The sequence below is a fragment of the Pseudomonas abietaniphila genome, from assembly GCF_900100795.1.
Classification (GTDB): domain Bacteria; phylum Pseudomonadota; class Gammaproteobacteria; order Pseudomonadales; family Pseudomonadaceae; genus Aquipseudomonas; species Aquipseudomonas abietaniphila.
The window spans coordinates 1-53,899 of the sequence record NZ_FNCO01000007.1 but is presented as its reverse complement, the minus strand read 5'-3'; the positions used below and the strand labels follow the sequence as shown (position 1 = coordinate 53,899).

Below are 53,899 nucleotides of genomic sequence, written 5' to 3'. Positions count from 1 at the left end.
AGTGATGGGCATTCTGGCGGGCTTGTCTCGCCGTCCACCGCCGATTTGTATGCAGTAGCAGCGTTCTCAGCGCAGTTTTGGTGCGGGCGCCTAACAGGCGGCTTTCAGCCGGATGAACAAATGGTTAGTCCGGCACACAAGGCGCTTTCATCGGGGATTCATTTGTTGTTCATCCAGCGCACGCGCAGCCTTGATCCATCGAAATTCACCCTGCGCCACGGGGATCTTTTCAACTGCTGAGGGTTGTGTCATGAACGCCAAATCATTGCTGCTTGTTCCCCTGTTGGGTCTGGTTGCTGTCCTTTCTGGCTGCGCGGGCCCGATGCCTAAGGCTGACCCGAGTGAGGCGTGGATCGGCTTGCAGGAAGAGCCTTCCGGCGTGTTGATGGCGGAGGATCTGGACGGAAAACGCCTGAATGACGGCCGCTATTTCGACGCGAAACCTGGGGCGCACACGCTGGATGTCGAGTTGATCGTCGCGGGCAACGGTGATGACGGGCAGATGAATTGTGGGGCAGGTATCCGCTTTCATCAGTTCAAGGCCGGTGAGCATTACAAACTCGTGGAGTCGAGTCTGGGCGAGGAGTATCGGGTGAAGCTGGAGGATTCGAGCGGGCATCAGATCGGGCAGAGCAAGGATTTCACCTGCATGCCGGGGTGAACTGACATTTCTTTCATCAATGGTTTTTAGTGAGCCCCTGGCGGAAACGTCATGGGCTTTTTTGTGAATGGTCCCCAACGCGTCCTGTTTCGTTTTGTTGCGTCGGATAGGCGCGTCCAAAGCGATCACCAATAATCCCCACCGATTGACGCATGATGAACTCAACGAAAGGAAGCTGAGGGCAATGGGGCCAGATGATCAGAGAATTGCGGATGAGGCGCTGCTATTCGCTAAAGCAAATAGAAGGGAGATTGCGAAGAGGCTGACGGATACTTCGATTTATGTGCCGGAAGAGTATCCCGTCTCTATATTTATGGCAGGCTCGCCCGGAGCGGGCAAGACAGAGGCTTCGTTGGAGTTTCTGGCCAGGTTCGAAGCCAGATCAGTTCGAATCGACCCTGATTTGTTGAGGGCTGAAATACCTGCCTACACAGGAGGCAATTCTTGTCTGTTCCAGCGTGCCGTTTCGGTTTTGGTGGACAAACTTCACGACCAGGTTTTGAAGCAAAACCAGTCGTTCCTGTTGGATGGCACGTCGGCGAACTTCGAGACGGTAGCTCGTAATATTCGCAGGTCTTTAAGGAAGGGCCGATTCGTCCTGATTTTGTACGTTTATCAAGACCCTAAATTGGCATGGAGGTTTGTGACTGCAAGAGAGCAGGTGGAGGGCCGTAACATTCCTTTGAGTGAGTTTATCCGACAGTATTTCAGCGCCCGCAACGTTGTGAACCGACTCAAGATAGAGTTCGGTCATGCGGTCACGGTCGACCTTTTTATTAAAAATGAGAGCGGCTCAACGCGCTTCTACAAGGAGAATATCCAGCGAATTGACGATCACGTACCTGAAATCTATGATCAAACCTCGCTTGAAAGGACGCTGGACGACATGAGGGATATCAATGAACCCGTCTGAAAAGAACGCTCAGGAAATGAAGAGGTCGTTGTCGGACTTCGTGCGCAACGCAACCTCCGAAGAAAAGGAACGCGTTTATCAGGAGGTCATGAAGAAGGCGTGGGAGCGGCAGGACCGGATCATCGAGAAAGCCCGGAACATGTGACGTGAAATCCATACAACAAAGCCGCCGATGAGGCGGCTTTGTTGCATCACCCCAATGCCAATACCTGCCGACACTCAAGCACCAGGCTTGCACCCCCGGACGGGCTGTTTCCGATACGCAGCTTGAAGCCGTGCAGGTTGACGATCGCCGCGACGATAGACAGCCCAAGCCCAAACCCGCTCTGTTGATTACCGGTTTCGCTGCGATAGAACCGCTTGAACACGGCCTCACGTTCGGCGTCGGGAATGCCGGGCCCGGTGTCCTGGACTTCGATGAACGTGGTGTCGCCTTCGGCCCGGGCGATGAGCAAAACCTGGCCGCCCGGCGGGGTGAACTTGATCGAGTTGCTGAGCAGATTGGACAGGGCTTCGAACAGCAGGGCCCGGTCACCGATAACAGGCGGCAGCTGTTCGGCCATTTTCAGTTGAAGTGCGATGCGACCTTCTTCCGCCAGTGGCAGGTAGAAGTCGTACAGCTCGTGAAGCAACGGCACAGGGTCCATTTGACCAAACGCTGAACGGCGCTGATGATCTTCCAGTTCCGAAATCCGCAGCAGGCCCCGAAAACGTGCCATCAGGGTGTCGGCGTCGGCGATCACCTGCGCCATTTGTTCACCTTGAGGCGAGTCTTCGGCGGACTGCTGTTGAATGCGGTACAACTGCGCGCGCAGGCGGGTGAGCGGGGTGCGCAGGTCGTGGGCAATGTTGTCGCAGACCCCTTTGACCTCGTTCATCAGGCGTTCGATACGGTCGAGCATGGCGTTGACGATGTCCGCCAGCATGTCCAGTTCGTCGCGCCGGTTCGAGACCGGCAAGCGTTTGGTCAGGTCGCCCGTGACGATGGCCTCGGCGCTGGCCTGGATCGCCCCGATACGCCGCAGCGGTCGCTGACGTAACAGATGCCAGCCCAGTGCGCCGGGAATGATCGTCAACGAGACGCCCCACAACAACGCGCGCAGGATCAGCGTGGTCACGGCAAACAGCGAGCCGTTGTCGCGGACCAGCACCAGCCAGCGGTCGTCCATGGTGTGGATCGCGACGGCATCGCAGCTGGCACGTGGCAGGTCCGGGTCGTCGGAGTCGATGCAGGTGTCCAGCTCCTGAATCTCGCCGGTGAGTTTCAAGCCTTCGGGAATCTCGTGGACGGGGCCGCTGATCGGCTTCAAATCCTTATCAAACAGGCCGTAGGCGTCGACGGAGCGGATGTCGAATTTATCGCTGGTGTGCAGGGCATCGTCCAGCTGCGCGCCTTCGAAGCGCGAGAACAGCTGTTGACGTTGCATCAGGGAATGCCGGGCGAGGGTATTGAGGTAACTGGTGACTTCCCAGTACAGCACCCCCATGAGGATGCTGCTCCAGGCCACGAATAGAAAACTGTAGAGCGCCAGCAGACGGCTGCTGGAGGAGCGCCAGCCCTTAGACGGGTTCGGCAATGACATAACCTGAGCCTCGAACGGTACGTATCAGCGGCGTCAGGGTAGGGGGATCGATTTTCTTGCGCAAGCGACCGATGTGCACGTCGATCAGGTTGGTGCCAGGGTCGAAGTGATACCCCCAGACTTCTTCGAAGATCATCATGCGGGTGATGATCTGGCCGCTGTTGCGCATCAGGAATTCCAGCAGCTTGTATTCGGTCGGCAGCAGGTTCAGTGGCTGGCCGGCGCGGCTGGCCTCGCGGGTGATGAGGTTCAGTTCCAGGTCCGCGACCTTGAGCATGGTTTCGGCCTGGGTCACCGGGTTGCTGCGGCGCAGCAGAACCTCAACGCGGGCGGCCATTTCATCGGAAGCGAAGGGTTTGGACAGGTAATCATCACCGCCGGCACGCAGGCCGCGGACACGCTCGTCGACGTCGGACAGGGCGCTGATCATCAGGATTGGCGTGGCAATCCCCAGCGCGCGCATGGTCGTGACAATGGCCAGGCCGTCGACTTCGGGGAGCATGCGGTCCAGGGTGATCAGGTCGTAGTCGCCGCTGACCGCCCGCACCAGGCCTTCACGGCCATTGTCGACCCAATCCACTTGAAGGCCATGGCTGCTGAGTTCGGCAACGATTTCCTTGGCGGTGACGGCATCGTCTTCGATTGTCAGGATTCGGGTCATTGAGATGTCTGAACCACGTAGTGACTGAAGGCTGTATTTTGCCTTTAAACGTAGCCGGTATTTCTTAAAAATAATTTAAGAAGGTCCAGGTGACTTGTCTTTCCAGATAACACCGACTGGTAGGAGCGCGCTTGCCCGCGATTGCGGTGTGTCATGCGACAACAATGAGGCAGACCTACCGCATTCGCGGGCAAGCGCGCTCCTACAGGTTCTCAAGTGCCCTTACGCGCTGCATCACCCTTGCGTTCTGTGTCCTCGCGATCCGGGACAGCGCGTTGTTTTTTCTGCAGTGACTGCTTCTGCGACGTCTGCTTCTTCGGTGTACCACTCTCGCTGCGGATCTGCGCGTGGCTGATCAAGGCAAAGATAAAGCTGCCGCCAATGATGTTCCCGGCCAGCGTCGGGCCGGCGAATACCATCCAGAAGTCCTTCCACGGCAGTTCGCCGGCGAACACCAGATAAGACACTTCGGCCGAACCGACAACGATGTGGGTGAAGTCGCCCAGGGCCATCAGGTAGGTGATCATCACGATGATCGCCACTTTGGCTGCTTCCATGGATGCGATCATCCAGACCATCGTGGCGATCATCCAGCCTGAAATAATGCCTTTGGCAAACATGGTGCCGACATCGTTTTCCATGACCTTGCGGCCAATTTCCAGAAAGGCCAGGTCAGTCTTGCTGTCGAAAATCGGCAAGTGCAGCATGACGTAAGCCACCAGCAAGGTGCCGCACAGGTTGCCGACCAACACCACCGACCACAGCCGCAGCAGGCGACCGATGTTGCTGAGGGTGAATTTGGTCATCACCGGCAGAACCGCCGTGATGGTGTTTTCAGTGAACAGTTGCTGGCGCGCCAGGATGACCGCCAGAAAGCCTGCGCTGTAACCGAGGCTGGCGATGGCGTGAAAGCCCTCGCCATCCGGCAGCCTGGAGTTGAGCAACCCCATGGCCATCAGGGACAACCCCATGGTCAGGCCCGCTGCCAGCGCCGACCAGAACAGCGCCGCGACATTGCGCTCCAGTTCCTGATCGCCCTGCATGCGGATGGTCTCGTGCAGGACGGCGGCCCGAGGCGGCTGGTTTTCGTCGATGTCGCGTTCTTCTTCGGGCGTCAGGCCCGGGGTCTTGCCGTCTTGTTCGCTGTCCATGGTCGATCTCGGTGTTCTTCGGGGAGGGAACGGCCCGTGCTGCCCGCTGGGGTCTGTGCCGTGCTGAAGGTTCAGACCCATTGGCTTCAGAGTCGTTCGCCAAGACCCAGCCGACTGCACGCTCGCTTTGTAGGAGCGCGCTTGCCCGCGATGGGACTGTGTCAGGCGCCGACCCTGTCGCAGGCATACCGCGCTCGTCCGGAGGCAGTCCAGACCAAGCGCGCTTCTACAGAGGCAGGGTTTATGCCGTCAGCTCGGCACTGTCGATCCGAACCACACCCGCCGCAGCCAGATCTTTCCACGCCGTGTCCAGCGAACCGTTGAGATCGATGGCCTTGCACGCGTCGGCAATGATCCAGGTATTGAACCCCGCCGCTCGCGCATCCAGCGCCGACCAGGCAACGCAGAAGTCCAGTGCCAGTCCGACCACGAAGACGCTGTCGATGCCACGCTCCTTGAGGTATCCGGCCAGTCCGGTCTGGGTGGTGCGGTCTGCTTCGACGAATGCCGAGTAGCTGTCGATCCCGGCGTTACAGCCTTTTCTCAGTATCAGCTGGGCGTGCGCGACGTCGAGGTCGGCATGCAACTGGGCGCCATGGGTGCCCTGGACGCAGTGGTCCGGCCACAGGGTCTGGGGACCATAGGGCAGGGTGATGCTGTCGAACGGGGCGCGTCCGGCGTGGCTGGAGGCAAACGAGATGTGGTCGACCGGGTGCCAATCCTGAGTGATCACCACGTTGCAAAATTGCGCGCCGAGGCGGTTGATCAAGGGCACCAGCGTATCGCCCGACGCGACGGCCAGCGCGCCACCGGGCATGAAGTCGTATTGCATGTCGATGACCAGCAGCGCGCTGCGTGGGTCAGAGGGCAAGCGATTGAGGGAAGCGGTCATCAGCCATGTCCTTGATGAAGTGTTTGAATCAATTGCAGCCCTGTGGGAACCGACTCCCACAGGGGTTGCCCGGTGCCGTCAGGCGAACACACGAATCGGCGCGCCCGCATGCCAGGCCTGGATGTCCTCGATCATCTGACTGAAGAACATCCGGTAGTTGTTTTCCGTGACGTAACCCACGTGCGGCGTGGCCAGCAGGTTGGGCAAGGTGCGGAACGGGTGATCGCCCGGTAATGGCTCGACGCTGTACACGTCCAGTGCGGCGCCAGCGATTTTTTTCTGTTTGAGCACGTCGATCAGCGCGTCTTCGTCAACGATCGGCCCGCGCGCGGTGTTCACCAGATACGCGGTCGGTTTCATGCGGTTCAACGATTCGGCGTCCACCAGGCCTCGGCTGCGATCACTGAGGACCAGGTTCACCGAAATCACGTCCGATTGCTCGAACAGTGCCTGCTTGCTCACGTAGGTCACGCCGTGTTCGGCGGCACGCTCAGCGGTCAGGTTTTCGCTCCAGGCGATGACCTTCATGTCAAACGCCAGGGCGTAGCGGGCGATTTTCTGGCCGATGCTGCCCAGCCCGACGATACCCAGCGTCTTGCCGTACAAGTCGCTGCCGATCCCGGTCTGCCATTGGCCGGCACGCAGAGAGTTGGCTTCGTCGACGATATTGCGCGTGACGGCCATGATCAGTGCCCAGGTCAGTTCCGGGGCGGCGTATTTGTAGCTTTCGGTGCCCGCCACGGTGATGCCCAGACGTGCCGCAGCCTTGAGGTCCAGCGCCGCATTACGCATGCCGCCGGTGACCAGCAGTTTGAGATTGGGCAGTTGACTGAGCAGGACGTCGTCGAAGGTCGTGCGTTCGCGCATCACGCAGATCACGCTGAAGTCTTTCAAGCGGGCGACGAGGGTCGCGGTGTCGGCAGGATAATCGTGAAGGAAGCTGACCTCGCCGATGGGCTTGAGCACTGTCCAGTCCACGACATTTTCAGCCACGGATTGCCAGTCATCGAGCACGGCGATTCTCAGCGGGGAACCCTGAGTCATATCAGTTAGGCCTCGTTCAAGGAGCGCATTGGATGTGTGGCGCACACAGTACGCCTGAGCCCGTTGGAGTGGAACCCTGACAATGCTTGAGATCGAGCATCGCTCTCGGGCCGTGGCGCGATTGCGAACGTTGTGACGATCCTCTGTGGGAGCGAATTCATTCGCGAAAGATGTTCCAGACGACACGGATGCGTTGTCTGTGCCGGCGCATCGCGAATGAATTCGCTCCCACTGGGGATGGGTGTCAGGCCTTGAGTGTCGGGGGCCTGGTTATTGGGCCTAATTAAACAACCCCGCCGCGATATTGATCGAGAACCCCAGAATGGAGGTGTTGAACAAAAAACCGATCAGGCATTGCGCCAGGACCACCTTGCGTAAGCTCCGTGTCGCCACGCCCACGTCGGAAGTCTGTACCGCGACACAGAGCGTGAACGAGAAGTACAGGAAGTCCCAGTAATCGGGGTTCTGTTCGCCGTCGGAGAAACGCAAGGCTGCGTCTTCGCCGTCCCATGTGTAAAACATCCGCGCGTAATGGAGGCTGAAAATGACCCCGATCAACAGCCACGAGCCGAGGATGGTGAAGCCGGTGAACGTGTAGTGCAGCGCTTTATCGCTGGCACTCATGTCCTTGATCCCGGCGAGTTCCAGGACGATGGCGGCGAGGCTGGCAATGGCCGCCACGCAGACCACCATCAACACCAGCCCGGCATTTTCATCTTCGATCTCGGCGATCCGTCTGACGTCTTCGGCACTGGATTTGAACGTACGTTGCATGATCAGAATCATGTAGATCCATCCGGCAACGTTCCAGGCGATCAGGCATTTGCTGGTCAGGGTGATCTCGGGTGCGATGAACGCGGATGCGATACCGGCCGCAACCCCAAGTGCAGTGGCAATGGTCAGGCGAGGGTGAGTCTGGGTGAGATGGGACATGGACGACTTCACGGCAGTGACAGGCGGCAAACATAGCACGCGTGGGTCGATAACACGGAAGGTAAGAAAAACGGCGCGCAAGGGGTTACGCGCCGGTCGCCAGTTGGCAATTAACGTGGAACGGTTTCAAACAGCCTCGGCGGTTAACGCACCAGGCATGGCTGCTTGTTGTTGAACGACCAGTTGGGAACGAGGAACTGCATGGCCACGCTGTCATCGCGCGCACCCAGGCCCATGCCTTTGTACAGTTCATGCGCCTTGGCCACCTGGTCCATGTCGATCTCGATGCCCAGACCCGGTTTCTTCGGCACCTGCACATTGCCGCCGACGATCTGCAGTGGCGCCTTGGTCAGACGCTGGCCATCCTGCCAGATCCAGTGCGTGTCGATCGCGGTGATGTTGCCCGGCGCAGCCGCAGCAGCGTGAGTGAACATCGCCAGCGAGATGTCGAAATGGTTGTTGGAATGCGAACCCCAGGTCAGGCCCCACTCGTTGCACATCTGCGCGACGCGCACCGAACCCTGCATGGTCCAGAAGTGTGGGTCGGCCAGCGGGATGTCCACCGATTGCAGTTGAATGGCGTGGCCCATTTCACGCCAGTCGGTGGCGATCATGTTGGTCGCAGTGCGCAGGCCGGTTGCGCGGCGGAACTCGGCCATCACTTCGCGGCCCGAGTAACCGTTTTCAGCACCGCACGGGTCTTCGGCATAGGCCAGCACCTTATGCTGATCACGGCACAGACGAATGGCTTCTTTCAGCGACCAGGCGCCGTTCGGGTCCAGGGTGATGCGCGCTTTCGGAAAGCGTTCGGCCAGCGCCGTGACCGCCTCGATCTCGGCATCGCCGCTGAGCACGCCGCCTTTGAGTTTGAAATCTTCAAAACCGTATTGGGCGAACGCCGCTTCGGCCAGTCGCACCACACCTTCCGGCGTCAGTGCTTCTTCGTGACGTACACGGAACCACTCGTTGTCGGCGTCGTTCTCGGTGCGGTACGGCAGGTTGGTTTTCTTCTGGTCACCGACGTAGAACAGGTAACCCAGCATCTTCACTTCGTCGCGCTGCTGACCTTCACCGAGCAAGGCGGCGACCGGGACTTCCAGGTGTTGACCCAGCAAGTCGAGCACCGCCGCTTCAATGCCGGTGACAGCGTGAATGGTGATGCGCAGGTCGAACGTCTGCAGGCCACGGCCACCGGAGTCACGCTCGGCAAAGGTGCGGCGCACGTCGTTGAGGATCTTCTGGTAGTTGCCGACGGTGCTGCCGACCACCAGCGAGCGGGCGTCTTCCAGCGTTTGACGGATTTTCTCGCCGCCCGGAATTTCGCCGACGCCGGTGTGACCCGAGTTGTCCTTCAGGATCACGATATTGCGCGTGAAGTACGGGCCGTGGGCGCCGCTCAGGTTGAGCAGCATGTCGTCGTGGCCTGCTACCGGGATGACGTGCATCTCGGTGATGACTGGGGTGCTGCCGGAGTGCTGTGTGGTCATGGCTAAATCCTTGGGTTTACAGGGCGCCGCGAGGGCGCCGTCAAAACGAGGTTCAGAGTGTTCGGGTTTCGTCACGCCTGACGTTCAAAGTGTCAGGAGTGGCTGGGCGTGGCATCGACCTTGGCCACCGGCACGGCGCCGGGTTTGGGCGAGGTGCGTACGGTGAACACCAGGATCGCCGCAATGATCGAGGTGGCGGTGAGGCCATACAGGCCACCCTGGATCGAGCCGGTCTGTTGTTCGAGGATGCCGAAGGTGGTGGGCGCGACAAAGCCACCCAGGTTGCCCACCGAGTTGATCAGGGCGATGACGCCAGCCGCGATGCGTGCATCGAGGTAGCCCTGCGGGATCGGCCAGAACAGCGACGAGGCGGATTTGAAGCCCATGGCCGCAAAACAGATTGCCACGAACGCGAACACCGGACCGCCCGTGGTGGACATGAACATCCCGGCGGCGGCGATCAGCAACGCGGTGGCGACCCAGGCTTGCTGATGCTTCCATTTGGCGGACAGCGCGGCGAAGCCGTACATGCACACGATGGCGATGAACCAAGGGATCGAGTTATACAGGCCGACCTGAAAGTCAGTCAGGTCGCCCATCTTCTTGATGATGCTCGGCAGCCAGAACGTGGCCGCGTAGATCGTCAGCTGAATGAAGAAGTACATCAGGCAGAACAGGATGATCTGCGGGTCCTTGAGCAACTTGCCGATGGACAGTTTCACCGGGTTTGCGGCTTCACGGGCTTGTTGTTCAGCGTTGATCGCGTTGACCAGCGCGTCCTTTTCGGCGGCACTCAGCCATTTGGCGTCATGCGGTTTTGAGTCCAGCCAGAACCAGACGAAGAAGCACAACACTACCGAGAACATGCCTTCGATGAAGTACATCCACTGCCAGCCATGAAAACCCAGGCCTTCGATCTGCAGCAGCAGGCCGGAGAGCGGGCCGGAAATCAGCGACGCGAACGCAGAGCCGCTGAGGAAAATGGCGATGGCCTTACCGCGCTCCACGCCAGGCAACCAGCGGGTGAAGTAATAGATCACGCCCGGAAAGAAGCCGGCTTCGGCGACACCCAGCAGGAAGCGCAGGATATAGAAGTGGGTTTCGGTCTGGATAAAGGCCATGCCGCAGGCGACCAGGCCCCAGGTGAACATGATCCGGGTCAGCCAGATGCGTGCGCCGACTTTTTGCAGAAGAATGTTGGAGGGGACTTCAAACAGTGCGTACGCGATGAAGAACAGTCCGGCACCGAAACCGTAGGCGGCAGCGCCAATGCCCAGATCGTGTTCCATGTGACTACGGACGAAGCCGATGTTGACCCGGTCGATGTAGTTGACGATGAACATGATGACGAACAGCGGCAGGATGTGACGTTTGACCTTGGACACCGCTGACAGCAACGCGGAATCGGGGGCGTCATTCACCCGGGATGAGGATGTGTTCACGCTGGTTAACTCCCACTGATTATTTTTATGCGGGTTGTTATTTCAATTGTGTGTGACAAGGTGTGTGCGCCTTGTTGCCAGTCATCATACAAGTGCGATTGCGCGCTGCAAGCGATTTTACGGGGCTTGCAGGAAATATTTCGGCGGAATAGGCTTGCCTGTATGACAAGTTGAATGAGTGCGCTGTCATGGGCGTTGAGCCCGGAATTGCGAGCTCCGCAATGGGCTAAGCGGTTGAGCGAAACGCACGATGCGCGATCTTCTTCTGACCTGTCCCGCTGAAAAAATACAAGTGAGCCAGCGCCTTTTTTCGGCCCACACCCGTCACTGATCGGACTACCTCATCATGCAAACCCCTGAACGAGCGATTCCTAAACGTCGTCAGCACAACCTGGCGACCGATCTGGTCACCGACCTGAGCCAGCGCATTCTGATGGGGTCGATTGCGTCCGGTGACAAGCTGCCCTCCGAAAGCGAGATCGTGCGCGAATATGGCGTCAGCCGCACCGTGGTGCGTGAGGCGATTTCCAAGCTTCAGGCGTCGGGATTAGTGGAAACCCATCAGGGCAAAGGCACGTTCGTGCTGGCCCGCTCGCAGCAGAGCGGCTTGCATTTGAAGGTGGAGACGGCGTTCAGCGTGCGTCACATCATCGAGTTGAGGATGGGCCTTGAAACCCAGGCGGTCGCGCTGGCGGCGCAGCGCCGTACGCACGATCAACTGGCTAAGATGCGCGTGGCGCTGGACGATTATCAGGACTTGCTCGCCAAAGAAGACAGTTGCGTGGAAGCGGACCGGCGCTTTCATTTACTGATCGCCGAGGCGACCGGCAATCCGTACTTCGTCGAGATCCTGCAAAATCTGGGCAACGCGGTGATCCCGCGCAGTCGCATTGCATCCAGCGAACGGGCGGGGAGCAGTCTCACTCATCACGCCTATCTGGCGAACCTTGAACACGAAGCGATACTGGTCGCCATTCGCAGGCAAGACCCCGATGCTGCGCGGGCGGCGATGTGGACGCACTTGAGCAACAGCCGCGAACGGCTGGCGCCGGTGGAGTGAATGCATCGGCGGCGAGCGCCCGAATTCCTGTGTGCGGCTTCACTTTGCCGCGCCCAAAACTCCCATCATCACCCCCGTCTGCCACTCGAAATACGGGTTGAACGTCAGTCGCGCAAACACCTTGCCCGGCTCGCGATGGCCCCAGTCCGAATACCACACCGGTTCGCCGTTCAGGCATTTGTGCATGTCCTCGGCCTGCTGACCGTTCCAGCAGATTCGCTGTTTCCCGTCTTTGCCGTACAAGGGGTCATCCGGCGAGAACATCAAGCCCATGTGCGAGAACTGGGCGATGCGGTCCTGCGGCAGGTAGTCAGTGCGCACCAGCACCCGGGGCGTCTTCGCTGCGGTGGCGGGGCTGTCGCCGTACCAGATCAATCGACTCACCGGGTGGCTGAAGCGCGCGTTGAAGGTGTCGAGCACATACGCGGTGTCGAGCACCGAGTCATGCTGGGTAATGGCGATAAACACGGGGTTGGGGTAGGGCCGGTCCGCCAGATGGTCCTGCGCCAGCAGCGCACTGCGATAGAACTGCGCGAAGCCGTTGGTGGGCACATTCAGGTAGCGCACCGGCGTTTGCATGGGCCGGACACCGTCATTCGGGCTCGCCAGCCAGGGCCTAAACCAGCCAATGTATTGCGTGAGCCAGGCATAGCTGTTTTGTGGCCTGAACGCAGGGGAGAACAGTACCAGCCCGGCGATTTCCGGATGCTCGTAGGCGTAATCCAGCACCAGATTGGCGCCGGTGGAGAAGCCACCGAGGTACACCGCGGGCACCTCGCTCTCCATGATTCGCGCCTGCTCGCCTACAACCTGTTGCCATTGTTTCAAGGTCACATCGAGCATGTCCGCAGGCTTGCTGCCGTGCCCCGGCAACAACACCGTGCGCACCAGGAATCCTTGCCCGGCGAGTGTTTGCCCAACATCCTTGAACGAAAAAGGCGAATCCCCAAGGCCATGCACCAGAAGAATGCCTCGTTTCGCAACCCCACTGGGCCGCCATTCACGAGGGGCATTCCACGTCAGCTCCGCAGCGTGGTCGGCGGTCTGAAACGTACGATTGGCCTGGAGCCATTCGAGGGTCTGTTGACGATACGCGGCAAAACTCGCCTGACCCAGCGGCACATCGCTGGAGGCGCAGGCTTGCAGGGTCAGCAGTGAGAGGAACAGGGCGAGGCGGTGTAGGGGCAAGTGGAAGTCTCGCAGGCTGAAGGCGGCACGGTAGCAGTCGCTTTAAACGTCCAGTTGGTCAGGACGGATTCCGAAGGCCTTGGCAATCTTCTCCCGTGTGGCTTTACGGGGGCGGGCCACGGACTCCTGTTGCGCATACGCCGGTTGCGAGATACCGAGCCTTCTGGCGACTTCTTCCTGCGTCAAGTCCAGGTGTTCTCGCCAAGCCCGGATTGGAGTGGACCCGTCGACGATTCGGCTGACGACTTCATGAGGGATAAGATCATTCCCTCCGTGCTGATGGACGTACTCGTCATAAGGAATGACCACAAAAGCAGGTTTGCCATCGGGACCGTTGATGATCTGAACGTTATTAGTAGGTGCGCTCATCGCGTCTCTTTATCTCCTGAATACTGACGATTTTGATGCCGCCGTCCCAATCGAACAGGACCCGATAGTCGCCCACCCGCAGCCTGTATCCATAGGCGTGATTGACCAGGTTTTTCACGTTGACGACATCGGGCATTTGTTCCAGTCGGGTGATCGCATCCCTGATCTGAACCTGATGTTGCGTGTGCAATTTTAGAAGCTGTTTCACGGCCTTCCTTGTCCATGCGATCCTGTTCATGAGCGCCTATAAGACTTAAATAAGTCTTTTGTTGATATTACTTATAGTGAGCTGGCCATGCTAGCGGTCAATCGCACTCAGACCAAGAATCAGGCAGACTCCCCCAACCAACAAAAACATGTCGTGATGTGTATGAACCTTCAATCGCCCAGCTCGCCGGATGTGCCCCGTGTTTGCCCTTGATCATGCCCTGGCCCAGGACATCGTCGATCGGGCGATGGCGATCTTGCCGTGCAACGTCAACGTGATGGATTACCTGGGCATCATCATTGGCAGCGGTGAGGCGGAGCGGTTGTACACGCGGCATGAGGGCGCTCAACTGGTGTTGGCCAACAGTCGCGTGGTGGAGATCGATTCTCACACGGCCAAGCAGTTGAACGGCGTCCGGCCGGGCGTGAACCTGCCGCTGATGCTGGATCAACAGCTGGTCGGGGTATTGGGCATCACCGGTGAACCGGACCAAGTTCGGGTGTATGCCGAGTTGGTCAAGATGACCGCCGAGATGCTCATGGAGCACCGTCGTCAGCAGGCCGATCAACAGTGGCGGCATCAGCGCAGCGAGGACCTTTTGTCGCGTCTGCTGTTGGGTGACAGCGCACTGCACTTGATCGATGAGGCGGAACAACTCGGATTGCAGCCGCAACTGCCGCGTCAGGCCGTGCTGATCGAGCTGCCAGCAGATGCCGCGTATGCCGGCCAGCTTGCGGCTTGGCTCAACGGCCGTTATGCCAACAGTTGGTGCGTGTCCTGCGAGCCGAGCCTGGTTTACTGGTGCCGCGCGGCCGGTAAAGACCGGGATGACGCGCTGTTACTGGAACAGTTCGATGAGCAAGGCTGGCCGGTGTTGCGCATGGCGACGGTCGAACCTTCATCGGATCTCCAATCGTTGCGCAACGCCTGCGCCGCGGCCCGCGACCTGCTCGATTACGCCCGTCACGTTCAGCCGCAACAGAAACTGTTGCGCCTGGCGACTCATCGCCTGTCGGTGCTGTTCTGGCGCAACCGGCATGACTGGCTGGCTGAGGGCGTGGCAGAACCGGTCATGAAATTGCAAGGCAACGGGCAATTGCTCGACACCCTGCGTGCCTGGTTCGATTACAGCGGCGAAAGCCAGGCCTGCGCCGATGCGTTGGGGATTCATCGCAACAGTTTGCGTTACCGGCTGGAGAAAGTGGCCGAGGTCAGCGGGTGCGACCCGTATCGCACCGATGATCTGTTGCGGCTGTATCTGGGGATGCAGATGGTGGCGCGCTGAAGCGGTGCGCGTGATGTTTTGTTCGGATGAACAACAGGATGGCTGGGCCGTTGTGCGAAGGTCAGGCGGAAAAAATGGCGGGCAGTGAGAAGATCGCGACTATCGAACAAGGAGAACACCATGAAAATCGTCATTGCCCCGGATTCCTTCAAGGACAGCCTCAGCGCGCAAGGTGTGGCTCAAGCGATCGCCACGGGTCTGCGTGACGTCTGGCCAGATGCACAGCTGATCGAATGCCCGATGGCCGATGGCGGTGAAGGCACCATCGAGGCCGTGCTGGCGGCGTGCGACGGGCAATGGATGAAAAACCGGGTGACGGGCCCGCTGGGTCAGCCGGTGGAAGCGCAGTGGGGCTGGCTGGCGGAAACCCGCACCGCAATCATCGAAATGGCCATGGCCAGCGGTTTGCAGTTGCTGACCCTGGAACAGCGTGACGCCACGGTCACGACCACCTACGGCACCGGCGAGTTGATCGCCGCCGCGCTGGAAGCGGGCGCTCAGCGAGTCATCCTGGCCATTGGTGGCAGCGCGACCAACGATGCGGGCACCGGCATGCTGTCGGCCCTCGGCGCGCGTTTTCTGGACAGCAATGATGAACCTTTGCCGCCGGGCGGGCTGGCGCTGCGCAAGGTCGCCCGGATCGAGATCGAGCACATGGACCCGCGCCTCAAGGACGTGCAATTCGAAGTCGCCGCTGACGTCAACAACCCGCTCTGCGGTGCGCAAGGCGCCTCGCATGTCTTCGGTCCGCAAAAAGGCGCGTCGCCTGAACAGGTCCTGGCGCTGGATGCCGCACTGGGTCACTTCGCCAAACAATCAGCCAGCGTGCTGGGCAAGGACGACAGCGAGCATCCCGGCAGTGGCGCTGCGGGCGGCATGGGCTTTGCGGCGAAGGCCTATCTGAACGCGTCGTTCCGTCCTGGCGTGGACGTGGTCGCCGACCTGACCGGTCTGGCAGACGCCTTGGAAGGGGCCGACCTGGTGATCACTGGGGAAGGGCGTTTTGATGCCCAGACGTTGCGCGGAAAGACGCCGTTCGGTGTCGCCAAAATCGCTGCGCGCGCGAACGTCCCGGTGATCGTGCTGGCGGGCACGTTGGGCGACGGGTATGCCGATCTCTACGAACACGGCATCAGCGCCGCTTTCGCCCTGACCAGCGGCCCGATGACGCTGGATCAGGCCTGTCGCACTGCCGCGACACTGCTGCATGACCGCGCTCGGGATCTGGCGCGGGTGTGGGCGCTGGCCGCGCGGTAGGTCTCCGAGGCCACCACACCTGATTCGCCGCGATCCATTGCCTATCGGCAGGTCGAACGCAGGATCAGAATGTGCGTAGTCGTCATGAGTGCGAGAGGTCGCCGTTGTTATGGTTGAAAGCGACCTTTCTCGGACAGCGGCCGGATCCTGAGAATCAGTTGTCGCCCAGGCAGGTGTTGCCGCTGGTTTCGTAGCGCAGGGTGTGCGCCTTGCCCATGTGGTCGACATAACCCAGGTCCACTGGACGCACGCCGCAGAAGTTCAGGTTCGGTGTCTTGGTCACTTCAGCGATGTCGACCTTGGTGCCGTAGGTGTATTCCTGAACCTGCGGCATGTTCTTCACGTCCGCGTTGGCGGTCAGGGCGAAGCTGCTCAGCGCGGTCAGGGTCAGGGCGATCAGTGTGGTTTTCATGGTGGGCTTCCTCATATCGAGCGGGATGACTTTCTTGAGCCCGTATGACGAAGCGCGTCGACGGTTATTCCCTGCACGGAGGATAAAAAGGGACGCGCCTGGCGAATGGCTCAAGCGGCAAGACTGATCAGGCGACGTTCGGCTGTAATGTCGGGATGGGTTTGCGCATCAACGTGCCCACCAGCAGCGCGGCGAACAGACCGACGAATCCCGCCACCCACAACACCGATGCAAACCCCGTGACGAACGCCTGTTGCGCCAGCGGTTGAACCACTCCCCGGGCGCTGGCACCGACGGATTGCAAGGCGGCCGTCATGTCCCCGGCCACCACGCGGGAGGCAATGAACTCGGCTTGATCCAACCAGGCGGGCGCACTGTTGTGCAGGTTGATGTTGAGTGCATTTACCGTGTGGCTGGCGAGCAGCGCACCGTAGACGCCAACCGCTAGCATGATCGCGCTGAAACGCATGGTGGTGCTCATGCCCGACGCCATGCCGGTGCGTTCGCGCGGCACGCAGGCCATGATGTTTTTCTGGGTGTCGCCGTTGAGCAGACCCGCACCGGCTCCGGTCACCGCCATGGCCAGTGCGAACGCCGGGTAGCCCCCGGTGGACGTCGCCCAGGCGCACAACAGGTTGCCGGTGCTGACCAGCGTCAGCCCCAACGCCATCATCGCGGCCGCAGACAGATGACGTGACAGCCCTGGCCCCAGACGCGGGCACAGGAGCATGGTGATTGCAAACGGCAGCATGCCCAGTCCTGAATCAATCGCGCTGAAACCCAAGCCGTTCTGCAGGTAAAACGGCAGCAGCGTCATCATCACCTGCGCGCACCCGGCATAGGCGAACATCCCCAGCAGCGCGCCGACGAACCTCGCAGATTTGAACAGGTGCAAGTCCACCATCGGGCGGCGTTGCACGCGTTCGGCCAGAAAAAACAGTACCAGCAGCAGGCCGCCGCCCATCAATCGGGCAAAGGTCAGCGGGTTGTCCCAGCCGATCCGGTTGGCCTCGATCAGGCCCCAGATCAGACTCAGCAGACTGGCACTGAAAAACAGGCTGCCCCACGGGTCGAGGCGCGCCGATTGTTCGTTGCGTGATTCACCGATGTTGCGCATCACCATGCTCAGCAGGATCAGGCCGACCGGCAGGTTGAGGAAGAAAATCCAGCGCCAGCCGACCAGCTCGGCGATCAATCCGCCCACCGTTGGCGCGGCGGTCATCGCCACGCCCATGCACGCGCCCCAGAACGCCCAGGCCTTGGCCCGCTCGGCTTCGTCGTGGAAGACATGGCCGATGGTGGCCAGTGCCGAGGTCAGCAACAGGGCTGCACCGACGCCTTTGATGGCTCGTGCGATGTCGAGCATCAGGATAGTGGGCGCTGCGCCGCAGCCCACCGAAGCCAGAATGAACAGCACCAGACCAGTGAGCAGCATTTTCTTGCGACCGAAGCGATCGGCCAGGCTGCCCGCAGGCAGCAGCAACGCCGCGAAGGCCAGCATGTAGGCGCTGACCACCCACTCAATGTCGGCAAACCCGGCACCCAGATCGCGCGCAATACTGGGCAGGGTCACCGCAACAATGTTCGTGTCGAGGACGATCAGCGAGCACACGCCGGAGGCAGTGAGCAGGGTCATGCGAGGGCTGATGATTCGGGCGCTGGCTGACGGCATGGCGATGACTCCGGCAACAAATTAGGTTCTAGCTAATGTTTGCGAAACCGTTCTTTAGCGGTGCACTGGCCCTCAAGGGCCTGAAGCCAAATGACCAAGGTGCTTCAAACATCGGCACTCCTGGCGCGCCCGCTACAGAGCTGGATCGGTGAGGGGTTCACAATACCGCTGGATGGCCTATGCTGCGTTACCTGTCCCGAACGTTTTTATTACCTTTGAGGTAACGACTGATGGAAATTCGTCACTTTCGCTACTTCCTTGCCGTCGCCAGACACCGACACTTCACCCGGGCCGCCGAGCAGTTGGGCATCGCGCCCCCCACGCTGACCCGGCAGATTCAAGACCTTGAAAGCGCGCTGGGCACTCGGTTGTTCGTGCGCGAGCAACGGGAAGTCCGCCTGACCGATGCAGGTCGCGCCCTGCAGATCGAGGCGGAACTGGCCGTGCGGCAGTTCGAAACGGCGCAATACAACGTGCAGCGCGCCGGGCGGGGTGAGGCGGGAAGAATCGAGCTGGGGTATGTCGCGTCTGCGGTGTTCTCCGGTGTGCTGCAGCGTCTGGTCGGCGAGTTTCGCCAGCGCTATGCCGATGTCGATTTCACCCTCACCGAATCCCCCATGCCGGCCTTGCCCAAGATGATCGAAGAAGGACGGCTGGACGTGGGTTTCATTCGTTCGCCCATGAGCTTGCCGGAGTCCGTCAGCGCGGTGAAGCTGCTGACCGAAGGCTTTGCGCTGGCGCTCCCGGCCAGCTCGTGGCTGTGCAAGCTCAAGGTGATCAACGCGATCCACTTGCAGGCCGAAACGTTCATCCTTCCCGAACAGATCTCCGGAACACTGGAAGTCGCCGCGCAAGGCGGGTTCGCGCCGACGCTGGGCCCGCAGCCTGGCGGCCTGGTGTCGGTGATTGCCTTGGTGAGTCTCGGGCAGGGCGTGGCGGTGGTGCCTGAGTCGGTGGTCGATCACATCACCTTGCCGAACGTGGTATTCAGACGCATCGAAGGCTGTGAGCCGACCTCCTATCTGTCATTGATCCACCGGCGCTACGAGAAAGCGCCGGCGGTTACGCGTTTCATTGAGCACGTCAAAGCGTTTCGCGCGCCGTGATCAACCGTGTCGGGCCAAGAGTGCTTCCAGCACGCTCGCCAGGCTGACACGACCTTTGCGGGGCAGGCCTTCGAAGCGAATCCAGCCTTCGTTGAAACCGTCGAGCATCTGCATGCGCGGCACCGGGTTGCTCATGCCCTGTGAGGTGAACAGTGCGTGCCAGGTCTCCCGAGGAACGACCTCCATGGTGACCGGTTTGCCCAGCAGCTCGCTGAACGTGTCGGCGATCTGGTTGGGCGTCACATGCTGCTCGCCCTCCAGTTCGACGATGCGTTTGCCAAACCACTGTTCCTGCAACAACTCGGCCGCGACGCGACCGACGTCGGCGGTGGCAATCATCGGTACAGGTTTGTCCAGCGGTTGTAAAAAGCTTGGGATCACGCCGGTCTGAAGGGCGGGCTCGACGTCCCACAAGCAGTTTTCCATGAACCAGCCGGGCCGCAGAAACGTCACGGGCAGGTCGAGTGCACTCAGGCTTTTTTCCAGCCACTGCAGTTGATTGAGCAGATTGGGCTCGGTGGCCTGCGCGCCGATGGTGGACAGGCATACCACTTTGCCGGGACGTGCGGCGGCCAGTGCGTCATGCAAGTGGGCGATGACCTTACGGGTTTCGGGAAAGCCTTCGGACGGCGAAAAGTTGGGGGGCAACAGGACGAATACCGCCGTGCTGTTCTGGAAGGCCTGGGTCAATGCAGAAAGGTCGTCCACATCCGCTATCGCGACATCGCAACCTTGGCTGGCCCAAGACTCGCCTTTCTCGGCACTGCGCACCACCGCGCGCACCGGCTTGCCCGCTGCCAACAGGTGACGCGCGACTTCGCTGCCCACTTGCCCGGTCACGCCCATGATTGTGTACATGCTGAATGCCTCATTGAGGGCGACCTCGCGTCGCCGATTCGAGCAGTATTGCGCCGACGCTGTTGATTCTCCGATAGCATGAGCGTCATTGCAGGCATGCCCAGGAATCATTAATGAGTTTCGACGGACGTTTAGCGAGCGGTATGGGAGTTCTCTCGGCCGTGGTCGATACCGGCAGCTTTGTGAAAGCCGCCGATGTGCTCGACATGACCCAGTCAGGCGTGAGCCGCGCCATTGCCCGCCTGGAGGCCCGGCTGGGCATTCGGCTGTTCGATCGCACCACGCGCTCGGTCAAGCTGACCGATGAGGGGCGACGGTTGTATGAGGACATCGCGCCGCTGCTGGCCGGCCTGGAAGAAGCGGCGACGCTGGCATCGGGCAGTGCCACGGCGGTAAGAGGGCGTCTACGGGTCAACGTCGATCCGTATTTTTCCCGGCTGATTCTGGCGCCGGCGCTGGGCGACTTCATGGCCACTTATCCTGAACTGGAACTGGATCTGCTCACCCGCGAGCAACTGGGCGATCTGGTGGCCGATGGTGTTGATCTGGCGGTGCGGTTTGGTGAACAACCGTCGTCTTCGTTCATCGGGCGACAGTTGCTCAAGACACGCGTGTTGACCGTTGCATCGCCGGCTTACCTGAAAAAACACGGTCGCCCAAAGCATCCCACGGACCTCGAAAGCCCTGCGCATGTGTGCATCGATTTTCGGGATTCGCAGACCGGACGGCCGTTTCCGTGGGGATTTCATCGGGGTGCCGAGCGCCTGATCGTCAACACGCGCGGGCGGCTGATGGTCAACGATGTGGGCACGATGCACCGCATCTGCGAGGAAGGGCAGGCCGTGGCGCAGGTGCTGGAACTGGGCGTTGAGGCGGCGATCAGCGACGGGCGGCTGATTGAGCTGTTTACGGACTGGCCAGACGAGTACTTCCCGCTGTATGCGTTGTACCCGTCTCGGCATTTGCCGCCGGCCAAGGTGCGCGCCTTTCTGGAATTCGTGGTCGCGCTGAGCCGCTGATCTCTCCCGCTGAAAGGCCTAGCCTTTGGCGGCCTGTTCAGCTTCCTCGTCGATGCGGTCGGACTCGAACAGTTCCGCCAGCTCCGCTCGGGATTCCAGCGCGCTCTGCATGACCTTGGCTGCGTCATCGTAGATCAGGTGTTGACGGTTGAGCACCTGTTCGTCGTGACGCTTGAAGCGACTGATGCGCGCGGCCGCCTGCGCCTCGCTCAAGCCCAGCCCTATAAGCGTGCGGCGGGTCATCTCAAGGCTGGAATAAAACGTTTCTCTCACCGGGTCGGCGTCGAGGTCCATCAAGCGATGTACGTGCTGGCGGTTACGCGCACGGGCGATGATTTTCAGATGCGGGTAGAGCTTGCGCACCAGCTCGGCGGTCTTGATGTTGGTGTCCGGGTCGTCAGTGGCAATGACGAAATACTCCGCCTGATCGACCTTGGCGGCACGCAGGATTTCCGGGCGTAGCGGGTCACCATAAAACACGGCCACGTTGCCTCGGCTGCGGGTGAGCTCGATGGTTTCCACCGACGTGTCCAGGGCCACGAACGGGATCTTCTGCGCGCGCAGCACTCGCGCGACGATCTGGCCCATCCGGCCCATGCCCGCGATCACTACGCGGGGGTTGTCGGACTCGATTTCGCGATATTCATCCGGCACGGGTTTGTGCACCGGCTTGGGCTTGAGCCAACGCGACATGACCAGCAGCAGCAGCGGCGTCAGCGCCATCGACAGGGTGATGGTCAGCACCAGCGTGTCGTACAGTTGCGCATCGAACAGGCCTTTGTCACGACCGATCTGGAACACCACGAAGGCAAACTCACCCCCGGCGGCCAGCACCAGACCGAGGCGCAACGCGCTTTGTTTGCCCAGGCCACCGGCCAGACGCCCGACCACGAACAGCAAGGGCAATTTGAGGCCGATCAGCAGCAGCGTCAGACCCAATACGACGATCGGAGAGCTGAACAGCAAGCCGATGTTGGCACCCATGCCCACGCTGATAAAAAACAGGCCCAACAGCAAGCCTTTGAACGGCTCGATCTGTGATTCAAGCTCATGGCGGTATTCCGAGTCGGCCAACAGCAGACCGGCGAGAAACGCACCCAAGGCCATGGACACCCCGACCAGGTCCATCAGCCACGCAGTGCCGATCACCACCAGTAACGCAGTGGCGGTGGACACTTCTTGCAGCTTGGTCTTGGCCACGATGCGAAACACCGGACGCAGTAAATAGCGGCCACCGACCACCACGATGGCGATGCCGCCGAGCACTTGCAGGCCGTGACGCAATGAGTCGCTGGAGCTGGCGTTGTGATCGCCGCCCGCGAGCATGGGCACCAAGGCAATCAGGGGAATGGCGGCGATGTCCTGAAACAGCAGAATGGCAAAGGCCAGGCGGCCGTGCGGCGCGTTCAGTTCCTTGCGCTCGGCCAGGCTTTGCAGGCCAAATGCTGTCGATGACAACGCCAGGCCCAGGCCCAATACGACCGCGCTGTTCAGTGGCTGGCCGAAGCCGAAGAGGGCGACCGCGCCGATCATGACACCGGTGAGCAACACCTGCGCCAAGCCAACCCCGAACACCGATTTACGCATGACCCAGAGGCGTTTTGGCGACAGCTCAAGGCCGATGATGAACAGCAGCAAGACCACGCCCAGCTCGGAGATATGCGATACGCTTTCCAGGTCGCTGATCAGCCCCAGACCTGCGGGGCCGATGATCACGCCGGCGATCAGGTAACCGATGACAGCGCCCAGTTGCAGCCGTTTGGCCAGTGGAACGGTGACGACGGCGGCGAGCAGAAACACGACTGCAACCTGCAGCGGGCTGCCTTCATGGGGCATTGGGGACTCCTTAACAGAAACAGTGAAATTTCCTACACAATGGCGCGTATTAAACCACGTCATAGTGACAAGAACCGCCGACCGAGACGCTTCGCCGCAGGTTCAGCGGGCGCTCCGGGATGCCAGCAGCGCTTGGAGGGCGTAACATGTCGGGCGCATTCGCGCCGCGCCTATGATTTCGACCGTTTTCAGGAAACTCGCAATGACCAACAAACAGCGTCTTATTTATTCGATCATCATCGCCCTGAGCGTACTGGTCATCATGCTCGGCTTGTCGCACCTGCAGACCATCGGCGTGCTCGACGAGAAGACCTTCCAGTACATCGCGATCTTCGTGGCGGTGGTGGTGGTCGTGTTGAACGGTGTCTTGCGTCGCAAGGTCAAGCGCTGATCTGAGAGCGACTCAATCCGGTCACGCCCCTATGACCGGTTTTCGGTGGGAGCGGGCGAGCTCTCTGCTCCTGCCAGCCGACTGCATCACTCGGTTACACAACCTCGCCTGAACTATTTTTTCCCCCGGCAACTCCAAAAAATCGCACGTCATAAAGCCCGCGAAGGGAAATGGAGTTCAAACATGATTAAACAACTTACCGCTGCCGTTGTTGCCACTGCTGCACTGGCCACTGCTCAATTTGCCTTGGCCGACAAACCCGCCCCGGGCTGGATCACCATCGAGAAAGCGATTGAAAAGGCCAAGTCGGCGGGCTACACCGAAATCTACAAGATCGAAGCGGACGACCATGGTTACTGGGAAGGTGAGGGCCGCAAGGCGGACAGCGTGACGTATGAGTTCCGCATCGACGCCACCTCCGGCAACGTGCTGCGCGACCAGAAGGACTGATTCGACGGCGTTCAGCCGCTCTTGTAGGTCCCTGCGGGAACACCGTTCGGTTGTTCCCGCACTGTTGGCGCAAGGCTTTACTCCTTTCATTGAATCCGACACCCTTGCCTCCCAATTTCCCGTCAGCAGGAAGCGACGCATGAGTGTGCGGATCGAATTCAAAAGCAATCCCGACGAAGATGAACGCCTGCAGATCCTCGAACCGCTCAAAGCGTACAACGCTGAGAAGGCCGGCGATGGGCTGTCAGAAAAGTTCGCGTTTTTTGTGCGAGACGAGCAGACCGATGCGGTATTGGGTGGTTTGCACGGACGGATCCTTTACCGCTGGTTGTTCATCGAGTTGCTGGTGGTCCCTGAGCAGGCGCGGGGGCAGCGGATGGGCAGCCAGTTGATGGACAAGGCCGAAGCGTTCGCCCGTGAGCGGAACTGCGTCGGGATCTGGCTCGATACGTTTGATTTCCAGGCACCCGACTTCTACCGCAAACACGGTTATGAGGAATTCGGCCACCTGGATGATTACCCGCCGGGGCATCAACGCCTGTTCTTCCAGAAACGGTTGATACCGTTGGTGAGGTGATCGGCGTTTAAGCCGATCTTCCTCGAGCAGGGCGACGAATTACCGAAAGCGCGCCGGGCTGTAAGGCGCTGGATCGGTAAACGTCGGCTTGCCCGTCATCATGTCCGCCAGCAGGCGTCCCGTCACGGGTCCGAGCGTCAAGCCATGGTGAGCATGGCCGAAGTTGAACCACAGACCGGGATGACGGGGCGCCTCGCCGATGACCGGACGCATGTCGGGCAAACACGGGCGGCGCCCCAGCCATGGTTCGGCGTCCAGACGTTCACCCAGCGGGTAAAGCTTGCGTGCGATGGCCTCGCAACGGCGCAGCTGGATCTCGTTGGCGGGCGCATCGCTGGCGGCGAACTCAACCCCGGTGGTCAGCCGAATGCCCCGTGCCATGGGCGCCAACACATAACCCGCCTGGGCGTCGATCACGGAGTGCTCCAGCGCGGCGCCCGGTTGTGAGGCGTAGTGCATGTGATAGCCACGCTTGATCGCCAACGGAATGCGGTAACCGAACCGCGAAAACACGTCGGCCGATTGTGGACCTAACGCCACGACCACCTGCCGGGAACTGACCACCCCGTCCGCGCTGTCGACCTGCCAACCTTCATCCAGCTGGCGCAGGCTGCGTGCATCACCTTTGAGCAGCACGCCGCCACGCTGCACGAACAAGGCGGCGTAACCGCGCACCAGCGCACCGGGATCGGTCACGCTTTTCGGGTCGAGCCAATGGATGCCGCCCACGGCGCCGCTGAGGTTTGGCTCCCGATCACGCAATTGAACCGCGTCGAGGATGTCGCAGCGCAGTCCGTATGCGGCGTAGGTTTTAGCGTCGGCGACGGCCAGATCGAATTCGCGCTGATCGCGGTAGAACTCGATCCAGCCTTTGGCGCGCATCAAACCGGTCATGCCCGACGCCTCTGCCAGCAGGTCATGCTCGATGACGCAGCGCTCGATCAGTGGTTGCATGGCGCGACTGGCCTTCGCCAGGTTGTCCGGCGAGGACTGCCGCCAGTACTGCAGCAGCCAAGGCGCGAGGCGTGGCAGATAAGCAGGGCTGAAGCGCATGGACGACTGTTGGTTGAGACCGTAGCGCAGCAGGCGTGACCATTCGCGGGGGAACGCATAAGGAATGATGCTGGAACGCTCGATCAAGCCCGCGTTGCCATGACTGGTGCCTCGGCCGGGTTCGTCACGATCCAGCAAGATGACGCTCTGGCCTGCGGCTTGCAGGTGCAGTGCGCAACAGACGCCGACAATACCGGCGCCGAGAACGAGGGTCTGACAATCCATGGATCGATCCTTAATCGGCTGAAGGCGAACGTGAGGCCGTCACCGTCGCGCAGTTTACCCATTTGTCGGCGCACAGTACTCTCCAGACGCTTACGTTCTGTTCGGCTTCCACTTCCAATAATCACACCGGAGCTTCAGATGTCTTCACCCCGCGATCCCGTAGACACCCAGACGATTTCCTTCAGCGATCTGACCGAACTGCTGCGGCAGATATTCATGCGGCACGGCACGTCGGCCGAGGTGGCGGCGGTACTGGCCGAGAACTGCGCCAGCGCGGAGCGCGACGGATCGCACAGTCACGGGATCTTTCGAATCAAGGGTTATTTGTCGTCCCTGGCGGCAGGTTGGGTCGACGGCCAGGCCGTGCCGAAGGTCGAAGACGTCGGTGCCGGTTTCGTGCGGGTGGACGCTGGTGGCGGCTTTGCACAGCCTGCAATGCAGGCCGCCAAGGCGCTGTTGATCGAGAAAGCGCGCACTGCCGGGATTGCCATCCTGGCGATCCGCAACTCGCATCATTTCGCGGCGCTGTGGCCAGATGTCGAGCCCTTCGCGCAGGAAGGGCTGGTAGCGTTGAGCGTGGTCAACAGCATGACCTGCGTGGTGCCTCACGACGCGCAGAAACCGTTGTTCGGCACCAATCCGATTGCTTTCGCGGCGCCTCGGGCGGGTGGTCAGCCCATCGTCTTCGACATGGCGACCAGCGCGATTGCCCACGGCGATGTCCAGATTGCCGCAAGGGAAGGGCGCCTGTTGCCGCCGGGCATGGGCGTGGATCGGGCGGGACACCCAACCGAAGACCCGAAGGCGATCCTTGATGGCGGCGCGCTCTTGCCCTTTGGTGGTTACAAAGGGTCGGCGCTGTCGATGATGGTCGAATTGCTGTCTGCTGCATTGACCGGCGGCAACTTCTCATTCGGCTTTGACATGTCCACCAAACCGGGCGCGCAAACCCCGTGGACCGGCCAGATGATCATTGTCATCGATCCGGACAAGGGCAGCGGGCACGCGTTTGCCGAGCGCAGCGAAGAGCTGGTGAGGCAGATGCATGGTGTGGGTCAGCAACGCATGCCCGGCGATCGTCGGTACCGGCAGCGTGAACAATCCCTGGCAGAGGGGATCGTGCTGTCGACAGACGATTTGAATCGTCTCAAGGCACTTGCCAGCGCTTAAGCCTCCAGTTTCGGCAGCGTGCCCGGACGCTTCAGAGCAACCGGGCTTTGCTCGGCGATGTGCAGGGGCATCAGATGCTGACTGTCGAGGGCCTCGCTGGACGATTTGCCGGCTTTGCCGCACGGCATGGCCAAGGCGGTGGCACTGACAGCGGCCAGCATCAACGTCATCAGTAACGCGATCAGGGTTTTCATGGTTGAACCTCGCAAACAGGCGCAAGCGCTCTGGAGAGGTGGCGCTTGTCAACCTGTGCAGGCTACGTCGCAGAGCCCTAGGGGCGTTATTCGGATACTGCGCCGTTCTTGCCTGATACTGCGCTCCTGGTGCGTTTCAGTCCTCTTGGGTGCAGAGGCGATGGGTCCGATGGATCCGCCCACCCGAACGACCGCTCGTCGAATCATGACTTGCGTTTGGAGGTCGATGAAAATACTGTATGTTTAAACAGTATTCAGTGAAAGGGAATCGACCATGCTCATGAATCAAGCCGAAACCAGCATTGCATTCACCGTCCAGGCCGCAGAGCCTACCTTCAGCAGCGTCTGGGGCAATGAGATGCAGCGCGAGGATTTTCTTGCCCTTGCGGCAGGGGTACGTCAGTTCAGCGCCAGTCAGGTGGACCTGGCGTTTGTCTCGAACGTCGAGGTTTTTCCGGGCGGGCACGGCCCATCTGCGGCGGAATGATTTCCCCGCACATCGCTCGACAGGACTAAGGTGGTAGTGCAGTGCAGTGACGGGCTCAGTGCTTCTGAGCCGAGACAGTCGCCACGGCAACCTGAAGTGCCGGGACTTGGGTTTGATCGGCGTCCGGCTGACGCGCCTTGCCTGTTCTGATCAGGCTCAGTGCCAGCAGAGTGCCTATGACGGATAGAACGCACCAACCCAGCAAAAATGTAATCACGTCTGGTCTCCGAACTGCAAAAATCGGGTTGCCATGAAAAATGACAAGCTCTCCATCCGAATCTATCGGCCATCATGACCATTTCATGAGGGTCGAAAAGCGCGCAGCTTGAACAATTGTCGGGTGGATCGCAACTCCCCCAGACCAATGGGGTCTTGCTTTAAACATAGTCAAATCAGAGGCCCATGTTTATGAAAGATCTTGGTTCACGCCTGAAAGAAGAACGCAAAAGCCTCGGACTCTCGCAACAGGAATTCGGCGCGATTGGGGGCGTAGAAGCCAATGCCCAAGGCAAATACGAAAGCGGCGAACGCATTCCTCGTTCCGATTACCTCGCAGCGCTTGGAAAAAAAGGCGTCGATGTCCTGTATGTGCTCTCGGGCAAACGAACACCGATCGCTACCGATACGCTGAACGATGCCGAGCGGGCGATCATTACCCATTACCGGGCATTGAGCGAAGACGATCAGGAGGCGATTTCTCAACTTGCCACCTCGTTGTCTGAATGCGCGACGGACGCTGCTGCTGCTTCGTCTGCGTGATGCATTCGTCCAGACCCATGCCAAAAGGCGGTGTTGCGGATGAATATACGCAACGTATATGCTTCGTATATTCATCGCGAGGTCAAACATGGGACTGGTCAAGATTTCCGAACAGATGCACGACAACATACGCTCTGCCAGCGCGGCGCTGAGCCGTTCAATAAATGCGCAGGCCGAACACTGGATGAGGGTGGGCATGCTCGCCGAACTCAATCCCGGGTTGAACTACAGCGATATCTGCCAGTTATTGATCCGGGCTGAAGCGACGGGCGACGCGCTGCCGAGCCCGCAGGCTGAAGAGGCCATTGTTCACGAACCTCAGTTCAGGGCGGTGTCGCGATGAGCATCAGTATCAAAAGCGAAGCCGATCTGGTGGGGCTGAGAATCGCCGGACGGCTGGCTGCGGACGTCTTGGCAATGATCGCTCAGCACGTGAAACCCGGCATCAGCACCGAGGCGCTCGATGACATCTGCAACGATTACATCGTTAACGAGTTGAATGTCATTCCGGCCAACGTCGGGTACCACGGTTTCACCAAGACGACGTGCATTTCGCCGAACGCGGTGGTGTGCCACGGCATCCCTTCAGCGGACGATATCCTCAAGGAAGGCGACATCGTCAACATCGATGTCGCGGTCATCAAGGATGGTTGGTATGGCGACACCAGTCGCATGTATTACGTCGGAGAAGTCAGCCCGTTGGCGCGACGTCTGGTCGAAACCACCTATGAAGCCACGTTGGCGGGCATACATGCGGTGAGGCCTGGCGCGACGCTGGGCGACATTGGTAACGCTATCCAGACCGTGGCTTACCGGGAAGGCTTCAGCGTGGTCCGCGAATACTGTGGGCATGGCATCGGGCGTAAATACCACGAAGAGCCGCAGGTGCTGCATTACGGCGCCGCCGGGAAGGGCTTGAAACTCAAACCGGGAATGGTTTTCACCATCGAGCCGATGATTAACGCTGGCAAACCCGGAACCCATGTTCTGGATGACGGCTGGACCGTACTGACCCGGGATCAATCCCTGTCGGCACAGTGGGAACACATGGTGGCGGTCACTCAGACCGGGTTCGAGTTGTTGACGCCCTGGCCGGATGGGACGGGTGATTATCCGCCAGTGTGAGGGCAGTCACATCTGGACGAATAAAGTCACAATTGTACGAGTGACTAAGGGCCGACATACCTTGTAGGCTCCTTCCCGTTCCCCTGTGGTGCTGCTGCCTGACCGGCTCAAGGATGATCAGATCGGCAGCACTAGGGGAGAACACCACACTGAAAAAAACCGGCCGAAGCCGGTTTTTTTGTGAACGCCTGTTTAGCCCCCTAGCTGCTTCGCGGCGTCGACGCCCGCAGAACTCAGCTTCACCGGGTACTTGAGGGTGCGTTCGCCCTTCTCGGGAATCTCGACACATCCATCGTGGATAAGCCCTGCTTTCTGCAGTTCTTCCAGGGTATCCGCGACAGCGTGTTCCCCCCTGTAGTTATCCAGAACCTCTTTGCCCAGCCCCGCCGGATGTGCGTGTAACAACCGGGTCAGGACTTCTTTCTTGAGCGCGTTATCAATGGTCATATTTTCCTCGCTTTGCTGGTTTCATGAGCGCTGCTTGTAAATACCGACCACTCGATATGAGGATGGTTTGGACTTTTATCGTCTTACGTACGTTTCCATTGGACCTGCGTCACGCCGAGTCCTTCGGCGTTGAGCTTGGCGAGTCGAAAGGGGCCCGCTGCGACACCGCCATCAAGGGTTCCGACGCCCGCGTGCAACGTGGCGAAGTGCAGCGCATCGCTTTCGCAAAGATGCCTTGCTTGATGAGAGAAATGCCTGGGTTCGCCTCGAAACCGGTAATGAATTTCAAAATCCTTGGAATCATTCATCGTCTTTAGCCCGTTAGACGTTGTGCACGTCCCGCTGAATGTGAGTACTTCCCCGTGTACCTGAACAGCATGGTCGCCGAATGCATCGACGGTGCCGTCACTTCATTTCGAGACCGATACAGGCCTGCCCGTACTGCAGGAGGGCCATGATCGTGGTGCGTTTTCTCTGCCTGAGACGAGTAGGCCGGGCATGCCGCTCAGCGCTACCGACCACCGGAGAATTGCATTGTTTTCCGGCCTTTTGAACCGTGCGCCGATCAGCGGCAATGTGCCATATCTGTTTGGATGGAAGCGTCAATTCGTTGGTGTGCACCACTACACATTTGCACGGTTTTGGATGTATGGACCGCTTCGGTTTCAGGAGGATTGTCGGGGGCATCCTTCGTGCAAACAAATATTCAGAGAAAGGGCAATTTGATGGCCCGCGTATGCGTTGTTTTCTGGAAAAATCCTTCTTTTTCAGTCGATTCCGGGACGAGGGCGTATGCGTAGAGTGGGTTTGAGCGTAGCGGGGTTTGTGTTGATGATGACGGCACTGCCAACCCAGGCACGGGACCTCAGCAAGCACGATCTGGACGTCTGCAAGTGGGGCGCTGGCATGGCCGGTACGGCGCAGCAATCCAAGCTTTCCGGCACGACGTTGTACAGCGCACGAAAGAAGCTGCAGGTGCGGACGTTTTCCAAGCCCTGGATGCGCAAGATGGCGTTGGGTATCACGGAGCAAACCTACAAGAGCCCGTCACGTCTGAAACCGGCCGCGGTGAAGCAGACGTATTACGACGGCTGTGTCCAGCATGAGCTGGCGCGCAAGTAGAGGAATGTTTTTCTCGGCCCAGGGAGCGCCTGATGAAAGCGCCCCCTGGGCAAATGGCTCACGCGGTTTCAGGCGTGACGTAATCAGTGGCAGTTGCCCGCCAGATGATAATGCTGCGCTTCAGCAGCGGCAGCGTTGTCGAATTCAACCCGGTTTTTTTCCGACACTGCGTTATAGGACGGGCAGTCCGGACGGTGGTAAACCATGGTTTTCTTGTTGCCACGAATCGCCAGCGTCAGATTCTTCCCGCTGTCGGCGCTGGCGGCCGCGGGTTTCATCGGATTAGGCCGCGTTGTTGCAGGTTGCGCAACGGCTGTGGACGCGCTGCCTCCACTGAAGTCGGCGCTGAGGAAAATCGGCGCATGGTCGGACACCCTGTCACGTCCCTGCGCGTGGGTCATGGCCAGGTATTTGGGGTAATTGAAGACCTGTACGCTGTTGACCTTGATCGCCGAATGCTTGCTGACGAAGATGTTGTCGTAGAGGTTGGAGAATTTTCCATCAGTGGTCGAGAGCGTGCTCGCGCCATTGAGCACCAAGGGCCGGGCGCTGGCATCCAGGTTGTCCCAGGCAGGCGAGGTCGGTGGCGTATTGAAGTCGCCCATCAGCATGATCTGGTTGTTGCCGGGGTAGGTGTCTTTCAGCCAGGCCCAGTAGCTGGAGAGTGCAGTGATTTCCGAGGCGCGGTCGGACTGGCTCTTGCCATACAGAATATGCACCGTGGCGACCACAAACGTGGTGCCGTCCCTGAGCGATTTGAAGCGTGCAGAATACGGTTCCCGTTCGAAGGTGTCGTTGCGGTCAAGGTAGGTGACGGCGCCATCTTCGTAGGCGACCACGTCGTCACGCCACACGAAACCATACATCTCCTTGTAAGAGGATCGGCCAACTGCATGTGAGGCCATCGAACTCCAGTGCTTGCCGGTCTGTTTGGTCAACTCCTTGGCCAAGGCTTGCAAGGCGTCCTCGTTCATCAATTCCTGCACGGCGAGAAAGTCGACCTTTTGCGCGACTTTGGCAATGCCTTGAAAATCCTTGTTTGGCCGCACACTCAGGTGCTCCAGGTTCCAGGTGCCGATATTGACGTCGGCGCAAGCGGTCTGCAGGAAAGAAAGGGTCAACAGCAACGAAACAAAAAATCTGAGCATTGTTTTCCAACTACGGGCTGGTTAAAGCGACGGCGAGCGCAGTGGCTCGCCGGAAGGGCGGGTTTGATCGGTTCGGGTTACAGCGGGGTGCTGATCAGTCCTCCTTGGGCACGGTCCAGAAAATCTGTACTCCGCCGTCATCTCGGTAGGCGAGGGTGACGTTGTCGTTTTCCGCGATCTCTTCGAGCAACTGGTTCCAGTCATCTTCCTGCTCGTCAGGCAGGCGAAAGATCAGCGCGGCGCGGGATTTCTGCGCGGTGGGTGAATTGATGATCTTTTGAATGCGGATGCCCAGGCGCTCGTAGGCACCCGGAAGTTCAGCGGCTGAAGCGGCATGTTTAGACACGAAAGGTATCCCTTGTTATTGCTGTATGTGCATACAGTATTTCACTGTGGGACGTTTCGCAAGATTGGAGCAGGGCTAGTCGCTCCAGCCGCTTCACTTGCATGATTTCTCCTACCCCTGTTCGGCTTGCGAACCAAAGCCGATCGAGTCGATCAGATCTTGTGTAAGCGAATCCGTTCGCAATGGCCGAAAGATTAAGGAGTTTTCATGACTATCAGAGGGTTGGGATTGCCTGTCGCATGGGTGTGCTGCGCGCTGCTGGCGGGCTGCTCGACGTCAACGGTGGTGACACTGCAGAACGGTACTCAATACGTCACCAAGGACGCGCCGAAGACCAAGAGCAAGGACGGATTTTACGAGTTCGAGGACATTTCCGGAAAGGCCGTGAAGGTGCGTGCGGACGAGGTGGCAACGGTTAAAGAAGAAGACTGAATCACTGAGGCGCCTGATCGAATCGATCAGGCGCCTCTTTTTGGGGACAAGGATTTACATCAGTATTCCCAGAACATCCGTTGCAGCTCTTTGCTGTCGTTGGTTTTCGTCAATCCCACCATCGCCAGAATCCGGGCTTTCTGCGGATTCAAATCATGAGCGACCACCCAGTCGTATTTGTCATCCGGCTGCTCTGCGTTGCGCAGTACGAAACCGCCGGCATTGACATGCGATGAGCGAATGATCTGTACGCCGTCTTTGCGCAGCGCTTGAAGCGCGGGCACCACTTTCGAGGATACGGATCCATTGCCCGTGCCGGCATGAATGATTGCCTTGGCGCCTGATTGCGCCAGTGCCTTGTACGCCGTGTCGTTGACGTTGCCGTAGGCGTACGCGATGTCCACCTGAGGCAGGCTGCTGATCTGGCGGATATCGAATTCCGAGTTCTGAGTATGACGTTTCGCGGGCAGGCGGAACCAGTAGGATTTGCCCTCGACCACCATACCCAGCGCGCCCCACGGGCTCTTGAATGCTTCGGTCTTGATGTTGATCATCTTGCTGACGTCACGACCGGACTGGATTTCGTCGTTCATGGTCACTAACACACCTTTGCCTTTGGACTCCGGGTTGCTGGCTACGGCAACGGCGTTGTACAGGTTAAGCATGCCATCCGCCGACATGGCGGTGCCTGGACGCATGGACCCGACCACGACGATAGGCTTCTCGGTTTTTTCGACGAGGTTGAGGAAGTAAGCGGTTTCCTCCAGCGTGTCTGTGCCGTGCGTGATGACAATGCCATCGACGTCCGGGCTGTCAGCCAGTTCGGCGACTCGTTTACCCAGTTGCAGCAGGTTCTCGTTGGTGATGCTCTCTGACGCAATCTGTAAAACCTGCTCGCCGCGCACGTTGGCCAGCGTCGCCAGCTCTGGAACGCCAGCGATCAGCTTGTCGACGCCGACCTTCGCAGCCTGATAGGTCGCGCTGTTGGCGGTGCTGGCGCCTGCACCGGCAATGGTGCCGCCAGTGGCCAGGATGACCACGTTGGCGAGCTTCGATTTCTGTTGCGGTGGTTGTTCGGCGGTGTCCGCCCATGTAATGCCCGGAGCGAGGAGGAAGCAGAAGGCCAAGGCGCCTGATTTGAACGTATTGACTGCAGCATTCATTGTTATTTTTCCCGCTGTGTAGTGACGGTGCCGTCCTGACACCGGTGGAGCCCGTTGTTCCTGATCGAGAAAAACCCTGATCCAGAAAAACGCAGCGCCCTGGGAGGGTGCAGAATCCATACCAATCGGAAACTGGTCGAGCGGCGCAGGAATGCTCCCTGTTTCATTGAAGGGGTGAAACACATAGCGCTGCGGAATGTCCGGACTGCCGAATATTTGCGTGCGCTTTCATTCGGATATCCGAATGGAAAATGCTGGCCAGCGGCCCGACTTAGAGGTCGCGGCGTTCCTGATACACCGGTCCTTCAGAGCGAAAGCCAGAGCGAGAGAAAGGTGAGCCACCTCGCCTGTGACGCAGCCAAGCGTTTACGCTGTTGACAAATCGTGCAGCGATTCTCATAGTTTCACCCACGCAAACGTTTGCGATTGGTCGAGGTAGGTAACCGTCGACGCGCATTCGGTGCCGATAAAATAATCATAAATGTCGGAGTGATTCCATGAAGCTGCCATTCGCTGCACGTCTTCTTGCTGTTGCCATGCTCACCGCAAGTGCTGTATCCCTGCCTCTCTCTTCTGCCTACGCCGACGACGCGAAGAAACCCACCGTCGCGCTGGTGATGAAATCCCTCGCCAATGAATTCTTCCTGACCATGGAAGACGGCGCGAAGGCCTACCAAAAAGACCATTCTGCTGATTTCGACCTGATCTCCAACGGTATCAAGAACGAATCAGACACGTCCGCGCAGATCGATATCGTCAATCAGATGATCGTCAAGAAAGTCGATGCGCTGGTGATTGCACCGGCAGACTCCAAGGCGCTGGCGTCCGTGCTCAAGAAGGCCCAGGACGCCGGTATCAAAGTCGTCAACATCGACAACCAGCTCGATGCCGACGTGTTGAAAAGCAAGGGCATGGAAGTGCCTTTCGTAGGCCCGAACAACCGCAAGGGCGCCAAACTGGTGGGTGACTACCTGGCCAAGCAACTGACGGCGGGCGATCAGGTCGGCATCATCGAAGGCGTGCCAACCACGACCAACGCACAGCAGCGCACAGCGGGCTTCAAGGACGCGATGGAAGCTGCGCAGATGAAAATCGTCTCCACGCAGTCGGGTAACTGGGAAATCGACAAGGGCAACGCGGTTGCCTCGGCGATGCTCAACGAATACCCGAACCTGAAAGCCTTGCTGGCCGGTAACGACAGCATGGCGCTGGGTGCTGTGTCGGCTGTCCGTGCAGCGGGCAAAGCGGGCAAGGTGCAGGTTGTGGGTTACGACAACATCAATGCCATCAAACCGATGCTCAAGGATGGTCGCGTACTCGCGACGGCTGACCAGTTCGCCGCCCGTCAGGCTGTGTTCGGCATCGACACCGCCCTGAAGATGGTCAAGGGCGAGAAACTCGACATCAAGGACGGTGTGATCGAGACCCCGGTTGAACTGGTCACCAAGCCCCAGTAATCCGGCTGTCCTAAAACACCTGTAAATACCGCCTGCCCGCAAGGGCAGGCGCGTGGAGAGCGTTATGTCAGCGTCTGCTCAGGCCGCTGTTCTATCTGTCAGTGGCATCGGCAAAACCTACGCCCAACCTGTTCTCGGTGACATCGACCTGACGCTGATGCGTGGGGAAGTGTTGGCGTTGACCGGGGAGAACGGTGCGGGGAAAAGCACCTTGTCCAAAATCATCGGCGGGTTGGTGACACCCACCACCGGCCACATGCAGTTTCAGGGACAGGCCTACGAACCGGCGAGTCGCACCCAGGCTGAAAAGCTGGGCGTGCGCATGGTCATGCAGGAGTTGAACCTGCTGCCTACGTTGTCGGTGGCAGAGAACCTGTTCCTCGATAACCTGCCCAGCCGTGCCGGCTTCATCAACCGCAAAAAACTGCGTGACGATGCGCTGAAGGCCATGGCTCAGGTCGGGCTGGACGCTATCGACCCCGACATGTTGGTCGGTGAGTTAGGCATCGGTCATCAACAGATGGTCGAAATCGCCCGCAACTTGATCGGCGATTGCCACGTTCTGATTCTCGACGAGCCGACTGCGATGCTGACGGCCCGTGAAGTGGAGATGCTGTTCGAGCAGATCACACGCTTGCAGGATCGCGGCGTTTCCATCGTTTACATCTCCCATCGCCTGGAAGAGCTGGCACGCGTCGCTCAGCGCATCGCCGTGCTGCGGGACGGCAAGCTGGTGTGTGTGGACGCCATGGCCAACTACAATAGCGAGCAATTGGTGACCCTGATGGTCGGTCGCGAACTGGGCGAGCAGATCGACCTGGGACAGCGCCAGATCGGTAACGTGGCGCTGTCGGTAAAAGGCTTGAGTCGCTCCGACAAAGTGCGCGATGTGTCCTTTGACGTACGCGCGGGCGAGATTTTCGGCATTTCGGGACTGATCGGTGCAGGCCGCACCGAGCTGCTGCGCCTTATCTACGGCGCGGATGCGGCAGACAGCGGCTCCATTGAAGTCGGCAGCCCGTTGAAGCCGGTGCGCGTGAACTCGCCGGTCGATGCTGTCAGCCACGGCATTGCCCTGATCACCGAGGATCGCAAGGGCGAAGGCCTGCTGCTGTCGCAGTCGATCAGCGCCAACATCGCGCTGGGCAACATGGAAGCGATTTCCAGTGGCGGCGTGGTCAACGCCGGTGCCGAAATGGCGCTGGCCAGACGTCAGGTCGACGCCATGCGTATTCGCAGTTCGAGTCCGACCCAACTGGTGTCGGAGTTGTCTGGCGGCAATCAGCAGAAGGTCGTGATCGGCCGGTGGCTGGAGCGCGACTGTCAGGTGATGCTGTTCGACGAGCCAACCCGCGGCATCGATGTCGGGGCCAAGTTCGATATCTACGCGCTGCTGGGCGAACTGACCCGTCAGGGCAGGGCGCTGGTGGTGGTTTCCAGTGATCTGCGCGAGTTGATGCTGATCTGCGACCGCATTGGCGTGTTGTCTGCCGGACGCCTGATCGACACCTTCGAACGCGACACCTGGACACAGGACGAACTGCTCGCTGCCGCTTTCGCCGGCTATCAAAAACGTGATGCGCTGCTGTCTGAAGCAGCGCCCAGGAACGACTGATGAAAACCTCGACTCCTTCGGCCGCGCTGCCTTCTCCCGGCAAGCGCAGCGGCAACTATTTCGGCCTGGGCACCTACTTGGGCCTGGCGGGCGCGTTGCTCGCCATGATCGTGCTGTTCTCGCTGCTCAGCGATCACTTCCTGTCCTATGAGACCTTCAGCACGCTGGCCAACCAGATTCCCGATCTGATGGTGCTGGCGGTCGGCATGACGTTCATCCTGATCATCGGCGGGATTGACCTGTCGGTGGGGTCGGTGCTGGCCCTGGCGGCATCGGCCGTCAGCGTGGCGATGCTCGGCTGGGGATGGGGCGTTTTTCCTTCGGCGTTGCTGGGCATGGTGTGCGCGACCGCGGCGGGTACGCTGACCGGCTCGATCACGGTGGCGTGGCGCATACCGTCGTTCATCGTCTCGCTCGGCGTGCTGGAAATGGCCCGTGGCGTGGCGTATCAGTTGACCGATTCGCGCACCGCCTACATCGGCGACTCGTTTGCCTGGCTGTCCAATCCGTTTGCATTTGGCATCTCGCCCTCATTCGTCATCGCGCTGCTGGTGATCTTCGCCGCTCAGGCAGTGCTCACCCGCACGGTGTTCGGTCGTTACCTGATCGGCATCGGCACCAATGAGGAAGCTGTGCGTCTGGCCGGGATCAATCCAAAGCCCTACAAGATTCTGGTGTTCTCGCTCATGGGATTGCTGGCGGGCCTTGCCGCGCTGTTCCAGATTTCACGCCTGGAAGCGGCCGACCCTAACGCGGGCTCCGGGCTGGAACTGCAAGTGATCGCTGCCGTGGTCATCGGCGGCACCAGCCTGATGGGTGGACGTGGCTCGGTCATCAGCACGTTCTTCGGTGTGCTGATCATCTCGGTGCTGGCCGCGGGCCTTGCGCAGATCGGCGCAACGGAGCCGACCAAGCGCATCATCACCGGTGCGGTGATTGTGGTGGCGGTCATCCTGGACACTTACCGCAGCAATCGCGCACGGCGGCGCGGCTGATATGGCCACCATCAAAGATGTGGCTGCAATTGCAGGCATTTCGTACACCACCGTGTCGCACGTTCTCAACAGAACGCGACCGGTTAGCGACGAAGTGCGCAAGAAAGTGGAAGCCGCCATTGCGCAACTGGACTACGTGCCCAGTGCCGTGGCGCGCTCCCTGAAAGCCAAATCCACTGCGACCATCGGGTTGCTGATTCCCAACGGCATCAACCCTTACTTTGCCGAGCTCGCTCGAGGCATCGAGGATTACTGCGAGCGCAACGGGTTCTGCGTGATCCTCTGCAACTCCGACGACAATCTGGACAAGCAGCGCAACTATTTGCGCGTGCTGCTGGAGAAGCGTGTGGACGGGTTGATCGTTTCATCGGTGGGCGGCGGTGACAGCCTGGTCGACAGCCTGGCATCGGTCAGGACGCCGATGGTCATCGTCGACCGTGACCTGGAAAATATCACGGCCGATCTGGTGCGCATCGACCATGAGCTGGGCGCCTATCTGGCCACCTCGCACCTGCTGGGGTTGGGGCATCGGCACATCGCCTGTATCAGTGGACCCGCTGAAACCAGCGTTGCGCGCATGCGTCTGGCCGGTTATCACCGTGCGATGCAGGAGGCGGGTATCGACGTCCCGGACAGCTGGGTCGTGGAAAGCGACTTCACAGGGCCCAGTGGCTACAAGGCTGCAGGCACGTTGCTGGAAAACGATCGGCCGACGGCGATCTTTGCCGCCAACGACATGGTGGGGATCGGCGTTTTGCGTGCGGCGGCGGAACGCAACGTGCGTGTGCCCGCCGATCTTTCGGTCATCGGCTTCGACGACATCCAGATGAGTCAGTACGTGTTCCCGGCGCTGACCACCGTGGGGCAGTCGATTCTGCAGCTGGGCGAGCGGGCCGCCGAGGTCTTGCTCAAGCGGATTTCGACCCGTGGCGACAGCGCGGTGCAACAGCTGATTGTTGCCCCAAGCATCGTGCTGCGTGAATCCACTGCGCCGCCAACCAACGCATTCAACGAGTTTCGCTGAGCCGGGCGCGGTGCCCGGATTGAAGAGTAAAGACGTCATGCAAGCAAAAGTTGTGATAGTGGGCAGCCTCAATATGGACCTGGTGACACGCGCGCCGCGCTTGCCACGCGCCGGTGAAACCCTCGCCGGGCAGTCGTTCGTCACGGTCCCGGGCGGGAAGGGCGCAAACCAGGCGGTCGCGGCGGCGCGTCTCGGCGCCAGTGTGGCCATGATCGGTTGTGTCGGTGATGACGCCTACGGTGAGCAGTTGCGCGCCGCTTTGTTGGCCGAGGGCGTTGATTGTCAGGCCGTGACCGCCATTGCCGGTGAGTCGACCGGGGTTGCGCTGATCGTCGTGGACGACAGCAGCCAGAACGCGATCGTTATCGTTGCCGGCGGCAATGGGCAGGTCAGTGCCAGTGTGGTCGACCGTTTCGACGCGTTGCTCAGCCAGGCCGACGTGATCATCTGCCAGCTGGAAGTCCCGATGGCCACCGTTGGCCATGTCCTCAAGCGAGGGCGCGAGCTGGGTAAGACGGTCATCCTCAATCCCGCTCCGGCGAGCGGTCCGTTACCCGCTGAATGGTACGCCTGGATTGATTACCTGATCCCGAACGAAAGCGAGGCGACAGCGTTGACAGGGGTGCCGGTCGACAGCGTGGCGACGGCCGATGCAGCCGCCACGGCCTTGCTTGCGTCGGGTGTGGGCAAGGTCATTGTCACCTTGGGTGAGCAAGGGGCGTTATTCGCCAGTCAGTCAGGTTCTGCGCATTTCCCGGCGCCAAAGGTCAAAGCGGTCGATACCACTGCGGCAGGTGACACGTTTGTCGGCGGGTTTGCGGCGGCGCTGGCTGAAGGCAAGTCTGAGCCGGACGCGATACGTTTCGGACAGATCGCGGCGGCGTTGTCCGTCACCCGTTCTGGCGCTCAGCCTTCCATTCCCACCTTCAACGAAGTCCAGGGTTATCAGCCATGAAAAAAACACCACTGCTCAATATCGCGCTGTCACGGGTGGTCGCGTCGCTGGGGCATGGCGATATCCTGATGATCGTCGACGCCGGGATGCCGGTGCCTGCGGGCGTCGAGCTCATTGATCTGGCCGTCACCCGCGGAGTGCCTGACTTCGTCAGTGTGTTGAACACCGTGCTTGCTGAAATGCAGGTGGAAAGCCACGTGCTCGCCGATGAAATGCGTGAAAAACAGCCGCCGGCGTTGACCGTGCTCGACACCCTTAACGCAGCAGGCCATCTGGGCGAGCAGCGTCTTGTCAGCCATGAAGCGTTGAAGCAGTTGAGCCGCAACGCTCGCGCCATTGTGCGCACCGGTGAATGCCAGCCGTACACGAACATTGCACTGGTGTCCGGCGTCGTCTTCTGACGCCACCGCTTTTCGTGCCATCCTCAAGAAACAGGGAGTTTCCTATGCACACAAGTCGTCACGTTTTTGTTCACCTGATCAGGAGCGTTGCCCTTTTGGCCATCCTTTGCGCCACGGCTGTTCAAGCCGCCGAAAAACGCGACCTGATCATCGACACCGATCCCGGGGCGGACGACGTCGTCGCGCTGCTGTTGGCTTTGGCCTCTCCTGAAGAGCTGAACGTCATGGCGATCACCACGGTGGCCGGCAACGTACGCATTGATAAAACGTCGCGTAACGCACGCCTGGCCCGGGAATGGGCGGGGCGCGAGGAAGTACCGGTTTACGCGGGCGCCGGTCGGCCGCTGGTGCGCACGCCGATCTATGCCGAGAACATTCACGGCAAGGAAGGTCTTCCGGGCGTCGAGGTGCACGAACCGAAAAAAGGTCTGGCTGAGGGTAATGCGGTGCAGTACCTGGTGGAGACGCTGCGCAACGCTGCGCCTCATAGCATCACCATTGCCATGCTTGGGCCGCAAACCAACCTGGCGCTTGCGCTGGTTCAAGCGCCGGAGATCACGCAAGGCATCAAGGAAGTGGTGGTGATGGGCGGCGCGCACTTCAACGGCGGCAACATCACGCCAGTGGCGGAATTCAATCTATATGCCGATCCGGATGCCGCCAAGGTTGTCCTGGCCAGCGGGGTCAAACTGACCTACGTGCCGCTGGATGTGACGCACAAGATTCTCACCAGCGATCAGCGCCTCAAGCAGATCGAAGCCTTGAACAACCAGGCAGGCAAGCGGGTCGGCAGTATTCTCAATGAGTACGTCAAGGCTGACATGGTGCATTACGGGCTGCCAGGTGGCCCGGTGCATGACGCCAGCGTCATCGCATGGCTGCTGAAGCCAGAGCTGTTCAGCGGCAGGCAGGTCAACCTGGTGATCGACAGCCGTGAAGGCCCTGGCTTTGGTCAGACGGTTGCCGACTGGTATGACACGCTGGGACAGAACAAGAACGTGTTCTGGGTCGAAAATGGCGATGCCCAAGGCTTCTTCGACCTGCTGACCCAGCGTCTTGGACGTCTCAAGTAATCGCGATCAAGCGTTGTCCAGAACCTCGGTGGAATAGCGCAGAAACACCTGGTTCATGAAATTCTGGGCACCCGAGGTGCCCAGTTCCTTGACCAGCAGATCGACTGCAATGATGGCCAGTTCCTCCGGGCTTCCCGGGCTGTGCGCACAGTGTCCCTGGGGCCATTTCGCCTTGATGTCCGCATCGATCGATACGATTGCCATGGTGTCTCGTCCCTCTCGAAAACTGTCAATTCCTGCCATCAATACCCGCGGTTGAGCGTGCGAGCAGGGCGTGCAGTAAACCATCTTGTCTGCTTTTGCGCACTGCTACTTAGGCATAAACACCGATGCATGCCAGAATTGCTGACTTTCATGGCAGGGCCTTACCGGTGTCTATCGATCTGACCGATTCACGATCTTTTACCCTCGAAGCTGTGCGGCAGATGATCGCAAGCGCAAATGACAATACCCATAACCAGCTACGGGTCAGCCGTGATGGCAAAGCATGGCTGTCGAGTGCGGCAGTAGGCGGGGTCGATATCGACGGCCTGTTGTTTCGACTCGAAACATGGGCTGCCGGCTCCGGCTGTGTCGGTCCGGTCGCGGCGAGCGATGCGGTCTGGGTGACGCAGATCTACAACGCCTTGCGGGATAACTGGGCAGACCCCCGCATGGATTATGTGGATGTTTACTAGCGCTCAGGGGTGAGCGACTTTCCAAACGTTTTGTGACGATTTGTTTGCCCAGGCCAAGGTCGGTCTCCGGCAGACTTCGGGCTTTGTCGGCGACACCGCCAGACCGCGTTTTTTAGGGTGTCAGCGAAACCCTGCGGATTGATCGCTGTCGCACAGGTTCTGGTTCACGTTAAATGTAAGGAGTTCATATGCCCTGGAAACATGCATCATCGGGTCTGGTTTTGTTGGTGGCAGTGCTGGCGGGGTGCAGCAGTACCTCCGAGTCGTCGAAACCGGCGGAGAGCGCGGTTGCCACCGAATCCGGTCACTCCCGTTGTGATGCTGCCGCTGTACAATTTGCGGTGGGCAAACCGGCATCGGCGGCGCTGCTGGAGCAGGCGCGCGTCAAGGCGGGTGCACAGACGGCCAGAGTGCTTGGGCCCAATGACATGGTGACGCTGGAGTACCGTTCGGATCGCCTGAATATGAATACCGATCAGGCCGCAACGGTCAATCGTGTCAATTGCGGCTAAGTACCGTTTTTGAGGCACAAAAAAACCCCGTCAGTGACGGGGTTTTTTTAGCGCGCTCGGATTACTCCGGGCGAACCTGAGCGGCTTGCATGCCCTTTTGGCCTTTCTCAGCCACGAAAGAGACAGTCTGGCCTTCTTTCAGGCTTTTGAAACCGTCGGATTCGATAGCTTTGAAGTGTACGAACAGGTCGTCACCGCCACCCTGTGGAGTGATAAAGCCGAAGCCTTTTTCATCGTTGAACCATTTTACGGTGCCGGTTTGGCGATTAGACATGGTGTATCTCCAGAAACATAATATTCAGTAGTGCTGTGCTGCTCAGGCCAACTGGGCACACGGGGGCTATCATAGTCGAATTGTGTGAATGCTGGACTTTTTCAGTAAGAACTTTGCGCCATTACCGCAAATATAATGGCCAAAAAGCGCGTCTGCATTGCCGTTTCAACTCGGGGATGAGCCGCCGTTCAGAGCCTTAAGAGTGACTGAAGCCCCCGTATTTCGGGGGCTTCGGTTGTTCTTGGCAGGTGTCCCGTCGAGAAGGCTGAGGCCTTCTCATCGCGGAATGTAAATTTTTTATTTTTTGCCTTTGAGGCAGTTCTCGCCGACCGCTTTTTGCAGGCGAGAGGTCATTTCGGTACTCGGAGGTGTCGTTTTGTCATTCAACGAGGCGATCTCCTTGTCCGAGAAGTTTTTGTTGATCTGTTGAGCGCCGCATTCGCAATGCGCTTGCACGGCCTTGGCGTCCATCCCCGGATTGTTCTGGGTGGCGGCGGCGGAGCACTCATTCATGTAAGTCGTCTTGGTTTTTGCGTCCATGGCGGCATGAGCGCTGATCGGAAGAGTCAACGCCAACGGTGCGAGGAGGGCGGCAACACGTAGAAGCTTCATGGTTGTTTCCTTTTTGTCTGTGGAACCTGCGAAAGCACAGGTCTTTAACGGGTCTCGGTTAATCTGACGGCAGGGATTCGCACCAGTTCAGTGTTCGGAACCTTCCCACAGTAATCGAAGAAAACTTTATGGCCGCGGCAGCCGGGTTATGTGACCCGCGACAGACGGTCTGTGCTAGGATGCGCGTCCTGTAGATTCGCTCGCGTCTCGCGGGGCAGGTGCTGCGTGAAGCGATGCCTGTCGATTTCGTCAAATCCAGTCACTCTGGTTCGGTCCAACGGTTGGCCTTTGGGCTCCTGCCACTGTGAGGCAGGTACACCACCGAATCGCGTACTGGCTCTATCCCAACCCACGTGACCTTTGGTAGGGGTCACCACTAGGAGAGGAGGCGCCATGCCAACTATTACTCTTCCCGACGGCAGTCAACGTTCTTTCGATCACCCGGTCTCTGTTGCCGAGGTCGCGGCCTCCATTGGCGCGGGCCTGGCTAAAGCCACCGTTGCCGGCAAGGTCAACGGTCAACTGGTCGATGCCAGCGACATCATCACTGCCGACGCGAGTCTGCAAATCATCACCCCGAAAGACCATGAAGGCCTGGAGATCATTCGTCACTCCTGCGCACACCTGGTTGGTCACGCGGTCAAGCAACTGTACCCGACCGCCAAAATGGTGATTGGTCCGGTGATCGATGACGGCTTCTATTACGATATCGCCTACGAGCGCCCGTTCACGCCAGATGACATGGCAGCGATCGAGCAGCGCATGCAGCAGCTGATCGAAAAGGATTACGACGTCATCAAGAAAGTCACTCCGCGCGCGGAAGTGATCGAGGTGTTCAAGGCGCGTGGCGAAGACTACAAACTGCGCCTGGTCGAGGACATGCCGAATGAAACGGCGATGGGCCTCTACTACCACGAAGAATATGTCGACATGTGCCGTGGTCCGCACGTGCCGAATACCCGCTTCCTCAAGTCGTTCAAATTGACCAAGCTGTCCGGCGCCTACTGGCGCGGCGACGCCAAGAACGAGCAGCTGCAGCGCGTGTACGGCACCGCCTGGGCTGACAAGAAGCAACTGGCTGCTTACATCCAGCGCATCGAAGAAGCGGAAAAACGCGACCATCGCAAGATCGGCAAGCGTCTGGGCCTGTTCCACACCCAGGAAGAAGCGCCAGGCATGGTGTTCTGGCACCCGAACGGCTGGACGCTGTATCAGGTGCTTGAGCAATACATGCGCAAGACCCAGCGTGAAAATGGCTATCTGGAAATCAAGACGCCGCAGGTTGTTGACCGCTCGCTGTGGGAGAAATCCGGGCACTGGGCCAACTACGCTGAAAACATGTTCACCACCGAATCTGAAAGCCGCGACTACGCGATCAAGCCGATGAACTGCCCTTGCCATGTGCAGGTGTTCAATCAAGGCCTGAAGAGCTACCGCGAGCTGCCGATGCGGCTGGCCGAGTTCGGCGCCTGTCACCGTAACGAACCGTCGGGTGCGTTGCACGGCATCATGCGTGTGCGTGCGTTCACTCAGGATGACGCCCACATCTTCTGCACCGAAGAGCAGATGCAGGCTGAATCCGCTGCGTTCATCAAGCTGACCATGGATGTCTATGCCGACTTCGGCTTTAAGGACATCGAGATGAAGCTGTCGACCCGTCCTGAAAAGCGTGTCGGCTCTGATGACTTGTGGGATCGCGCGGAAGCTGCGTTGGCGGCCGCACTGGACAGCGCGGGCCTGCCGTACGATCTGCAGCCGGGCGAGGGCGCGTTCTATGGCCCGAAAATTGAATTTTCCCTCAAGGATTGCTTGGGTCGCGTGTGGCAATGCGGTACATTGCAGCTCGATTTCAACCTGCCAATCCGTTTGGGTGCCGAATTTGTTTCGGAAGACAACGGTCGTAAGCATCCGGTCATGTTGCACCGTGCGATTCTCGGTTCTTTCGAGCGTTTCATCGGAATTCTGATCGAGCACTACGAAGGTGCATTCCCCGCCTGGCTGGCTCCAACTCAGGCAGTGATCATGAATATCACTGATAAACAGGCAGATTTTGCCCTTGAGGTGGAAAAAACTCTGGCTGAAAGCGGGTTTCGTGCCAAGTCCGACTTGAGAAATGAAAAGATCGGCTTTAAAATCCGCGAGCATACTTTGCTCAAGGTTCCTTATCTCCTCGTCATTGGGGATCGGGAGGTTGAAACGCAAACTGTCGCTGTGCGTACCCGTGAAGGCGCAGACCTCGGCTCAATGCCGGTCGCTCAATTCTCGGAGTTCCTTGCACAAGCGGTTTCCCGGCGTGGTCGCCAAGATTCGGAGTAATTATTATTAAGCGTGAAATGAGACAAGATAAACGAGCTGCACCGAAGGCCCCGATCAACGAGAATATCTCGGCACGCGAGGTTCGGTTAATTGGCGCTGACGGCGAGCAGGTTGGCATCGTCTCGATTGATGAAGCGCTTCGTATAGCTGAAGAAGCCAAGCTTGATCTGGTAGAGATTTCTGCCGACGCAATACCGCCGGTCTGTCGTGTGATGGATTACGGCAAGTCTATCTTCGAGAAGAAGAAGCAGGTTGCTGCGGCGAAGAAAAACCAGAAGCAGATTCAGGTTAAAGAAATCAAGTTTCGTCCAGGGACGGAGGAAGGGGATTACCAGGTAAAACTACGCAACCTGGTACGTTTCCTGAGTGACGGGGACAGGGCCAAGGTATCGTTGAGATTCCGCGGTCGTGAGATGGCCCACCAGGAGCTGGGTATGGAGCTGTTGAAGCGGGTTGAACAAGACCTGCTCGAATACGGCGCCGTCGAACAGCATCCTAAGATGGAAGGACGCCAGCTGATCATGGTCATCGCCCCGAAAAAGAAGAAATAACCACCAGGGCACGGCAGGCCTTGCGGTTATGTTTATCAACTGAATGCGGAGTATCCGAACATGCCAAAGATGAAGACTAAAAGTGGTGCAGCTAAGCGGTTTCTGAAAACCGCGAATGGCATCAAGCACAAACACGCTTTCAAGAGCCACATCCTGACCAAAATGTCGACCAAGCGTAAGCGTCAACTGCGCGGAAGCAGCCTGCTGCATCCGTCTGACGTGGCAAAAGTCGAGCGCATGCTGCGCCTTCGTTAATTTTGATCAAGAATAGAGGAAGTAACTCATGGCTCGTGTAAAGCGTGGCGTCATTGCCCGTAAGCGTCACAAAAAAATTCTGAAACTTGCTAAAGGCTACTACGGCGCGCGTTCACGCGTATTCCGTGTTGCCAAGCAAGCGGTAATCAAGGCAGGCCAATACGCCTACCGTGACCGTCGTCAGAAAAAACGTCAGTTCCGCGCTCTGTGGATCGCTCGTATCAACGCTGGTGCGCGTATCAACGGTCTGTCCTACAGCCGTTTCATCGCTGGCCTGAAAAAAGCGTCGATCGAAATCGACCGTAAGGTTCTGGCTGATCTGGCAGTGAACGAAAAAGCGGCGTTTGCTGCGATTGTCGAGAAAGCTAAAGCCACTCTGGCCTAAGTCCCCGGCAATCACCGGACCTCGTTTCGGGGTTCGGTGTTAAACGTCATAGATAGGGGAAGAGCCTTGTAAGCTCTTCCCCTATTTCGTATCTGGAGTCTGTACATGGAAAACCTGGACGCGCTGGTCTCTCAAGCACTTGAGGCTGTGCAAAGCGCCGAAGATATCAATGCCCTGGAGCAAATCCGGGTTCACTACCTCGGCAAGAAGGGTGAATTGACTCAGGTGATGAAGACCCTGGGGAATTTGCCGGCTGAAGAGCGTCCGCAAGTCGGCGCCCTGATCAACGTTGCCAAGGAGCGTGTCACAGAGGTTCTCAATGCGCGTAAGGCGTCGTTCGAGGAAGCGGATCTTGCCGCCAAACTCGCCGCCGAATCGATTGACGTAACCCTGCCTGGCCGCGGACAGGCCACGGGTGGTCTGCACCCTGTCACCCGGACTCTGGAGCGTATCGAACAATTTTTCACCCACATTGGCTACGGCATCGCCGAAGGTCCTGAGGTGGAAGACGATTACCACAACTTTGAAGCGCTCAACATCCCAGGCCATCACCCGGCCCGGTCGATGCATGACACCTTCTATTTCAATGCGAACATGTTGCTGCGCACCCATACCTCGCCGGTACAGGTCCGCACCATGGAATCGAACAAACCGCCGATCCGCATCGTCTGTCCAGGCCGTGTGTACCGTAGCGACTCCGATATCACTCACTCCCCGATGTTCCATCAGGTCGAAGGCCTGCTGGTCGACCGCGATATCAATTTCGCCGACCTGAAGGGCACCATCGAAGAGTTTCTGCGCGTGTTCTTTGAAAAAGAACTGGCAGTGCGTTTCCGCCCCTCGTACTTCCCGTTTACCGAGCCTTCCGCCGAAGTCGATATGGAGTGCGTGATGTGCAGCGGTAAAGGCTGCCGCGTCTGCAAGCAGACCGGCTGGCTGGAAGTCATGGGCTGCGGCATGGTTCATCCGAACGTGCTGCGTATGTCCGGCATCGATCCGGAAGAATTCCAGGGCTTTGCTTTCGGCATGGGCGCAGAGCGTCTCGCCATGCTGCGTTACGGCGTCAATGACTTGCGCCTGTTCTTCGACAACGACTTGCGGTTCCTCGCGCAATTTCGCTAGGGACCCTGCGCGACGCCACCGGATGGGTGGTGTTCGTGCGGTGGTCAGGTCGCAGATCCGTAACGAATCTATCAGGAGAGCAGGATGAAATTCAGTGAACAGTGGTTGCGCGGCTGGGTAAGCCCGCAAGTCTCCCGTGACGAGCTGGTAGCGCGTCTGTCGATGGCGGGTCTGGAGGTCGATAGCGTGACCCCGGCCGCCGGAGTTTTCAGTGGTGTTGTGGTGGGTGAAGTGGTCAGCACCGAACAGCACCCAGACGCTGACAAACTGCGCGTTTGTCAGGTCAGCAATGGTTCGGAAACGTTTCAGGTTGTCTGCGGTGCGCCCAACGTGCGCCCAGGCCTGAAGATTCCTTTCGCCATGATCGGCGCCGAATTGCCGGGCGACTTCAAGATCAAGAAAGCGAAGCTCCGTGGCGTTGAGTCCAATGGCATGCTCTGCTCACAGGCTGAGCTGCACGTGGGCGAGGGCAACGACGGCCTGATGGAATTGCCGGCTGACGCGCCGGTGGGCAAGGATTTCCGTGCCTACCTGGAGCTGGACGACGCCAGCATCGAAGTCGACCTGACGCCTAACCGTGGCGACTGCCTGTCCGTCGCCGGTCTGGCCCGTGAAGTGGGCGCATTGTATGACGCGACCGTTACACGTCCACAGGTTGCCGTTGTTCCAGCGGTCCACGATGAAGTGCGCTCGGTCGACGTCCTGGCGCCGGCCGCGTGCCCGCGTTACCTGGGTCGTGTCATTCGTAACGTTGACTTGTCTCGTCCGACTCCGCTCTGGATGGTTGAGCGTCTGCGCCGTTCCGAGGTGCGCAGCATCGACGCCGCCGTCGACATCACCAACTACGTCATGCTCGAGCTGGGACAGCCACTGCATGCGTTCGATCTCGCCGAGATCAACGGCGGTATACGCGTTCGAATGGCGGAAGAGGGTGAGAAGCTTGTTCTGCTGGACGGCCAGGAAGTCAGCCTGCGCGCCGACACCTTGGTCATCGCCGATCACCAGCGCGCTTTGGCGATCGCGGGCGTCATGGGCGGCGAACACAGTGGCGTGAACACCGCGACTACGCGTGACATCTTTCTGGAAAGTGCTTTCTTCGATCAAATCGCAGTTGCCGGTAAAGCGCGCTCGTATGGCCTGCACACCGACGCCTCGCACCGCTATGAGCGCGGTGTTGACTGGCAGCTCGCGCGTGAAGCGATGGAGCGCGCCACGGGCTTGCTTCTCGAGATCACGGGTGGCGAAGCCGGTCCGGTCATCGAAACCGTCAGCGAGCAACATTTGCCGTCAATTGCACCCGTCACCCTGCGCGCCGATCGTATCGAGCAGATGCTCGGCATGAAGATGGACGCCACTGAAGTCGAGCGCCTGCTCACTGGGTTGGGTCTTAAGGTTGCGGCTGATTCGGCGGGCCAATGGCGCGTTGAAGTGCCAAGTCACCGTTTCGACATCTCGCTCGAAGTCGACTTGATTGAAGAGCTGGCGCGTTTGTACGGTTACAACCGTCTGCCGGTTCGTTATCCGCAGGCGCGTCTGGCGCCTCAGGCCCGCGCCGAAGCGCAGGGTGATCTGCCAGCGCTGCGTCGTCTGTTGGTTGCGCGGGGTTATCAAGAGGCAATTACGTACAGCTTCATCGATCAGAAATGGTTCGAACTGTTCAATCCTGGCGTCGAACCGCTGCTGTTGGCCAACCCGATTTCCGCCGACATGGCGGCGATGCGTTCGTCGCTGTGGCCAGGCCTGGTCAAGGCGCTTCAGCACAACCTCAATCGTCAACAGGACCGCGTCCGCCTGTTCGAGAGTGGCCTGCGTTTCGTCGGTCAACTGGAAGGTTTGAAACAAGAGCCTATGCTGGCAGGTGTGATCTGCGGCAGCCGTTTGCCTGAAGGCTGGGCACAGGGCCGCGATGCAGTGGACTTCTTCGACGTCAAGGCTGACGTTGAAGCCGTGCTTGGCTTCGCAGGCGCACTGGATGACTTCCGTTTTGTGCCGGGTAAACACCCAGCGCTTCACCCGGGTCAGACCGCGCGCATTGAGCGAGACGGTCGCGAAGTCGGGTACATCGGCGCCTTGCACCCGGAGCTGAGCAAGACACTCGGTCTTGACCGCCCGGTGTTCGTGTTCGAGCTGGTACTGGCTGATGTCGCCCAAGGGCGCTTGCCTAAATTCCACGAGCTGTCGCGCTTCCCTGAGGTCCGTCGAGACCTGGCATTGCTCGCAGATCGTGAGGTCGCGGCGACGGCGGTGATGGACGTTATTCGTGAAAATGCAGGGGAATGGCTGACAGACCTCAGGTTATTTGATGTTTATCAGGGTAAAGGCATTGATCCGCATAGAAAAAGCCTTGCAGTTGGCTTGACCTGGCAACATCCATCGCGCACTCTTACTGACGATGAGGTAAACGCTTCGACGCAGCAAATTCTCACCTCGCTTGAGGAAAGGTTAAACGCCACGTTAAGGAAGTAGCGTATGGGGGCTCTGACGAAAGCTGAGATGGCCGAACGTCTGTACGAAGAGCTAGGCCTGAATAAACGAGAAGCCAAGGAACTGGTTGAGCTGTTCTTTGAGGAAATCAGGCACGCTCTGGAAGATAACGAGCAGGTCAAATTGTCCGGATTCGGCAACTTTGACCTGCGAGATAAACGCCAGCGACCGGGTCGAAATCCCAAGACAGGGGAAGAAATTCCGATTACGGCTCGCCGTGTGGTCACCTTTCGCCCAGGGCAGAAACTGAAGGCCCGAGTTGAGGCTTATGCTGGAACCAAGTCATAACGACGAGCTACCGCCTATTCCCGGCAAACGCTACTTCACCATCGGTGAAGTCAGCGAGCTCTGCGCGGTCAAACCGCACGTTTTGCGTTATTGGGAGCAGGAGTTTCCTCAACTCAACCCGGTCAAGCGCCGCGGGAATCGTCGGTATTATCAGCGACAGGACGTGCTGATGATCCGACAGATCCGTGCGTTGCTCTATGACCAAGGCTTCACCATCGGCGGCGCCCGCTTGCGGATGTCCAGCGATGAGGTCAAGGACGATTCCCTGCAGTACAAGCAATTGATCAAACAAATGATCACTGAACTGGAAGACGTTTTGGTCGTGCTGCGCACCTGACGTAGGTGAATCAAAATACTTCCATCATTCAAAAGCTTAGGGTATATTTCTCGACGCTTTCGCAAGGAGCGACAACAGATTCACGCCTAGTCGGGGCGTAGCGCAGTCCGGTAGCGCACTAGCATGGGGTGCTAGGGGTCGAGTGTTCGAATCACTCCGTCCCGACCATATATTTCAATGACTTAGCCGCCTTTTGGTGGCTTTGTTATTTCTGGGTCAGTGACTTTTCGAGTGACCCTGCCGTTTTTCATCATGCATTCCTCCTTTTCAGAATCGTCAGCGCTGGTGCGCGCGAGTCGGTTACTGATACCTTATTTGCCGCTGCAATCAACTGATCCAGCTCTGCTGCTGAGTAGTGACTGGTGATGCTTCCGTTCTTGTGGCCCAGCAATGCCTTGCGATCCTCTTCTGTCACGCCTGCTGCACGTAGCCTTCTGCCAAAGGTGTGCTTCAGGTCGTGAACACGAATGCGCAAATACCCATCGTGGGCCTTGCGCAGGAACTTCTCTCCCCATTTCGCCGCCGCCCTGACTCGTGCCTTCTTCCAGGCCGAGTCATTCATGCGGTGAACGGTCGTTTCATTCCCTTCACTATCTGGCTTGCCAAACGGAAACACGTACAGCGGATGCTTGCCGCGCTGCTGCTCGATGACTGATTTTGCAACGTCATTCAAAATCACCAAGCGCTCATCCCGGTTTTTCACGCCGGCCTTCGCGCTTCGGCCACCAAACCCGGCTGGGATCAGAAACACACTGGTCTTCAACTCCGGTACCGGAATCTCCCAATCCCACTGCAATTTGCACACCTCTTGCTCGCGACAACCCGTGTTCACCTTGAACATGGCCATCGTCTGCAGATGAGCTGGCAATTCAGCGAACAGAATCGATTGCTCATCCCAGGACAAAGGGTAGGGCTTTCGTGAGTTCGTCTTTTCGTCCAGCAGTGAAATCATTGGCACCACGTCCAGCCATGGGCGCCGCTCTTCGTCCCGCCACTTCCTTGCGCATAGATTCAGAACCCTGATGACGCGTTGCAGCGCGATATTCACGGTTCGGTTCGTCACTGGCTTTCCCTTATCCGGCTGAAGCTTTGACTGGATATAAGGGGCCAGTGAATCGTCATCTATATGGGTGATCGGCAGGTGTCCAATAAACGGGTCGAGCTGTTCCATGTAAGTGGCTGAAATGTGGATCGATGCCTGGTTCTTCACCTCGAGCAGGAAGCGAATCGACGCCTCCCGCCACGTCCGGACCTTGCGCACGCCGTACACCTTCCGCTGGCGCAACTTCTCCAGCATGTGGATCAGGTATTGCTCCGCTTCCGCCCGGTCACTAGTTCCAGTACTTTCTTGAATTCGTTCTCCCCGGTATTTTTTATCAATCTTCCAGATGCCGTTCGGCATTTTCTGGAGCCCTGTGATTGCTTTTTGGGCCATTCGGCTGCTCCTTTGGCCCCGGCATGGCGCTCGCTGCGGGGCTGATTGTTGTCCTGATTGGCGACCTTTTCAATCGCCATGGCCTGGATATAGGCGTCGGCCCACTCATCAATCTCGTGCCGGTCAAAGGCGATGCCCTGTTTCCCGATCGGGAATTCCCGGACGTGGGGTCTGACCGTCTTGTCGAATTCAGCCCGACACATGCCGAGGTAGCCGTACACGTCCCGCGCCCGGATAAAGCGCGGCGTAATGCCAGAAGGCTGCGCCGCAGTTGCATTTGCCATGTTGGCTACCTCCGTCCGGGGTCTATGCGGGGTTGAGTGACTGAGCGCGCTCAGCTTTAACTTCAGCGATGAAGTCGGCTGGCAGCCGGGCCGCGACCGAGCCCTGCGACCATGAAAGCGGACCTGATTTTCGGATCATCTCGTTCAGCAGCTCGAAAGCGGCGATCAGCTGGTCATCTTGCAGCTCGCCGTCCTCAGGCAAGTCATCGCAGAAGTGATCAGCAGCGTCGATTTCGCTCGGGTAATTTGGCTCGCAGATGCACAGCCGGACATCATCAGGTTCGTGATCGGCGTCGACCAGGTAGTCGCGCAGCGAGTCGATATCGAAGAAATAGGTGTCGCTGTCGTAAATGACCAGCGGTTCATCTACCCAATCCCGAATTTCCATTTTCAAGAAGCGTTCATCCATGCGCTCCTGCCGACACACGCCGCAAGAGCCGCTGGTGGCATGGATCGGATGGTCCGGGTTGATCTTGCAATGCCGATGAGTCGAGCCGCAGTAGCGGGCCATGTCTTCGTCTTTGCCCCAGAACCGTCCGTTGGCGTCTACCCAACCGGTCACGGTTTGGACGCTCGCGGCTTCGGGAGAATTGAACATCACGATCTTTTCGTCGCGCATAAGAAGTCCTCGCCCGCCGTACACCGGCAGGCATGTGGATAGATGGGGAAGGGGTTACTTGACGAGATGCGGCTTCGGCGCCGGCATATACATGCCATTGCA

The 53,899-nt window shown here is 59.1% G+C and carries 65 protein-coding genes and 1 tRNA gene (1 of these 66 cut by a window edge); 37 read left to right on the top strand and 29 right to left on the bottom strand.

Translation table 11 applies throughout. The annotated features are described in order from the left end of the window. The 4 genes from BLS87_RS33760 to BLS87_RS34175 all read left to right on the top strand — a co-directional run. Positions 1-240, top strand: the 3' portion of a protein-coding gene (locus BLS87_RS33760) for a hypothetical protein (protein ID WP_143024387.1). 123 nt of this gene lie to the left of the window's left edge; 240 of the gene's 363 nt are visible here — the last part of the coding sequence; its start codon lies beyond the left edge, outside the window; its stop codon occupies positions 238-240. Between the two features lie 10 nt (positions 241-250). Continuing rightward, positions 251-661, top strand: a complete 411-nt coding sequence (locus BLS87_RS14810) for a PA0061/PA0062 family lipoprotein (RefSeq protein WP_074753238.1) — start codon at positions 251-253, stop codon at positions 659-661. A gap of 184 nt (positions 662-845) precedes the next feature. After that, entirely contained in the window at positions 846-1,574 is a 729-nt protein-coding gene (locus BLS87_RS14805; RefSeq protein ID WP_074753237.1) for a zeta toxin family protein, read from the top strand. Next, positions 1,561-1,719: a hypothetical protein gene (locus tag BLS87_RS34175; RefSeq protein ID WP_167362069.1), complete on the top strand. Its 159-nt coding sequence runs from the start codon at positions 1,561-1,563 to the stop codon at positions 1,717-1,719. The genes BLS87_RS14805 and BLS87_RS34175 overlap by 14 nt, the downstream gene beginning before the upstream one ends. 46 nt (positions 1,720-1,765) lie before the next feature. On the opposite strand, the gene BLS87_RS14800 is transcribed toward BLS87_RS34175, so the two are convergent. The 8 genes from BLS87_RS14800 to BLS87_RS14765 form a co-directional block, all read right to left on the bottom strand. After that, complete coding sequence (locus BLS87_RS14800; protein ID WP_074753236.1) at positions 1,766-3,157, bottom strand: sensor histidine kinase; 1,392 nt, start codon at positions 3,155-3,157, stop codon at positions 1,766-1,768. Further along, positions 3,135-3,818, bottom strand: a complete 684-nt coding sequence (locus BLS87_RS14795; RefSeq protein WP_065988603.1) for a response regulator transcription factor — start codon at positions 3,816-3,818, stop codon at positions 3,135-3,137. The genes BLS87_RS14800 and BLS87_RS14795 overlap by 23 nt, the downstream gene beginning before the upstream one ends. Before the next feature lie 212 nt (positions 3,819-4,030). Further along, positions 4,031-4,969: a formate/nitrite transporter family protein gene (locus BLS87_RS14790; RefSeq protein ID WP_074753235.1), complete on the bottom strand. Its 939-nt coding sequence runs from the start codon at positions 4,967-4,969 to the stop codon at positions 4,031-4,033. A 241-nt stretch (positions 4,970-5,210) separates the two neighbouring features. Further along, positions 5,211-5,861 carry a bifunctional nicotinamidase/pyrazinamidase gene (gene pncA / locus BLS87_RS14785; RefSeq protein ID WP_074753234.1) on the bottom strand — a complete coding sequence of 217 codons (651 nt, stop codon included), beginning with the start codon at positions 5,859-5,861 and terminating at the stop codon, positions 5,211-5,213. Between the two features lie 78 nt (positions 5,862-5,939). Continuing rightward, entirely contained in the window at positions 5,940-6,905 is a 966-nt protein-coding gene (locus tag BLS87_RS14780) for a D-2-hydroxyacid dehydrogenase family protein (protein ID WP_074753233.1), read from the bottom strand. Positions 6,906-7,184: 279 nt separating this feature from the next. Then, positions 7,185-7,838 carry a DUF1345 domain-containing protein gene (locus tag BLS87_RS14775; RefSeq protein WP_074753232.1) on the bottom strand — a complete coding sequence of 218 codons (654 nt, stop codon included), beginning with the start codon at positions 7,836-7,838 and terminating at the stop codon, positions 7,185-7,187. Positions 7,839-7,981: 143 nt separating this feature from the next. Continuing rightward, the gene (gene gudD / locus BLS87_RS14770) at positions 7,982-9,325 is read right to left on the bottom strand and encodes a glucarate dehydratase (protein WP_074753231.1); all 1,344 of its coding nucleotides are present in this window, start codon (positions 9,323-9,325) and stop codon (positions 7,982-7,984) included. Between the two features lie 92 nt (positions 9,326-9,417). Continuing rightward, entirely contained in the window at positions 9,418-10,767 is a 1,350-nt protein-coding gene (locus BLS87_RS14765) for an MFS transporter (RefSeq protein WP_074753230.1), read from the bottom strand. A 346-nt stretch (positions 10,768-11,113) separates the two neighbouring features. On the opposite strand from BLS87_RS14765, the gene BLS87_RS14760 reads away from it, so the two are divergent. Next, positions 11,114-11,827 carry a FadR/GntR family transcriptional regulator gene (locus tag BLS87_RS14760; RefSeq protein ID WP_074753229.1) on the top strand — a complete coding sequence of 238 codons (714 nt, stop codon included), beginning with the start codon at positions 11,114-11,116 and terminating at the stop codon, positions 11,825-11,827. Positions 11,828-11,866: 39 nt separating this feature from the next. Here BLS87_RS14760 and BLS87_RS14755 read toward each other — a convergent pair whose 3' ends face one another. Genes BLS87_RS14755 through BLS87_RS14745 form a run of 3 tightly spaced genes read right to left on the bottom strand, consistent with a single transcriptional unit; the run spans position 11,867 to position 13,622 of the window. After that, a complete protein-coding gene (locus BLS87_RS14755) occupies positions 11,867-13,015 on the bottom strand; it encodes an alpha/beta hydrolase (RefSeq protein ID WP_074753228.1) in 1,149 nt (382 codons plus the stop codon). 42 nt (positions 13,016-13,057) lie between these two features. Continuing rightward, positions 13,058-13,384 (bottom strand): helix-turn-helix domain-containing protein, encoded by a 327-nt coding sequence (locus tag BLS87_RS14750; RefSeq protein ID WP_074753227.1) that lies wholly within the window; start codon positions 13,382-13,384, stop codon positions 13,058-13,060. Further along, the gene (locus BLS87_RS14745; protein WP_074753226.1) at positions 13,368-13,622 is read right to left on the bottom strand and encodes a type II toxin-antitoxin system RelE family toxin; all 255 of its coding nucleotides are present in this window, start codon (positions 13,620-13,622) and stop codon (positions 13,368-13,370) included. The genes BLS87_RS14750 and BLS87_RS14745 overlap by 17 nt, the downstream gene beginning before the upstream one ends. A gap of 169 nt (positions 13,623-13,791) precedes the next feature. On the opposite strand from BLS87_RS14745, the gene BLS87_RS14740 reads away from it, so the two are divergent. Together BLS87_RS14740 and BLS87_RS14735 are read left to right on the top strand one after the other, a co-directional pair. After that, a complete protein-coding gene (locus tag BLS87_RS14740; RefSeq protein ID WP_074753225.1) occupies positions 13,792-14,877 on the top strand; it encodes a sugar diacid recognition domain-containing protein in 1,086 nt (361 codons plus the stop codon). A gap of 120 nt (positions 14,878-14,997) precedes the next feature. Continuing rightward, the gene (locus tag BLS87_RS14735) at positions 14,998-16,134 is read left to right on the top strand and encodes a glycerate kinase (protein ID WP_074753224.1); all 1,137 of its coding nucleotides are present in this window, start codon (positions 14,998-15,000) and stop codon (positions 16,132-16,134) included. A 154-nt stretch (positions 16,135-16,288) separates the two neighbouring features. Here BLS87_RS14735 and BLS87_RS14730 read toward each other — a convergent pair whose 3' ends face one another. Together BLS87_RS14730 and BLS87_RS14725 are read right to left on the bottom strand one after the other, a co-directional pair. Continuing rightward, a complete protein-coding gene (locus BLS87_RS14730) occupies positions 16,289-16,546 on the bottom strand; it encodes a DUF2790 domain-containing protein (protein WP_074753223.1) in 258 nt (85 codons plus the stop codon). A gap of 127 nt (positions 16,547-16,673) precedes the next feature. After that, on the bottom strand, positions 16,674-18,218 hold the full coding sequence (locus tag BLS87_RS14725) for an MFS transporter (protein ID WP_074753222.1): 1,545 nt from the start codon (positions 18,216-18,218) through the stop codon (positions 16,674-16,676). 230 nt (positions 18,219-18,448) lie between these two features. On the opposite strand from BLS87_RS14725, the gene BLS87_RS14720 reads away from it, so the two are divergent. Continuing rightward, entirely contained in the window at positions 18,449-19,324 is an 876-nt protein-coding gene (locus BLS87_RS14720) for a LysR family transcriptional regulator (RefSeq protein ID WP_074753221.1), read from the top strand. Here BLS87_RS14720 and BLS87_RS14715 read toward each other — a convergent pair whose 3' ends face one another. Then, on the bottom strand, positions 19,325-20,182 hold the full coding sequence (locus BLS87_RS14715; RefSeq protein WP_074753220.1) for an NmrA family NAD(P)-binding protein: 858 nt from the start codon (positions 20,180-20,182) through the stop codon (positions 19,325-19,327). It lies immediately after the preceding gene. A gap of 113 nt (positions 20,183-20,295) precedes the next feature. Here BLS87_RS14715 and BLS87_RS14710 point away from each other — a divergent pair, with 113 nt between their 5' ends. Continuing rightward, positions 20,296-21,201 carry a LysR family transcriptional regulator gene (locus BLS87_RS14710; protein WP_074753219.1) on the top strand — a complete coding sequence of 302 codons (906 nt, stop codon included), beginning with the start codon at positions 20,296-20,298 and terminating at the stop codon, positions 21,199-21,201. Positions 21,202-21,219: 18 nt separating this feature from the next. Here the strand turns inward: BLS87_RS14710 and BLS87_RS14705 are convergent, their stop codons facing one another. After that, the gene (locus BLS87_RS14705) at positions 21,220-23,037 is read right to left on the bottom strand and encodes a monovalent cation:proton antiporter-2 (CPA2) family protein (RefSeq protein ID WP_074753218.1); all 1,818 of its coding nucleotides are present in this window, start codon (positions 23,035-23,037) and stop codon (positions 21,220-21,222) included. A 202-nt stretch (positions 23,038-23,239) separates the two neighbouring features. Between BLS87_RS14705 and BLS87_RS14700 the strand changes: the two genes are divergently transcribed. From BLS87_RS14700 to BLS87_RS14690, 3 genes are all read left to right on the top strand, one after another. Further along, positions 23,240-23,428, top strand: a complete 189-nt coding sequence (locus tag BLS87_RS14700; RefSeq protein WP_062387252.1) for a hypothetical protein — start codon at positions 23,240-23,242, stop codon at positions 23,426-23,428. A gap of 183 nt (positions 23,429-23,611) precedes the next feature. Further along, on the top strand, positions 23,612-23,878 hold the full coding sequence (locus BLS87_RS14695; protein WP_074753217.1) for a PepSY domain-containing protein: 267 nt from the start codon (positions 23,612-23,614) through the stop codon (positions 23,876-23,878). A 139-nt stretch (positions 23,879-24,017) separates the two neighbouring features. Then, the gene (locus BLS87_RS14690; protein ID WP_074753216.1) at positions 24,018-24,455 is read left to right on the top strand and encodes a GNAT family N-acetyltransferase; all 438 of its coding nucleotides are present in this window, start codon (positions 24,018-24,020) and stop codon (positions 24,453-24,455) included. Positions 24,456-24,494: 39 nt separating this feature from the next. Here the strand turns inward: BLS87_RS14690 and BLS87_RS14685 are convergent, their stop codons facing one another. Next, the gene (locus tag BLS87_RS14685; protein WP_074753215.1) at positions 24,495-25,733 is read right to left on the bottom strand and encodes an NAD(P)/FAD-dependent oxidoreductase; all 1,239 of its coding nucleotides are present in this window, start codon (positions 25,731-25,733) and stop codon (positions 24,495-24,497) included. 138 nt (positions 25,734-25,871) lie between these two features. Between BLS87_RS14685 and BLS87_RS14680 the strand changes: the two genes are divergently transcribed. Beyond that, positions 25,872-26,903 carry an Ldh family oxidoreductase gene (locus tag BLS87_RS14680; protein WP_074753214.1) on the top strand — a complete coding sequence of 344 codons (1,032 nt, stop codon included), beginning with the start codon at positions 25,872-25,874 and terminating at the stop codon, positions 26,901-26,903. Here BLS87_RS14680 and BLS87_RS14675 read toward each other — a convergent pair. Next, entirely contained in the window at positions 26,900-27,097 is a 198-nt protein-coding gene (locus tag BLS87_RS14675) for a hypothetical protein (RefSeq protein ID WP_074753213.1), read from the bottom strand. The two genes, BLS87_RS14680 and BLS87_RS14675, sit on opposite strands and share 4 nt — an antisense overlap. A 280-nt stretch (positions 27,098-27,377) precedes the next feature. Between BLS87_RS14675 and BLS87_RS14670 the strand changes: the two genes are divergently transcribed. Further along, positions 27,378-27,584, top strand: a complete 207-nt coding sequence (locus BLS87_RS14670; RefSeq protein ID WP_425262224.1) for a hypothetical protein — start codon at positions 27,378-27,380, stop codon at positions 27,582-27,584. A 55-nt stretch (positions 27,585-27,639) separates the two neighbouring features. Here BLS87_RS14670 and BLS87_RS34170 read toward each other — a convergent pair whose 3' ends face one another. Continuing rightward, a complete protein-coding gene (locus tag BLS87_RS34170; RefSeq protein WP_167362068.1) occupies positions 27,640-27,801 on the bottom strand; it encodes a hypothetical protein in 162 nt (53 codons plus the stop codon). 191 nt (positions 27,802-27,992) lie between these two features. Between BLS87_RS34170 and BLS87_RS14665 the strand changes: the two genes are divergently transcribed. From BLS87_RS14665 to map, 3 genes are all read left to right on the top strand, one after another. Beyond that, a complete protein-coding gene (locus tag BLS87_RS14665; protein WP_074753211.1) occupies positions 27,993-28,343 on the top strand; it encodes a helix-turn-helix domain-containing protein in 351 nt (116 codons plus the stop codon). Positions 28,344-28,431: 88 nt separating this feature from the next. Then, positions 28,432-28,686 (top strand): ParD-like family protein, encoded by a 255-nt coding sequence (locus tag BLS87_RS14660; RefSeq protein ID WP_074753210.1) that lies wholly within the window; start codon positions 28,432-28,434, stop codon positions 28,684-28,686. Next, positions 28,683-29,468, top strand: coding sequence for a type I methionyl aminopeptidase (gene map, locus BLS87_RS14655; RefSeq protein ID WP_074753209.1), 786 nt, complete (start codon positions 28,683-28,685; stop codon positions 29,466-29,468). Before BLS87_RS14660 ends, map begins: the two co-directional genes overlap by 4 nt. 192 nt (positions 29,469-29,660) lie before the next feature. On the opposite strand, the gene BLS87_RS14650 is transcribed toward map, so the two are convergent. Together BLS87_RS14650 and BLS87_RS14645 are read right to left on the bottom strand one after the other, a co-directional pair. Then, on the bottom strand, positions 29,661-29,915 hold the full coding sequence (locus BLS87_RS14650; protein ID WP_074753208.1) for a hypothetical protein: 255 nt from the start codon (positions 29,913-29,915) through the stop codon (positions 29,661-29,663). An 83-nt stretch (positions 29,916-29,998) separates the two neighbouring features. After that, the gene (locus tag BLS87_RS14645) at positions 29,999-30,223 is read right to left on the bottom strand and encodes a DUF6555 family protein (protein WP_074753207.1); all 225 of its coding nucleotides are present in this window, start codon (positions 30,221-30,223) and stop codon (positions 29,999-30,001) included. 484 nt (positions 30,224-30,707) lie between these two features. Here BLS87_RS14645 and BLS87_RS14640 point away from each other — a divergent pair, with 484 nt between their 5' ends. Beyond that, entirely contained in the window at positions 30,708-31,037 is a 330-nt protein-coding gene (locus BLS87_RS14640) for a hypothetical protein (RefSeq protein WP_074753206.1), read from the top strand. Positions 31,038-31,120: 83 nt separating this feature from the next. Here BLS87_RS14640 and BLS87_RS14635 read toward each other — a convergent pair whose 3' ends face one another. Together BLS87_RS14635 and BLS87_RS14630 are read right to left on the bottom strand one after the other, a co-directional pair. After that, positions 31,121-32,185, bottom strand: a complete 1,065-nt coding sequence (locus tag BLS87_RS14635; RefSeq protein ID WP_074753205.1) for an endonuclease/exonuclease/phosphatase family protein — start codon at positions 32,183-32,185, stop codon at positions 31,121-31,123. A 94-nt stretch (positions 32,186-32,279) separates the two neighbouring features. Further along, complete coding sequence (locus BLS87_RS14630; protein WP_074753204.1) at positions 32,280-32,531, bottom strand: DUF1654 domain-containing protein; 252 nt, start codon at positions 32,529-32,531, stop codon at positions 32,280-32,282. 207 nt (positions 32,532-32,738) lie between these two features. Between BLS87_RS14630 and BLS87_RS14625 the strand changes: the two genes are divergently transcribed. Then, positions 32,739-32,963 carry a YgdI/YgdR family lipoprotein gene (locus BLS87_RS14625; RefSeq protein ID WP_074753203.1) on the top strand — a complete coding sequence of 75 codons (225 nt, stop codon included), beginning with the start codon at positions 32,739-32,741 and terminating at the stop codon, positions 32,961-32,963. Between the two features lie 59 nt (positions 32,964-33,022). Here the strand turns inward: BLS87_RS14625 and BLS87_RS14620 are convergent, their stop codons facing one another. After that, on the bottom strand, positions 33,023-34,126 hold the full coding sequence (locus BLS87_RS14620) for an asparaginase (RefSeq protein WP_074753202.1): 1,104 nt from the start codon (positions 34,124-34,126) through the stop codon (positions 33,023-33,025). Positions 34,127-34,623: 497 nt separating this feature from the next. Between BLS87_RS14620 and BLS87_RS14615 the strand changes: the two genes are divergently transcribed. The 7 genes from BLS87_RS14615 to BLS87_RS14585 all read left to right on the top strand — a co-directional run bounded on the left by BLS87_RS14615 (position 34,624) and on the right by BLS87_RS14585 (position 41,646). Beyond that, positions 34,624-35,583 (top strand): sugar ABC transporter substrate-binding protein, encoded by a 960-nt coding sequence (locus BLS87_RS14615; protein ID WP_074753201.1) that lies wholly within the window; start codon positions 34,624-34,626, stop codon positions 35,581-35,583. Between the two features lie 64 nt (positions 35,584-35,647). Next, a complete protein-coding gene (locus BLS87_RS14610; RefSeq protein ID WP_074753200.1) occupies positions 35,648-37,198 on the top strand; it encodes a sugar ABC transporter ATP-binding protein in 1,551 nt (516 codons plus the stop codon). Continuing rightward, on the top strand, positions 37,198-38,193 hold the full coding sequence (locus tag BLS87_RS14605; RefSeq protein ID WP_074753199.1) for an ABC transporter permease: 996 nt from the start codon (positions 37,198-37,200) through the stop codon (positions 38,191-38,193). Before BLS87_RS14610 ends, BLS87_RS14605 begins: the two co-directional genes overlap by 1 nt. Before the next feature lies 1 nt (position 38,194). Further along, positions 38,195-39,217 (top strand): LacI family DNA-binding transcriptional regulator, encoded by a 1,023-nt coding sequence (locus BLS87_RS14600; RefSeq protein ID WP_074753198.1) that lies wholly within the window; start codon positions 38,195-38,197, stop codon positions 39,215-39,217. 37 nt (positions 39,218-39,254) lie between these two features. Further along, the gene (gene rbsK, locus BLS87_RS14595; protein WP_074753197.1) at positions 39,255-40,172 is read left to right on the top strand and encodes a ribokinase; all 918 of its coding nucleotides are present in this window, start codon (positions 39,255-39,257) and stop codon (positions 40,170-40,172) included. After that, positions 40,169-40,573: a D-ribose pyranase gene (gene rbsD, locus BLS87_RS14590; RefSeq protein WP_074753196.1), complete on the top strand. Its 405-nt coding sequence runs from the start codon at positions 40,169-40,171 to the stop codon at positions 40,571-40,573. The genes rbsK and rbsD overlap by 4 nt, the downstream gene beginning before the upstream one ends. Before the next feature lie 44 nt (positions 40,574-40,617). Then, on the top strand, positions 40,618-41,646 hold the full coding sequence (locus BLS87_RS14585; protein WP_074753195.1) for a nucleoside hydrolase: 1,029 nt from the start codon (positions 40,618-40,620) through the stop codon (positions 41,644-41,646). A 6-nt stretch (positions 41,647-41,652) separates the two neighbouring features. On the opposite strand, the gene BLS87_RS14580 is transcribed toward BLS87_RS14585, so the two are convergent. Beyond that, positions 41,653-41,850: a hypothetical protein gene (locus BLS87_RS14580; RefSeq protein WP_074753194.1), complete on the bottom strand. Its 198-nt coding sequence runs from the start codon at positions 41,848-41,850 to the stop codon at positions 41,653-41,655. Between the two features lie 167 nt (positions 41,851-42,017). Here BLS87_RS14580 and BLS87_RS14575 point away from each other — a divergent pair, with 167 nt between their 5' ends. After that, the gene (locus tag BLS87_RS14575; RefSeq protein ID WP_074753488.1) at positions 42,018-42,323 is read left to right on the top strand and encodes a hypothetical protein; all 306 of its coding nucleotides are present in this window, start codon (positions 42,018-42,020) and stop codon (positions 42,321-42,323) included. 188 nt (positions 42,324-42,511) lie between these two features. Continuing rightward, entirely contained in the window at positions 42,512-42,835 is a 324-nt protein-coding gene (locus tag BLS87_RS14570) for an I78 family peptidase inhibitor (protein WP_074753193.1), read from the top strand. A gap of 61 nt (positions 42,836-42,896) precedes the next feature. Here BLS87_RS14570 and BLS87_RS14565 read toward each other — a convergent pair whose 3' ends face one another. After that, complete coding sequence (locus BLS87_RS14565) at positions 42,897-43,109, bottom strand: cold-shock protein (RefSeq protein WP_003179963.1); 213 nt, start codon at positions 43,107-43,109, stop codon at positions 42,897-42,899. A gap of 297 nt (positions 43,110-43,406) precedes the next feature. Further along, positions 43,407-43,721 (bottom strand): hypothetical protein, encoded by a 315-nt coding sequence (locus BLS87_RS14560; RefSeq protein ID WP_074753192.1) that lies wholly within the window; start codon positions 43,719-43,721, stop codon positions 43,407-43,409. Positions 43,722-44,114: 393 nt separating this feature from the next. On the opposite strand from BLS87_RS14560, the gene thrS reads away from it, so the two are divergent. From thrS to BLS87_RS14515, 9 genes are all read left to right on the top strand, one after another. Beyond that, positions 44,115-46,037 (top strand): threonine--tRNA ligase, encoded by a 1,923-nt coding sequence (gene thrS, locus BLS87_RS14555; RefSeq protein ID WP_074753191.1) that lies wholly within the window; start codon positions 44,115-44,117, stop codon positions 46,035-46,037. Further along, entirely contained in the window at positions 46,037-46,588 is a 552-nt protein-coding gene (infC, locus tag BLS87_RS14550) for a translation initiation factor IF-3 (RefSeq protein ID WP_208605171.1), read from the top strand. The genes thrS and infC overlap by 1 nt, the downstream gene beginning before the upstream one ends. A 60-nt stretch (positions 46,589-46,648) precedes the next feature. After that, complete coding sequence (rpmI, locus tag BLS87_RS14545; protein WP_002553160.1) at positions 46,649-46,843, top strand: 50S ribosomal protein L35; 195 nt, start codon at positions 46,649-46,651, stop codon at positions 46,841-46,843. 28 nt (positions 46,844-46,871) lie between these two features. Next, positions 46,872-47,228, top strand: coding sequence for a 50S ribosomal protein L20 (rplT, locus tag BLS87_RS14540; RefSeq protein ID WP_007905879.1), 357 nt, complete (start codon positions 46,872-46,874; stop codon positions 47,226-47,228). Between the two features lie 105 nt (positions 47,229-47,333). Continuing rightward, complete coding sequence (gene pheS / locus BLS87_RS14535; RefSeq protein ID WP_074753189.1) at positions 47,334-48,350, top strand: phenylalanine--tRNA ligase subunit alpha; 1,017 nt, start codon at positions 47,334-47,336, stop codon at positions 48,348-48,350. Positions 48,351-48,434: 84 nt separating this feature from the next. Next, positions 48,435-50,816, top strand: coding sequence for a phenylalanine--tRNA ligase subunit beta (gene pheT / locus BLS87_RS14530; RefSeq protein WP_074753188.1), 2,382 nt, complete (start codon positions 48,435-48,437; stop codon positions 50,814-50,816). Positions 50,817-50,819: 3 nt separating this feature from the next. Beyond that, entirely contained in the window at positions 50,820-51,122 is a 303-nt protein-coding gene (ihfA, locus tag BLS87_RS14525; protein ID WP_002553164.1) for an integration host factor subunit alpha, read from the top strand. Further along, complete coding sequence (locus BLS87_RS14520; RefSeq protein ID WP_074753187.1) at positions 51,103-51,459, top strand: MerR family transcriptional regulator; 357 nt, start codon at positions 51,103-51,105, stop codon at positions 51,457-51,459. Before ihfA ends, BLS87_RS14520 begins: the two co-directional genes overlap by 20 nt. A 91-nt stretch (positions 51,460-51,550) precedes the next feature. Next, a tRNA-Pro gene (locus BLS87_RS14515) sits at positions 51,551-51,627 on the top strand. Positions 51,628-51,709: 82 nt separating this feature from the next. Here BLS87_RS14515 and BLS87_RS14510 read toward each other — a convergent pair. From BLS87_RS14510 to BLS87_RS14505, 3 genes are read right to left on the bottom strand one after another with little or no spacing between them, the layout of a single operon-like run. Beyond that, the gene (locus BLS87_RS14510) at positions 51,710-52,861 is read right to left on the bottom strand and encodes a tyrosine-type recombinase/integrase (RefSeq protein ID WP_244165845.1); all 1,152 of its coding nucleotides are present in this window, start codon (positions 52,859-52,861) and stop codon (positions 51,710-51,712) included. Next, positions 52,762-53,178, bottom strand: coding sequence for a helix-turn-helix transcriptional regulator (locus tag BLS87_RS34640; protein WP_143024386.1), 417 nt, complete (start codon positions 53,176-53,178; stop codon positions 52,762-52,764). Before BLS87_RS34640 ends, BLS87_RS14510 begins: the two co-directional genes overlap by 100 nt. 22 nt (positions 53,179-53,200) lie before the next feature. After that, entirely contained in the window at positions 53,201-53,797 is a 597-nt protein-coding gene (locus BLS87_RS14505; RefSeq protein WP_074753185.1) for a hypothetical protein, read from the bottom strand. Positions 53,798-53,899 lie beyond the last annotated feature (102 nt).

Coding starts and splice junctions, on each gene's coding strand:
- BLS87_RS14810 (WP_074753238.1), top strand. CDS start 251: ATGAACGCCAAATCATTGCTGCTTGTTCCCCTGTTGGGTCTGGTTGCT.
- BLS87_RS14805 (WP_074753237.1), top strand. CDS start 846: ATGGGGCCAGATGATCAGAGAATTGCGGATGAGGCGCTGCTATTCGCT.
- BLS87_RS34175 (WP_167362069.1), top strand. CDS start 1,561: ATGAACCCGTCTGAAAAGAACGCTCAGGAAATGAAGAGGTCGTTGTCG.
- BLS87_RS14800 (WP_074753236.1), bottom strand. CDS start 3,157: ATGTCATTGCCGAACCCGTCTAAGGGCTGGCGCTCCTCCAGCAGCCGT.
- BLS87_RS14795 (WP_065988603.1), bottom strand. CDS start 3,818: ATGACCCGAATCCTGACAATCGAAGACGATGCCGTCACCGCCAAGGAA.
- BLS87_RS14790 (WP_074753235.1), bottom strand. CDS start 4,969: ATGGACAGCGAACAAGACGGCAAGACCCCGGGCCTGACGCCCGAAGAA.
- pncA (WP_074753234.1), bottom strand. CDS start 5,861: ATGACCGCTTCCCTCAATCGCTTGCCCTCTGACCCACGCAGCGCGCTG.
- BLS87_RS14780 (WP_074753233.1), bottom strand. CDS start 6,905: ATGACTCAGGGTTCCCCGCTGAGAATCGCCGTGCTCGATGACTGGCAA.
- BLS87_RS14775 (WP_074753232.1), bottom strand. CDS start 7,838: ATGTCCCATCTCACCCAGACTCACCCTCGCCTGACCATTGCCACTGCA.
- gudD (WP_074753231.1), bottom strand. CDS start 9,325: ATGACCACACAGCACTCCGGCAGCACCCCAGTCATCACCGAGATGCAC.
- BLS87_RS14760 (WP_074753229.1), top strand. CDS start 11,114: ATGCAAACCCCTGAACGAGCGATTCCTAAACGTCGTCAGCACAACCTG.
- BLS87_RS14750 (WP_074753227.1), bottom strand. CDS start 13,384: ATGAGCGCACCTACTAATAACGTTCAGATCATCAACGGTCCCGATGGC.
- BLS87_RS14745 (WP_074753226.1), bottom strand. CDS start 13,622: ATGAACAGGATCGCATGGACAAGGAAGGCCGTGAAACAGCTTCTAAAA.
- BLS87_RS14735 (WP_074753224.1), top strand. CDS start 14,998: ATGAAAATCGTCATTGCCCCGGATTCCTTCAAGGACAGCCTCAGCGCG.
- BLS87_RS14730 (WP_074753223.1), bottom strand. CDS start 16,546: ATGAAAACCACACTGATCGCCCTGACCCTGACCGCGCTGAGCAGCTTC.
- BLS87_RS14725 (WP_074753222.1), bottom strand. CDS start 18,218: ATGCCGTCAGCCAGCGCCCGAATCATCAGCCCTCGCATGACCCTGCTC.
- BLS87_RS14720 (WP_074753221.1), top strand. CDS start 18,449: ATGGAAATTCGTCACTTTCGCTACTTCCTTGCCGTCGCCAGACACCGA.
- BLS87_RS14715 (WP_074753220.1), bottom strand. CDS start 20,182: ATGTACACAATCATGGGCGTGACCGGGCAAGTGGGCAGCGAAGTCGCG.
- BLS87_RS14710 (WP_074753219.1), top strand. CDS start 20,296: ATGAGTTTCGACGGACGTTTAGCGAGCGGTATGGGAGTTCTCTCGGCC.
- BLS87_RS14705 (WP_074753218.1), bottom strand. CDS start 23,037: ATGCCCCATGAAGGCAGCCCGCTGCAGGTTGCAGTCGTGTTTCTGCTC.
- BLS87_RS14700 (WP_062387252.1), top strand. CDS start 23,240: ATGACCAACAAACAGCGTCTTATTTATTCGATCATCATCGCCCTGAGC.
- BLS87_RS14695 (WP_074753217.1), top strand. CDS start 23,612: ATGATTAAACAACTTACCGCTGCCGTTGTTGCCACTGCTGCACTGGCC.
- BLS87_RS14690 (WP_074753216.1), top strand. CDS start 24,018: ATGAGTGTGCGGATCGAATTCAAAAGCAATCCCGACGAAGATGAACGC.
- BLS87_RS14685 (WP_074753215.1), bottom strand. CDS start 25,733: ATGGATTGTCAGACCCTCGTTCTCGGCGCCGGTATTGTCGGCGTCTGT.
- BLS87_RS14680 (WP_074753214.1), top strand. CDS start 25,872: ATGTCTTCACCCCGCGATCCCGTAGACACCCAGACGATTTCCTTCAGC.
- BLS87_RS14675 (WP_074753213.1), bottom strand. CDS start 27,097: ATGAAAACCCTGATCGCGTTACTGATGACGTTGATGCTGGCCGCTGTC.
- BLS87_RS14670 (WP_425262224.1), top strand. CDS start 27,378: ATGAATCAAGCCGAAACCAGCATTGCATTCACCGTCCAGGCCGCAGAG.
- BLS87_RS14665 (WP_074753211.1), top strand. CDS start 27,993: ATGAAAGATCTTGGTTCACGCCTGAAAGAAGAACGCAAAAGCCTCGGA.
- BLS87_RS14660 (WP_074753210.1), top strand. CDS start 28,432: ATGGGACTGGTCAAGATTTCCGAACAGATGCACGACAACATACGCTCT.
- map (WP_074753209.1), top strand. CDS start 28,683: ATGAGCATCAGTATCAAAAGCGAAGCCGATCTGGTGGGGCTGAGAATC.
- BLS87_RS14650 (WP_074753208.1), bottom strand. CDS start 29,915: ATGACCATTGATAACGCGCTCAAGAAAGAAGTCCTGACCCGGTTGTTA.
- BLS87_RS14645 (WP_074753207.1), bottom strand. CDS start 30,223: ATGAATGATTCCAAGGATTTTGAAATTCATTACCGGTTTCGAGGCGAA.
- BLS87_RS14640 (WP_074753206.1), top strand. CDS start 30,708: ATGCGTAGAGTGGGTTTGAGCGTAGCGGGGTTTGTGTTGATGATGACG.
- BLS87_RS14635 (WP_074753205.1), bottom strand. CDS start 32,185: ATGCTCAGATTTTTTGTTTCGTTGCTGTTGACCCTTTCTTTCCTGCAG.
- BLS87_RS14625 (WP_074753203.1), top strand. CDS start 32,739: ATGACTATCAGAGGGTTGGGATTGCCTGTCGCATGGGTGTGCTGCGCG.
- BLS87_RS14620 (WP_074753202.1), bottom strand. CDS start 34,126: ATGAATGCTGCAGTCAATACGTTCAAATCAGGCGCCTTGGCCTTCTGC.
- BLS87_RS14615 (WP_074753201.1), top strand. CDS start 34,624: ATGAAGCTGCCATTCGCTGCACGTCTTCTTGCTGTTGCCATGCTCACC.
- BLS87_RS14610 (WP_074753200.1), top strand. CDS start 35,648: ATGTCAGCGTCTGCTCAGGCCGCTGTTCTATCTGTCAGTGGCATCGGC.
- BLS87_RS14605 (WP_074753199.1), top strand. CDS start 37,198: ATGAAAACCTCGACTCCTTCGGCCGCGCTGCCTTCTCCCGGCAAGCGC.
- BLS87_RS14600 (WP_074753198.1), top strand. CDS start 38,195: ATGGCCACCATCAAAGATGTGGCTGCAATTGCAGGCATTTCGTACACC.
- rbsK (WP_074753197.1), top strand. CDS start 39,255: ATGCAAGCAAAAGTTGTGATAGTGGGCAGCCTCAATATGGACCTGGTG.
- rbsD (WP_074753196.1), top strand. CDS start 40,169: ATGAAAAAAACACCACTGCTCAATATCGCGCTGTCACGGGTGGTCGCG.
- BLS87_RS14585 (WP_074753195.1), top strand. CDS start 40,618: ATGCACACAAGTCGTCACGTTTTTGTTCACCTGATCAGGAGCGTTGCC.
- BLS87_RS14580 (WP_074753194.1), bottom strand. CDS start 41,850: ATGGCAATCGTATCGATCGATGCGGACATCAAGGCGAAATGGCCCCAG.
- BLS87_RS14570 (WP_074753193.1), top strand. CDS start 42,512: ATGCCCTGGAAACATGCATCATCGGGTCTGGTTTTGTTGGTGGCAGTG.
- BLS87_RS14565 (WP_003179963.1), bottom strand. CDS start 43,109: ATGTCTAATCGCCAAACCGGCACCGTAAAATGGTTCAACGATGAAAAA.
- BLS87_RS14560 (WP_074753192.1), bottom strand. CDS start 43,721: ATGAAGCTTCTACGTGTTGCCGCCCTCCTCGCACCGTTGGCGTTGACT.
- thrS (WP_074753191.1), top strand. CDS start 44,115: ATGCCAACTATTACTCTTCCCGACGGCAGTCAACGTTCTTTCGATCAC.
- rpmI (WP_002553160.1), top strand. CDS start 46,649: ATGCCAAAGATGAAGACTAAAAGTGGTGCAGCTAAGCGGTTTCTGAAA.
- rplT (WP_007905879.1), top strand. CDS start 46,872: ATGGCTCGTGTAAAGCGTGGCGTCATTGCCCGTAAGCGTCACAAAAAA.
- pheS (WP_074753189.1), top strand. CDS start 47,334: ATGGAAAACCTGGACGCGCTGGTCTCTCAAGCACTTGAGGCTGTGCAA.
- pheT (WP_074753188.1), top strand. CDS start 48,435: ATGAAATTCAGTGAACAGTGGTTGCGCGGCTGGGTAAGCCCGCAAGTC.
- ihfA (WP_002553164.1), top strand. CDS start 50,820: ATGGGGGCTCTGACGAAAGCTGAGATGGCCGAACGTCTGTACGAAGAG.
- BLS87_RS14520 (WP_074753187.1), top strand. CDS start 51,103: ATGCTGGAACCAAGTCATAACGACGAGCTACCGCCTATTCCCGGCAAA.
- BLS87_RS14510 (WP_244165845.1), bottom strand. CDS start 52,861: ATGCCGAACGGCATCTGGAAGATTGATAAAAAATACCGGGGAGAACGA.
- BLS87_RS34640 (WP_143024386.1), bottom strand. CDS start 53,178: ATGGCAAATGCAACTGCGGCGCAGCCTTCTGGCATTACGCCGCGCTTT.
- BLS87_RS14505 (WP_074753185.1), bottom strand. CDS start 53,797: ATGCGCGACGAAAAGATCGTGATGTTCAATTCTCCCGAAGCCGCGAGC.